Source organism: Vulcanibacillus modesticaldus (genome assembly GCF_001730235.1).
In the GTDB taxonomy this organism is placed as follows: Bacteria; Bacillota; Bacilli; order Tepidibacillales; family Tepidibacillaceae; genus Vulcanibacillus; species Vulcanibacillus modesticaldus.
Map to the genome: position 1 here is coordinate 57,672 of NZ_MIJF01000035.1, position 50,720 is coordinate 108,391.

The 50,720-nt window shown below is 33.8% G+C and carries 44 protein-coding genes and 1 pseudogene (1 of these 45 only partly in view); 1 reads left to right on the forward strand and 44 read right to left on the reverse strand.

The genetic code is table 11. From position 1 onward, the window contains the following. The 27 genes from dinG to BHF71_RS07655 all read right to left on the reverse strand — a co-directional run. On the reverse strand, nt 1-950 hold the 5' end (the start) of the coding sequence (gene dinG, locus BHF71_RS07525) for an ATP-dependent DNA helicase DinG (RefSeq protein WP_176717329.1). 1,867 nt of this gene lie to the left of the window's left edge; 950 of the gene's 2,817 nt are visible here — the first part of the coding sequence; its start codon is at nt 948-950; the stop codon falls past the left edge of the window. 202 nt (nt 951-1,152) lie between these two features. After that, a complete protein-coding gene (locus BHF71_RS07530; protein WP_069657046.1) occupies nt 1,153-1,485 on the reverse strand; it encodes a hypothetical protein in 333 nt (110 codons plus the stop codon). 320 nt (nt 1,486-1,805) lie between these two features. After that, on the reverse strand, nt 1,806-2,519 hold the full coding sequence (locus tag BHF71_RS07535; RefSeq protein ID WP_069657047.1) for a 2-phosphosulfolactate phosphatase: 714 nt from the start codon (nt 2,517-2,519) through the stop codon (nt 1,806-1,808). 62 nt (nt 2,520-2,581) lie between these two features. After that, nucleotides 2,582-3,412, reverse strand: a complete 831-nt coding sequence (locus tag BHF71_RS07540; protein ID WP_069657048.1) for a TadE/TadG family type IV pilus assembly protein — start codon at nt 3,410-3,412, stop codon at nt 2,582-2,584. Nucleotides 3,413-3,422: 10 nt separating this feature from the next. Continuing rightward, the gene (locus tag BHF71_RS07545) at nt 3,423-5,675 is read right to left on the reverse strand and encodes a DUF5702 domain-containing protein (RefSeq protein ID WP_069657049.1); all 2,253 of its coding nucleotides are present in this window, start codon (nt 5,673-5,675) and stop codon (nt 3,423-3,425) included. Next, complete coding sequence (locus tag BHF71_RS07550) at nt 5,672-6,349, reverse strand: TadE/TadG family type IV pilus assembly protein (protein ID WP_069657050.1); 678 nt, start codon at nt 6,347-6,349, stop codon at nt 5,672-5,674. Before BHF71_RS07550 ends, BHF71_RS07545 begins: the two co-directional genes overlap by 4 nt. A gap of 10 nt (nt 6,350-6,359) precedes the next feature. Continuing rightward, complete coding sequence (locus BHF71_RS07555) at nt 6,360-6,539, reverse strand: Flp1 family type IVb pilin (protein ID WP_069657051.1); 180 nt, start codon at nt 6,537-6,539, stop codon at nt 6,360-6,362. 62 nt (nt 6,540-6,601) lie between these two features. Next, nucleotides 6,602-7,405 (reverse strand): type II secretion system F family protein, encoded by an 804-nt coding sequence (locus tag BHF71_RS07560; RefSeq protein WP_069657052.1) that lies wholly within the window; start codon nt 7,403-7,405, stop codon nt 6,602-6,604. Between the two features lie 6 nt (nt 7,406-7,411). Beyond that, nucleotides 7,412-8,197: a type II secretion system F family protein gene (locus BHF71_RS07565; protein WP_069657053.1), complete on the reverse strand. Its 786-nt coding sequence runs from the start codon at nt 8,195-8,197 to the stop codon at nt 7,412-7,414. A 23-nt stretch (nt 8,198-8,220) separates the two neighbouring features. Continuing rightward, nucleotides 8,221-9,339 carry an AAA family ATPase gene (locus BHF71_RS07570; protein ID WP_141705353.1) on the reverse strand — a complete coding sequence of 373 codons (1,119 nt, stop codon included), beginning with the start codon at nt 9,337-9,339 and terminating at the stop codon, nt 8,221-8,223. 191 nt (nt 9,340-9,530) lie between these two features. Continuing rightward, nucleotides 9,531-10,175: a ribulose-phosphate 3-epimerase gene (rpe, locus tag BHF71_RS07575; protein WP_069657055.1), complete on the reverse strand. Its 645-nt coding sequence runs from the start codon at nt 10,173-10,175 to the stop codon at nt 9,531-9,533. Nucleotides 10,176-10,181: 6 nt separating this feature from the next. Continuing rightward, nucleotides 10,182-11,063, reverse strand: a complete 882-nt coding sequence (gene rsgA, locus BHF71_RS07580) for a ribosome small subunit-dependent GTPase A (RefSeq protein WP_069657056.1) — start codon at nt 11,061-11,063, stop codon at nt 10,182-10,184. Nucleotides 11,064-11,080: 17 nt separating this feature from the next. Next, nucleotides 11,081-13,000: a Stk1 family PASTA domain-containing Ser/Thr kinase gene (gene pknB, locus BHF71_RS07585; RefSeq protein ID WP_069657057.1), complete on the reverse strand. Its 1,920-nt coding sequence runs from the start codon at nt 12,998-13,000 to the stop codon at nt 11,081-11,083. Nucleotides 13,001-13,027: 27 nt separating this feature from the next. After that, nucleotides 13,028-13,765, reverse strand: coding sequence for a Stp1/IreP family PP2C-type Ser/Thr phosphatase (locus tag BHF71_RS07590; RefSeq protein WP_176717330.1), 738 nt, complete (start codon nt 13,763-13,765; stop codon nt 13,028-13,030). Between the two features lie 10 nt (nt 13,766-13,775). Further along, nucleotides 13,776-14,828, reverse strand: coding sequence for a dual-specificity RNA methyltransferase RlmN (gene rlmN / locus BHF71_RS07595; RefSeq protein WP_069657059.1), 1,053 nt, complete (start codon nt 14,826-14,828; stop codon nt 13,776-13,778). 72 nt (nt 14,829-14,900) lie between these two features. Continuing rightward, nucleotides 14,901-16,268, reverse strand: coding sequence for a 16S rRNA (cytosine(967)-C(5))-methyltransferase RsmB (gene rsmB, locus BHF71_RS07600; RefSeq protein WP_069657060.1), 1,368 nt, complete (start codon nt 16,266-16,268; stop codon nt 14,901-14,903). Next, entirely contained in the window at nt 16,255-17,202 is a 948-nt protein-coding gene (fmt, locus tag BHF71_RS07605) for a methionyl-tRNA formyltransferase (protein WP_069657061.1), read from the reverse strand. Before fmt ends, rsmB begins: the two co-directional genes overlap by 14 nt. Before the next feature lie 118 nt (nt 17,203-17,320). Next, nucleotides 17,321-17,788, reverse strand: a complete 468-nt coding sequence (gene def, locus BHF71_RS07610) for a peptide deformylase (protein ID WP_069657062.1) — start codon at nt 17,786-17,788, stop codon at nt 17,321-17,323. Between the two features lie 15 nt (nt 17,789-17,803). Further along, nucleotides 17,804-20,227 carry a primosomal protein N' gene (priA, locus tag BHF71_RS07615; protein ID WP_084024396.1) on the reverse strand — a complete coding sequence of 808 codons (2,424 nt, stop codon included), beginning with the start codon at nt 20,225-20,227 and terminating at the stop codon, nt 17,804-17,806. Continuing rightward, the gene (gene coaBC, locus BHF71_RS07620; protein WP_069657063.1) at nt 20,227-21,432 is read right to left on the reverse strand and encodes a bifunctional phosphopantothenoylcysteine decarboxylase/phosphopantothenate--cysteine ligase CoaBC; all 1,206 of its coding nucleotides are present in this window, start codon (nt 21,430-21,432) and stop codon (nt 20,227-20,229) included. Before coaBC ends, priA begins: the two co-directional genes overlap by 1 nt. 54 nt (nt 21,433-21,486) lie before the next feature. Further along, on the reverse strand, nt 21,487-21,681 hold the full coding sequence (gene rpoZ, locus BHF71_RS07625) for a DNA-directed RNA polymerase subunit omega (RefSeq protein WP_069657064.1): 195 nt from the start codon (nt 21,679-21,681) through the stop codon (nt 21,487-21,489). Beyond that, nucleotides 21,681-22,298 (reverse strand): guanylate kinase, encoded by a 618-nt coding sequence (gmk, locus tag BHF71_RS07630; RefSeq protein WP_069657065.1) that lies wholly within the window; start codon nt 22,296-22,298, stop codon nt 21,681-21,683. Before gmk ends, rpoZ begins: the two co-directional genes overlap by 1 nt. A 17-nt stretch (nt 22,299-22,315) precedes the next feature. Further along, nucleotides 22,316-22,576, reverse strand: a complete 261-nt coding sequence (remA, locus tag BHF71_RS07635) for an extracellular matrix/biofilm regulator RemA (protein WP_069657066.1) — start codon at nt 22,574-22,576, stop codon at nt 22,316-22,318. Nucleotides 22,577-22,628: 52 nt separating this feature from the next. Then, complete coding sequence (locus tag BHF71_RS07640) at nt 22,629-23,510, reverse strand: YicC/YloC family endoribonuclease (RefSeq protein WP_069657067.1); 882 nt, start codon at nt 23,508-23,510, stop codon at nt 22,629-22,631. A 194-nt stretch (nt 23,511-23,704) separates the two neighbouring features. Then, nucleotides 23,705-24,943 (reverse strand): LL-diaminopimelate aminotransferase, encoded by a 1,239-nt coding sequence (locus tag BHF71_RS07645; RefSeq protein ID WP_069657068.1) that lies wholly within the window; start codon nt 24,941-24,943, stop codon nt 23,705-23,707. A 56-nt stretch (nt 24,944-24,999) separates the two neighbouring features. Continuing rightward, nucleotides 25,000-25,842: a diaminopimelate epimerase gene (gene dapF, locus BHF71_RS07650; RefSeq protein WP_069657069.1), complete on the reverse strand. Its 843-nt coding sequence runs from the start codon at nt 25,840-25,842 to the stop codon at nt 25,000-25,002. 23 nt (nt 25,843-25,865) lie between these two features. After that, nucleotides 25,866-28,604 carry a calcium-translocating P-type ATPase, SERCA-type gene (locus tag BHF71_RS07655; RefSeq protein ID WP_069657070.1) on the reverse strand — a complete coding sequence of 913 codons (2,739 nt, stop codon included), beginning with the start codon at nt 28,602-28,604 and terminating at the stop codon, nt 25,866-25,868. 157 nt (nt 28,605-28,761) lie between these two features. On the opposite strand from BHF71_RS07655, the gene BHF71_RS07660 reads away from it, so the two are divergent. Further along, a complete protein-coding gene (locus tag BHF71_RS07660; protein ID WP_069657071.1) occupies nt 28,762-30,471 on the forward strand; it encodes an Rqc2 family fibronectin-binding protein in 1,710 nt (569 codons plus the stop codon). Between the two features lie 56 nt (nt 30,472-30,527). On the opposite strand, the gene BHF71_RS07665 is transcribed toward BHF71_RS07660, so the two are convergent. The 17 genes and pseudogenes from BHF71_RS07665 to BHF71_RS07745 all read right to left on the reverse strand — a co-directional run bounded on the left by BHF71_RS07665 (nt 30,528) and on the right by BHF71_RS07745 (nt 50,320). Continuing rightward, the gene (locus BHF71_RS07665; RefSeq protein ID WP_069657072.1) at nt 30,528-32,204 is read right to left on the reverse strand and encodes a Na+/H+ antiporter NhaC family protein; all 1,677 of its coding nucleotides are present in this window, start codon (nt 32,202-32,204) and stop codon (nt 30,528-30,530) included. Nucleotides 32,205-32,376: 172 nt separating this feature from the next. Next, on the reverse strand, nt 32,377-33,459 hold the full coding sequence (ytvI, locus tag BHF71_RS07670; RefSeq protein WP_069657073.1) for a sporulation integral membrane protein YtvI: 1,083 nt from the start codon (nt 33,457-33,459) through the stop codon (nt 32,377-32,379). A 109-nt stretch (nt 33,460-33,568) separates the two neighbouring features. Then, complete coding sequence (pyrE, locus tag BHF71_RS07675) at nt 33,569-34,153, reverse strand: orotate phosphoribosyltransferase (RefSeq protein ID WP_069657074.1); 585 nt, start codon at nt 34,151-34,153, stop codon at nt 33,569-33,571. A gap of 114 nt (nt 34,154-34,267) precedes the next feature. After that, nucleotides 34,268-35,014, reverse strand: a complete 747-nt coding sequence (gene pyrF / locus BHF71_RS07680) for an orotidine-5'-phosphate decarboxylase (protein WP_069657075.1) — start codon at nt 35,012-35,014, stop codon at nt 34,268-34,270. Then, on the reverse strand, nt 35,014-35,931 hold the full coding sequence (locus BHF71_RS07685) for a dihydroorotate dehydrogenase (RefSeq protein WP_069657076.1): 918 nt from the start codon (nt 35,929-35,931) through the stop codon (nt 35,014-35,016). Before BHF71_RS07685 ends, pyrF begins: the two co-directional genes overlap by 1 nt. After that, complete coding sequence (locus BHF71_RS07690) at nt 35,928-36,740, reverse strand: dihydroorotate dehydrogenase electron transfer subunit (RefSeq protein ID WP_069657077.1); 813 nt, start codon at nt 36,738-36,740, stop codon at nt 35,928-35,930. The genes BHF71_RS07685 and BHF71_RS07690 overlap by 4 nt, the downstream gene beginning before the upstream one ends. After that, nucleotides 36,706-39,951 carry a carbamoyl-phosphate synthase large subunit gene (gene carB / locus BHF71_RS07695; protein ID WP_069657078.1) on the reverse strand — a complete coding sequence of 1,082 codons (3,246 nt, stop codon included), beginning with the start codon at nt 39,949-39,951 and terminating at the stop codon, nt 36,706-36,708. Before carB ends, BHF71_RS07690 begins: the two co-directional genes overlap by 35 nt. Next, nucleotides 39,926-41,041, reverse strand: a complete 1,116-nt coding sequence (locus BHF71_RS07700) for a carbamoyl phosphate synthase small subunit (protein WP_069657079.1) — start codon at nt 41,039-41,041, stop codon at nt 39,926-39,928. Before BHF71_RS07700 ends, carB begins: the two co-directional genes overlap by 26 nt. Next, nucleotides 41,034-42,334: pseudogene (locus BHF71_RS07705) on the reverse strand (dihydroorotase). Before BHF71_RS07705 ends, BHF71_RS07700 begins: the two are co-directional and overlap by 8 nt. After that, nucleotides 42,335-43,243 carry an aspartate carbamoyltransferase catalytic subunit gene (locus tag BHF71_RS07710; RefSeq protein WP_069657080.1) on the reverse strand — a complete coding sequence of 303 codons (909 nt, stop codon included), beginning with the start codon at nt 43,241-43,243 and terminating at the stop codon, nt 42,335-42,337. Between the two features lie 295 nt (nt 43,244-43,538). Further along, complete coding sequence (gene uraA, locus BHF71_RS07715; RefSeq protein WP_069657081.1) at nt 43,539-44,852, reverse strand: uracil permease; 1,314 nt, start codon at nt 44,850-44,852, stop codon at nt 43,539-43,541. A gap of 122 nt (nt 44,853-44,974) precedes the next feature. Beyond that, nucleotides 44,975-45,517: a bifunctional pyr operon transcriptional regulator/uracil phosphoribosyltransferase PyrR gene (pyrR, locus tag BHF71_RS07720; RefSeq protein WP_069657082.1), complete on the reverse strand. Its 543-nt coding sequence runs from the start codon at nt 45,515-45,517 to the stop codon at nt 44,975-44,977. 322 nt (nt 45,518-45,839) lie between these two features. Beyond that, nucleotides 45,840-46,766: an RluA family pseudouridine synthase gene (locus BHF71_RS07725; protein ID WP_069657083.1), complete on the reverse strand. Its 927-nt coding sequence runs from the start codon at nt 46,764-46,766 to the stop codon at nt 45,840-45,842. Between the two features lie 11 nt (nt 46,767-46,777). Further along, nucleotides 46,778-47,236 carry a signal peptidase II gene (gene lspA / locus BHF71_RS07730; RefSeq protein ID WP_069657084.1) on the reverse strand — a complete coding sequence of 153 codons (459 nt, stop codon included), beginning with the start codon at nt 47,234-47,236 and terminating at the stop codon, nt 46,778-46,780. A gap of 187 nt (nt 47,237-47,423) precedes the next feature. Beyond that, on the reverse strand, nt 47,424-48,989 hold the full coding sequence (gene putP, locus BHF71_RS07735) for a sodium/proline symporter PutP (protein ID WP_342668090.1): 1,566 nt from the start codon (nt 48,987-48,989) through the stop codon (nt 47,424-47,426). Between the two features lie 248 nt (nt 48,990-49,237). Beyond that, a complete protein-coding gene (locus BHF71_RS07740; protein WP_069657085.1) occupies nt 49,238-49,984 on the reverse strand; it encodes a TraR/DksA C4-type zinc finger protein in 747 nt (248 codons plus the stop codon). Nucleotides 49,985-49,999: 15 nt separating this feature from the next. After that, entirely contained in the window at nt 50,000-50,320 is a 321-nt protein-coding gene (locus BHF71_RS07745) for a DUF5665 domain-containing protein (RefSeq protein WP_069657086.1), read from the reverse strand. Between the last annotated feature and the right edge of the window lie 400 nt (nt 50,321-50,720).

Consider the following 50,720-nt stretch of genomic DNA (forward strand, 5'->3'; position numbering starts at 1 on the left):
AGGTTAATTGTATGTGTTGCAATAACTATCTTTTCATTTTGTTGTTTAGTCCAAAATACTGATGGTATCAAATAGGCTAAAGACTTGCCTGTACCCGTTCCTGCCTCAACCATAAGATGAGTTTGATCTAAAAATGCATTCCATACCTCATTAGACATACCTTTTTGTGCAGGTCTTAATTCAAAATTAGGAAAATTGTTAAATAATAATCCATTCTCATCAAACATTGATTCAAACTGAATTTGATCAAATTCATATTCTTGATTTTCTTGGTACTCCTCTTCAGTCATTAACAGAGCAAGTTGATTTATTATCATAAATCTATCATCATTTTCTTGATAATTATTCAATTTTTTGGCTATTATATCCTCTATAATGAAACTTAAGTCCTGATTATTACTTTGGGCTAATTGATGTAACCTTTGAAGATAAACAAGAGGCATTTCATTTAACTGTGCTAACAATTGAAGTAATAGCTTTGCAGTCGCCATAGAATCCTCATCAGCCCGATGTGGTCTATCAAGGGAGATTTCCAATTCATCAGCAATCAATTCTAACTTGTAGCTTTGAGCCATCGGCAATAAGATGCGAGAAAGTTGGAGAGTATCGATAATTAAACCTGAAAAAGGCATATATCCCAAATCTTCAAGGGTATTTTGAATAAAAGCTATATCAAATACAGCATTATGAGCTACAAAAATAGAACCCTCTAACATTGGTAACAATTTCAGCATAACTTCCTCGATTGTTGGAGCATCCTTCAACTTCTCAGGTGTAATACCAGTTAACTCTTGAAGAAAAGGTGGAATTTCTCGATCTGTATAGACAAAGGAGCTGAATACATCTTTAATTTCGTGATCTTCAATTAATACCGCTCCAACTTGAATGATTTTATCGATATCAGGTCTGTTACCTGTTGTTTCAAGATCAACTACGATATAACGGTTCAAATTCGTCACCTCGAAATCTATTACAAAATACGACATTAATTACATTAGTGCTTTTACTATCTTAATCCAATCTTTTATACCATACAAGTAAAAAAAATAAAAAATTGCTAATAAACATTTGAACAATAAAAAAGCCATTAAAAATGAAAGTGTATTATCTTTCATCTTTAATGACCTATATGATTTAAAGAAAATAATTTAATCAGAAAACGATAGGAATGTAGCCTTCCTTAATAAAATCAGATATCAATGCTCCTACATAGTCAATCCGATATCCTAATTTTTCTAGATCATTTGAGATTTCCTCATTATCCGAAATAAATTTACATGCTACAGGGGTCTGATATTTAAGAATTTTAGACGACAACTCTTGTAACTCTTGGTCCTGTGATATCAATTTTTCACTTGGGCCAAAAAAGACTACTTTGACATCATCTAACCATTTGTTTTTGAGGGCATTAGCAGCATACATCATTCCCGTTAATGCTTTTTCCTTTTCTCCAGTAGATATAATGATTACTACTTTACTACTCATCACCATTCTCCTCTCACATCAATTTATCTCCTTAACACAGCCTCTATCATTGCATGTTGTTCAATTGGTCCATCACCATGCCTGTGTTTAGGCCCCCATCCTTCTTTATGATGTACAACTTTAAAATCCTTAAATAGATGAAGAATTTCTCCTTCTTCTAAAAATGTTCGGACACTTCTACCATCAGTATATGAATGTTTGCCTATTTTTCGCCATTCTTGTGAATATCTATTATAGGATGGGTCTGTTATGTATCATCAAAATTCATTTTTGCAACTCCTTTTTGTCAAATACTATCTTAACATTCTCCTTTGAATTTATTATATAAGAATTTTATCATCGATGTACACCGGTACAATATCATAGATATCCCTTTGCAAGCAGTATTTTAAATCTTCCTCAAAACCAATCTTTTTTAGCCACTTATAGTGCCTTGAATTAGAAAGTACTTTATGGAGATCATCTTTATTTGATTCGTACAGTATCTTCGTTGTTAATCCCAAATCTGTTGTCGTTATATCCTGCTTTTCACTGATAATAGAAATCAACATCCCCGCACATAGAGCATCATCCATTGAATACTTATTGTCTGTTCCAGAACAAACAATAACAGTATCTTTTCCTTCCTTTATCAATTGTTTTGCGACTGCAGATGCATTTAAAAAAGAGCCAATATAGATCTTATCTCCTTTCACAGAGGCTTTTATTGCCCTAGTTCCATTGGAAGTGGTAAGAATCACTTTTTTTTGTGCTACATTTACTTCAGTGTATAAAAGTGGTGAATTTCCAAAGTGAAAGCCTTCGATTGGGATTGCGTTCCTTTCACCACCCAATACCATTTCTATCTTACCTTCTTGATGATATATTCTCCAAGCTTCTTCAATACCCTCAACAGGTATAACATATTTTGCTTTATTCACCAGTGCTGTTACTATGACTGATGTGGCACGCAATACATCAATAACTACCACATTCTTTTCTTTGATTACTTCACCATTTACTTCAGCTGCAGAAACTATTACATCTATATTCATCACTATTCCTCCGATAAAAATACTTTTCTTACTTAAAAATCCTTCTTTTTTATGCTACTTTTTTAATTGTAAATATATTTTTTGATATTTTTTTTTGATAATACTATAAACTCTCCCCTTGCCTCTAGATCATCTGCTCTAATAACAGCTACATATTTCCCTTCTTTAGAATTTCCTCCAATTTTGATATCACAGGTAAACCGACCAGAATCATCAAATCTACAGCTTTTTTCTTTTATAAAACCACTTTTATAAGTAAGGGTAATGGTTGCCGCTCTATTTGGAGGACCATTGGCAATGATTCTTACAAACTTCCCACGCTGTACTGGTGATGATATGTAATCAAGGTATAGCTGACTGTCATTTAGTACTTCTGAACTTCTATTTTCTAGCTTTAACCTATCTCCTAACCAAACCCTTTCATAAACCTGTTCCTCAAAAATAAGCACCTTGCTTATAAAAGGGATTCGCAGTGGCATCTCATATTTTACTTCGATACCTAAATACGGTTGGTTAAGCTCTGTTAAGTTGGGCAAAATGACTTTTGTAACCTGTAAATTTTCAACTTTAATAATTTTGTCATCCATATATCGATCAACAATTGGTCGAACTGAATTGTTTAAGGGCAACAAATCAGCGTTCTCTTTAATCAGTTGTTCTATTTCAGATTTATCTCTAGTTATTGTGTTACTATATTTTTCCTCCACTAGAGCAAGGGGATACATATGGGTAGATATTTGTTTTACCGCCTCAGAAAGACCATTGTTTAAAGCTATTTCGACCGTAGTGATCTGTATCATAGTGATAAGAAATATTAGAAAACTTAAAAATACCGGCATAATAAGGGAAGCTTCAACTACCATGCTTCCTTCTTCTTTTTTGCTTAAAAACATTTCACCACTCCTAATATGACATTGCTGCAGTCTTGGTGATTATATAATCTTTCCCTCTGATTCTCCCATCAATTACCCCAATATAATTTAATGCACTCATAACACCTGTTAAAAACCACAACTCTATGGAGGTTGTTGTAGTTCCTCTAACATATGTAGCAATATATCTAAGGTCTTTATTGGTCTTGTATTGGATTACCGCTTGGATACGAGATAATTTATTCATCTTATTACTATGAATTAACAATAGTAGCCGCAAATAATCATCATAACCAAATTGCACTTTCAGTAATTTGTTCGCTAGAAAAACTTCCTCACCATTTATCATGTTAACAATATCTGAAATTGAACGAGAAATCCCATAACTAATAGCTCCCATTAAAATAGCTAGTGGATGAGATAGGGATCTAACCTTACTATCTGTAAATCCTTCCATCGTATTAATAGCTAATCTGATCAAAAATATATCTCTAAAAGCCTTGGAAATATTCCCTCCAACTGTATGAGAACCATACACTATATATTCTAATTCTTGTTGATTAAAACCTAATAAATCTGAAAGCTCATCTATTTTAAGCTGATCGTATTGTAGGTTAATATCCTTTTTATTTGGGATAGTTAATAAATCTTTTATATTTGAAGGATTGAAATGATTAAACTTACTATAGGCAAACTCATTAATATATAGTTCATTAGTAATTTTATCTATAAAATCAGCAAGATTAAGAAATAACTGATCCATCTCTTCCATCGCATCTTTAGAGACTTCTACCGGGTCAAGGTCTAAATTATTATCAATGGAATAGTCTTTAGTTGAATTAAAATCTAAATACTGAGAATAAAACTCTTCTACTCTATTAAAATCATCATCAATACTTTTAATCGTTTCCATAGCTTTAAATAAATCATTTATTGTTTGTAATTTTTTTGTTGCCGTTTTTTCCTGTTGCTCTATTTGATTTTTGTCTAATTGAAGCATATCCGCTATTTCTTGTTTTGTTTCAAAGATTTTGTTCCCTGATTGGCTATACTTTACAAATTCCTTACGATATTCACGATTTAATGATGATATTTGGCCGATTATTCCCTTCATCTGTTTAATAGTTTGATTTATTATGGCTTCACTAAGTTGATTATTATTTTCAAGATATATTGCTTGAGAAACCATCATTTGCAAATTTTCAATGTTTTCTACCATTTTCGCATATTTCCGCTTTTGTTCTGTTATATCTCCTTTTAAATTTTCAAAAAACTCATCTGTGATAACCAAGTCAGTTGTCCGCTCTAAATCATCAGTCACCTTTTTTAGCTCATTGATGGTTTTGTTTATTTCTGTTAAATTGTTTTTCTCATCATTAACTTTATCATATTGGTTTTTATCTTGGTTTAAATTGTTATCAGAAATTACTGATTTTATCTGTTTATTCGCTTTGGAAGCGTTATCTAATCTTTCTACAGCATCAAACAAGTATTCGTTATGTTTTTCCAAAATTGAATGGTAATCGTCATAAATGTTTTGGATTGTTTCTGTTGCTTTATTTTGGTATAACTTAATCTTTTTCTTAAGTTGTTCAAGATTTTCTTCTTTTTCTACTGACAAATTCATATATTCGATATAATCTTTAACGTACTCTTTGTAATTATCCACAATATAATCCAGATCCTCTAAGCTACTAATACTTTGACTTTTGACCAAATCGGCACTTTTCATTTGATATTGTATAGTTTCTTCTAACAATACTTGTCTTAATTCATATTGATCCTTAATATTTTTTAAGACAACGGTAGTTTTAGATGCTTCTTTCATTACAAGAGAAAGGCCTTTGAAATATGATAATAACTCTAAAGTAAAATCGACTGGAGCTTTATATTTCATTTCCTCCATTATTTGTTGTTCAAAGACCTCATGATATCCCAATTGATGATCAAGTTCTACAGAAATACTATCCTTCACAATCTTAGTTTCAATAAGATTAAAATATCCCGGTGATGTTTGCAAATTCTTCTCTACAACATAAGTGAAGATATCTTTTTCGTCACCACTAAATCCAAACAAGCCATAAGTATTATATAAATCAGAATCATATGATGAAAGGACAGATCTAACTGCTGCCTGTACCGTTCTCTCTGATTGATTCTTAGCCGCCAAAATTCTAGCATAATCTATAAGAACAGCATTAAAAATGAAAATAACGGTTACCACCATGATTAAAAATATTGATACTGAACCCCGCTCAGATTGGAATAAATGTTTACTATTCATCGTCCTATTTCCTTTTCCCTTTGCTTTCTTAAAATCTTGTTTATAAGTTCTTTTTGTTGATTAAATTTTTGTGAATAGTTAATTATCAGATCAACACTACGAATATATTCTACAGGGTCTGTAGTAGTTGAATAAGCCATTACTTCAATTTTATTTCCAATCAATCGACTAACGAAACTCGGTACTTTTATCAATCTATCTAATTTAACAATGACTTTATCTTCATAAATGTTTTTTTGAAAAATTATATTACCACCGATCCCATTTGGGATAACTCTGGACATGATAGCAAGCTTTTTCTCGGATAAATCTATGGGTTCATAGCTATCTTTAATTGTTATATTTATTGTTCGATTATCCTCGTATGTAGACAATAATTTGTTCAGAACCCGATCTCCCGTTAATCTCCAATATAGTCCGTCAGTTTCTTCCATTTGATACTCACCAGTGATCGGATCTTTATGACTATTATTCCAATTAAAGGCTACCCGATCAGCAGCTTGAGTAGCGACATAATAAAGTAATACTTTTTGATAAGCAATAACACTAAGGAAAATTAATAATACTATAAAGAGAAAAATAATTGGAAAAATCAAGGAAGCTTCAACAGTGAAGCTCCCTTTTTCTTTTTTTTGAAGTCTATACAGCGAATTAGACATTTTAAAATATTTCATTCTACCATTCCTAAAAATTCGAGATATTACTATCAGATTTATTTAATAATGTTTCAACCCAATCAAAGATTTTTCCTCTAAACAAAAGGGCTACGCCTACTAACACTGTTACAATTAAAAGAATTTCTAGCGTCCCTAGCCCCTCTTCTTTGCTCCAAAAACGATAAATCCAATATTTTAATAACGTCATTCAAATCCTCCTTATTTATAAAATTTAAAAAAAGGTTTCTATGGACTACACCTATCGTTACACTAAAAAAGCATGATCGACGGAGTTGCAATAATTAATAATACGACTATAAATATTAAAACCATGGGAAATACAAGTTTTGATGATGCTTTTTCGCCTAGTATTCTGGCTAAAACCATTCTTTTTTCCCATAACTCTTTAGATAACTTAGATAATGCTAGAACTAACTCATCACTACCACGCCGATAGTTTAATAATATTGTTGTTGTAAAGATAGAAACCTCATGAACAGCCAATCTTTTACTTAATTCTTCAAGCGCTTGATTAAAGGGCAAATTATTTTTCAATTGATAAACCATTATTTGTAATTCTTTATACAAATAACTCTTTTCTGGATTCTTCTTTCTTTCTACACTCCGAATAATTGCTTGATGTAATGTTTCACCAGCATTTACTAATAGAGCTACCTTGTTTAAGAACTCAGGGAGCTCCAATACGATTGCTTCTTGTTTTTTTCTGATCTGCTTGTCCAATTCTTTTGATAATATTTCAGGAATAATGACTACTAAAAACAATCCAAAATAGATTAACATCATATCTTTATTAAGTAATGCAAAAACAATTGATAGAAATAATATTAATATATCTAAAGAAATGATTTGTGAAAGAAACATTTTTGTTTTTAATAGGCCATTTTTGTTACCATAAAGGATCAACATCTTTTGATTTATTTTAATAGTAAGTCGCGATAGTCTTCTCATTAAAGAAAATCTATCTATTAGATACAACGCCAATGGTGCCATAAATAAAAACTGAAACCCTTCACCATTCTCTTTGATAAAATCTTTATAGTTGTTACCTGACATCGCTAATCACACCTTAATATTCATAATCTTATTAGATAACCAGTAAGAGAATGCTAACAAGATTAATGAAATAGTCATAATAACAATACCTAATCCAAGTTGATATAAGGGTGCCATATAATCTGGAGAACTATAACTTATAAGACCTACAATTAAAAAAGGAGCAATACTTAAAATTTGTGCTTCTAGTTTTTTTTGAGCAATCAATATGGATATTTGCTGTTGAATCTCTAGTTTATCTCCAATTATATTAGAGGTTCTACGAATTACTTCTACCAAATTTCCCCCGGTTCTTTTTGTTGTAATAAAGACATCAGCAAAATTTGTAATATCTTCTATATCTGCCCTATTACTAAAGTCTCCAACAGCTTTTTCGATAGCTTGTCCATTTTGGACTCGCTGATTAATTATTTCAAACTCACGAATTATATAAGTGTTTGGGTCAGGATAAAGCATTCTTAAATCCTTAACTACTTCTTTAAAGGCATTCTCCACTGATTTACCAGCTACCAATGCTGATGATAAGGAATAGAGAGCTTGCTTAAATTGTAAAACAAGTTCTTGTTTCCGTTTTTCACTAAGTTTTTTTTGCTGTATTTTTTGATAATACAGACCAAAAATAGCTAAAATCGAAGATATGATCATACTTTGGTAAAAGATATAACCAATTACGAAGAAAACCATCCCAGCCATGATACTATAAAAAATACGTTCCTTTATTGACATCTGGTAGGTTGAATAATCTATTATAAGCTCATCCCGTAATTTTTCAGTTTTTCTAAAGATATTCATGATATTCACCTTTATCTCGGCTTTTAAATTAAAGCTTTAATTAGGTTTAGCACCTGATCACTATATGCTTTTTGATTTGTAAGCTGTTGCCCGTCTGTAATTGTTTTCCAATCAGGAATATATGGTAGATAACCATTTAGTTGAAATCCAAAGTCAGTGATATCATTTTTGGTATCTTGACCTAAAAATTTATTTAAGATAAAGCTTATCTTACGATAAAAATCTTGATATTCACTGTTAAAAGTATTTTTTAATTGATTTAACAATATAGTTGTTTTTTGCAACCCGATAATATCATCTAATAAAAGCCAGAGTACGTAGTTACTCTTATTCATTGAGCCTATAATCCTCTCGTTCAATGATGAATCTAAATCAATAATGATATAATCATAATTACCTATATTTACCAATGCGTCAATCAAAATTTCTATATCATTTTTACTCATCTCTTGTATCTCTTCTGGATATGAGAAATGCTCAAAATAATCTACTTTGAGGTTCAGATCATATTTTTTTAATGCCTCAATTTTTGAAACTAATTGCTCTTGATTTGTTTTAAGATAATATAGGAGCTTTGCAAAATCATTAGATCTCTTCGAAGAAAACAAAAATTCTGTTGATCCAAGATATTCTAAATTAAGATAAAATACATTCTTTTCTATCGTAGTTAATGTTTTTACGAGATTAACTGCTAAAGTAGTTTTGCCACTACCGCCAAGTGCGGAATATACGGATAGGACAGTCGTACGTTTTTTCCCTAAGAACTTCTTTTTAGCTTTGTCGTGGTTTTCAAGATATATTGAAAAAATTCGAGAAATCAGCTGATTTAGGGGTTGATATTTAAGGATGGTAGGAAAAGCGGATTCTTCATTGAGATGATCTAATTCTTCTAAGAGGATGATCACGTCTATTCCCGTTATTAATCTTTCATCGGGAACCAACTCAGGGTCTATAAGTAAGATATCTATATCTCTATTGGTTTTTAAATACCTTTCTAACATAGACTTTTGTGAAAAGGCCTTGATGATGAACTTATCTCCTAAGTCCGATTCTCTTAGATAAATTCTAAATAAGTCAATATACTCGACATCCTTATCTACTATTACAAGAACGATTCGATTTATACCACCTATGTTACGCACTCCTTTCTTTTTATATCAATTACATTTTTCTACTAAACATAACATTTCACCCATTAATTGTTACTTTGCTTAATAATTAATATTCTAAGTTAATTTTTGTATATTGTCACTATTTATTTTCAAAAAATTTAAAATGTTTTATCATTTATAAAAAACACTCAATGCTAAACATTGAGTGCAATTTATTAATACTAGTCTTTTAATCCTTTAATTGCAATTTGGCGATCTTTTGCTCCAAATACATATGAACCAGCAACAAGGACATTGGCGCCAGCTTCAACAACAGATTGATAGGTTTTGTTATTTATTCCCCCATCAACTTCAATATCAATCTCAAGTCCTTTTTCCCTGATCATTTCTTTCAACTTCTTGATTTTTGAAAGTGTGGCAGGAATAAATGCTTGTCCTCCAAATCCAGGATTTACTGTCATTAATAATATCATATCTAAATCCTCTAATAAATAATCTAACACGTTTAGTGACGTTGCCGGATTAATAGCCACACTAGCTTTTGCCCCTAAATTTTTTATTAAATGGATAGTCCTGTGCAAGTGAGTAGTAGCTTCGGCATGAACAGAAATTATATCGGCTCCACTTTTTACGAAATTCTCTATATATCTTTCAGGAGTATCAATCATTAAATGGACATCTAATGGTAATTTAGTAATCGGCTTAATCGATTCAACTACTAATGGCCCAATTGTAATATTGGGTACAAAATGACCATCCATAACATCTACATGAATTAAATCGGCTCCGCCTTTTTCTACTGAAGCTATTTCCTCTCCCAATCTTGAAAAATCAGCTGATAGGATCGATGGTGCTACTTTTATCACGAATAATTACCTCCATTTTCTTTCTTCAAGCTCCACAATTTCTTTTAAAAATTCCAAATAATGCTCATAACGTTCTTTGTTAATTTGGCCTTCTTCTACAGCTTCTTTTACAGCACATCCTGGTTCACTTAAATGTAAACATCCTCTGAATCGACATTGGGTAGACAATTCGGCAATCTCAATAAAATATTTATCCAATTCCTTAGAATTTATACCATGAAAGTCTAATGAGCTGAATCCAGGTGTATCAGCTACTGTCCCCCCACTTGGGAGCGTAATTAATTGAACAACTCTTGTAGTATGCTTACCCCGACCAAGCTTTTGACTGATATTCGCGGTTTCTAGATATAATTCTGGTGAGATAGTATTTAAAAGTGTTGATTTTCCTACGCCAGATTGTCCTGAAAAAACGGAAACCTTCCCCTTTAACACCTCTTTAATTTCGGTTATTCCCACACCCAATTTACTTGTTCTTATTACTTGGTAACCTATATCTTCATACACTTTTAATTTTGAATTTAGTTCATCCATATCTTCAACCAAGTCCAATTTTGTGATGCAAATAATTGGTTTGATATTTGCTTGTTCAACAAGTACCAAAAACCTATCTAATAACAATGAACTGAAATTTGGTTCTTTAGCAGAAAAAACTAATATTGCCTGGTCAACATTACTTATCTGTGGTCTAATTAATTCGTTTTTTCTCGGCTTAATTTCCGTGATTAAACCTTTATTATCATCAACCTTTTCAAAAACAACATAGTCTCCTACAACTGGGGTTAGTTTACGCTTTTTAAAGACACCTCTAGCTTTGCACTCCCATATATTATTTTCTGATTTTACGTAATAAAAACTACTTAACGCACGAATGATTTGCCCTTCAGGCATAAATTACCTCCATGTCTTTAGTAATAATCTACTGTTTTTTTGAGATAAAGTTTTCCGTCTTTATAGACACTAATCGTACCTTTATGACCTGGCAGTAAGATCAACTCTATTTGGTCATAAAATTTAGAGCCCGTTACGTTTTCTTTTTTCCAAACAATGTCTCTTTCCCTAGAATCTCTTATAACTATCGTAATCTCCGCTTGTTGATCTCCGTTTAAAGGAACTAGAATATCACTGTAGATCGATTTAGCATCTTGAGGATATCCCAGACTAATATACAGATCTACTTTATCACCTATTGTTACCTCACGTCCGGGATCAAAAGGAAATTGTCGATATACCTTTCCCTTATCCTGTTCAAAAGTAAAGTCTTTTTTTATTTCACCAATCTCTAAATCATATTTTAATAAAATAGCTCTAGCTTCAGATTCAGTTAGGCCGATTAGGTTAGGCATTTCAAACTTCTCTTTTCCTTTACTAATAAATAACAATATTTTTGTTTCATCGGGAATCACTAATTCTTCTGGTAATGGTTCCTGTCTGAAAACCTCACCGCTAGGAGCTTTATCACTATATGCATCAATAATTTCTACATTAGTGAATCCTTGTTGTTGTAAAATAAAAGAAGCAGTATTTCTCTGTTTATTTATTAGATTTGGCATTGCCACTTTTTCTTTTCCTAAACTAACAAATAATGTAACCTCTTGATTCACCTTAATAACACTACCTTGTGATGGCTCTTGTTTTATCACAAGTCCTTTTTCTACATTTGAGTCAAAACGTTCTACAATCTGATAATTTAGATTTAAATCATTTAAAATCTTCACCGCATCATCTTTGTTTTTCAATTCAAGGGCTGGTACTTTTACTTCAGGCACAATAAATTTATCCACAATACTTTGAAATCCGTATACGCCTAACAAAATAAATGAAATAACGATAAAAACGATTGTAAGTTTACTTAAGATACTTCGTTTTCTCTCTCTCCTAGAATGCTTACTAAAGGTAGTATGTTCATTATCATCAATTTCTTTTAATGCTGGAATAATCATCGTTTCTTGATCATCTATCAAATCATCTTCGTCAACCTGAAATTGAGGTTCGTTTACTCTATCAAGATTTAGAGCGGTTTGTAAATCAATAAGCATTTCCTTAGCTGAAGAATAACGCTTTGTTGGGTCTTTCACTAAAGCTTTTAAGATGATATTTTCTACACTTTGTGGAATATTGGGATCAATTTCCTTTGGATAAATAAAATCTTCTTGCAGATGTTTTAGAGCAACAGAAATGGGACTATCTCCTGAAAAAGGTAATTTCCCTGTAACCATTTCGTACAGTACTATTCCAAGTGAATAAAGATCCGTCTTCTCATCTGTCCATCCACCCCTTGCCTGCTCTGGAGAGAGATAGTGAACAGAACCTAACACTGAACTAGTATGGGTAATAGTTGCCTCAGAAACAGCCCTAGCAATTCCGAAATCGGTAACTTTTACCTCACCGTGATAACCGATCAAAATATTATGGGGTTTTATATCACGATGAACTATATGATTTTGGTGTGCGTGATCTAAGGCTGAACAGATTTTTTCGGCAATATCTAAAGCTTCTTTTACCGGTAAACGTCCTTTTTTACGAATTAAATCTTTTAATGTGAAACCCTCAACATATTCCATAACAATGTAGTGGATATCTTTATCTTTCTCTTCACCTACATCATAAATAGCAACTACATTTTTATGGGACAAACTTGCAGCAGCATGGGCTTCTCTTTGGAATCTTTTAATAAATTCATTATCATGGGCGTACTGCTGACGTAATATCTTAACTGCTACTTCACGGAGTAGTATTTGATCTAAAGCTCGATAAACGTCAGCCATCCCTCCTCCGCCAATCTTTTCCAAAAGTTTGTATCTATGGCCTAGAATAGTACCTATCAAAGAGTTCACCTCTTTTCTAATCTAATATTAGTGGCAAACCAATATTATGGAAATATTATCTTCTCCACCTGCATCAATAGCTAAGGATAACAAGTAATCAGTTTTATTCTCTATTGACACATCTTTTTGATTCAAAACTTCAAATATCTTCTCGTCCGAAACATGATTTGTTAAACCATCAGAACATAACAAAAGGGTCTGATCCTTTTCCCAATGGATTAGACAAATATCAACTTTAACTTTTTCCTCCGTACCTAAAGCTCTGGTCAAAATATTTTTCTTAGGATGCGTCATCGCTTCTTCTTGGGTTAGTTGCCCTTCCTTTACAAGTTCATTAACCAATGAATGATCCTCTGTTAATTGACGAATATTATTATCATCAACTAAGTAAGCTCTGCTATCACCAATATGTCCTAAAATGATCCATTCTGGACTAATAATCGAAGCAAGAATAGTCGTACCCATGCCTCTATAACCATCATTATTTAAAGATTGTTTATATACTTCTCCATTAGCCTTATGTATCGCTTTTTCTAAAGCAAGTTGATACCCTTCTATCGATAAATTGTTACTCATAATTTGGTGAATCTCATGATATATAACTTCAACTGCTGTCTTACTAGCGATCTCTCCAGCTTGATGTCCCCCCATACCATCAGCCACAATGGCGACAAGCAATCCATTTGGATAAGGATCACTAACAAATATATAGTCCTCGTTAATAGCCCTTACTTTTCCTACGTCAGTTCGAACCGCAGCTTGCAAGCCCCTCACCTCATAATTTAAATTCATTATTTATATGTTTAGCCCTTAATTGACCACATGCTGCTTCAATATCTCCACCTTGTTCTCTCCTTATGGTCACATTGATGTTATGTCTTTCTAAAATACTCTTAAAATTGTATATTTGCTTTTTGGACGTTCTAACAAAATCTCTTTCTGAAACATAATTTACCGGTATTAAATTTACGTGACATTTAATATCCTTAATTAATCTTGCCAATTCTTCAGCATGTACATCTTGATCATTCACATTTCCCATTAAAGAATATTCAAAAGTAACTCTTCTATTAGTAGTATTCACATAATAGCGACATGCGTCCATTAATTCTGATAATGAATATTTTTTATTGATGGGCATAATTTTTGACCTTAATTCATCATTTGGAGCATGTAGAGAAATCGCCAAAACAACTTGCCATTTTAAATCAGCAAATTCAAATATTTTAGGTACAATACCACTTGTTGATAAGGAAATATGTCTTTGTCCAATGTTTAATCCTTTTTCATCGTTAATTATCCTGATAAATTTTATTGTTTCGTCATAATTGTCAAAAGGTTCACCTGAACCCATAACCACTACACTACTTACCCTATCATTTTCTTTATCTAATATTTTTTGTGATTCCAATACTTGTGCAACTATTTCTCCAGCCGTTAAATTCCTAGCAACGCCTCCTATAGTCGAAGCACAAAACGTACACCCCATCCTGCAGCCAACTTGAGTAGACACACAAACACTATTACCATAACCATGTCTCATAATAACTGTTTCAATGGCGTGTCCATCTAATAGTTGAAATAAAAACTTTATTGTTCCATCACTAGAAATATGTTGATCAATAATACGTAAAACTTGAAATTCAAAACTTTGATCTAATTTATTACGAAGTTCTTTAGATAAGTTGGTCATCTCATCAATCGAACTGATTCTTTTGACGTATAACCAATCAAAAATTTGCTTTGCTCGATACGTTGGTTCACCGTTTTCTTTCAACCAAGTGCTCCAATCTTCAATTGTAAGATCGTAAATATTTCTCTTGTTCATTGTTAATCACCACTAATTTTATCATATAAAAAATAAAATTCCTTAAAATTTATTAAGAAAATTAGATATTTTTTACATTTTTTTGATTAGACGACTAATAAAAAATCCATCAGTATTAAAATGTTGAGGCAAAATTTGGATCATGCCTGAACTTGCATCTATCTTTTCATTAACTATATCGGGTAAAAATGAGGGCAAAGAGTGATCAAATTGAAATTCAGGATGTTTTTCGATAAATTTTTTCACCATCTCCTGATTTTCCTCTCTAACCAATGTACAGGTACTATAAACCAATACCCCACCTGATTTTAACAAAGGTGCAACTTCTTCAAGGATTTCTTCTTGTACCTGTACTAAATCTTTTATATCTTTTTCTGCTTTTACCCATTTAAGATCGGGTTTTCTGCGAATGACACCTAATCCAGAACAGGGCACGTCTAACAATATTCGATCAAATATCTGTCGATAATGATTATTTAATTCTCTAGCGTCTGACTGAATTGTTTCGATTATATCGATTCCTAATCTTTCTTGATGCTCATTAATTAATTTGATCTTATGTTTATGTAAGTCAGAAGCGATAATTCTGCCCTTGTTTTGCATTTTTTCAGCAATATGTGTCGTTTTCCCTCCAGGTGCAGCTGTTGCATCTAACACTACCATATTTGGTTTTGGTGCTAAGACTTCTGCCACTAACATTGAACTTTCATCTTGAACTGAAAATAATCCCTCTTTATACCACTTAGTATGAGCTAAATTTCCTCCACCTTTAATTCTAATCCCCTGTTCTGACAAAAGTGATGGGTTAATTTCTACTCCTTCACCAAGTTCATTCTTTAAAATTTTGATCATTTCATCTTTAGTTGTTTTTAAGGTATTCACTCTTATCGAGTGATATGGAGCTAGATTATTAACCCTGCAAATATCTATCGTTTCCTCAATGCCAAAATTATCGATATATAATTCAACCAACCATTCTGGATGTGAATACTCTAGGGCGATTCTTTTGGCTGTTGGTAGATCATCTGGTATTCTTATCTCTTCTTTATTCCTTAGAATGTTTCTTAAGACACCATTTACCATGCCAGAAATACCTTTATGTCCCCACTTTTTTGCGATATTAACCGCTTCGTTTACAGCAGCATGGGGTGGAATCCGATCTAGGTACCATATTTGATAGATACTTAGACGTAACAGATTTCTAACCCAAACATCTAACTTGCTTATTTTTGTCTTAAGATACATCTGTATTATCCAATCAATTGTATTGAGATGTTGAATCGTACCATAAATCATTTCAGTAGCAAAATTAATATCTGTTCTAGATAATTTTATCTTTTGTAAAGACTGATTCAATTGTAGATTACTATAAGACTTTTCTTTATCTATTTTCGTTAAAACCTCTAAAGCTAACTCTCTTGCAGTCTTAATTTTCTTCATTAAATTCACCTAATTTTTCGCCGATAGAAATTTTTGCACCTTGTAAATAGGAAACTATGTCCATCTTTCTCTTACCCGCAGGTTGCACTTCTTTCAAACTTAAACCACCATCTTTAGTAGCAATAATCAATTTATTTTTTTCAATTTGAAGAACTGTTCCTGGCTCTTGATCATGATTGATGGATAGCATATCAGCCCACCAAATCTTAAACACTTCATTATTTAAATATGTAAAAGCTACTGGCCAAGGATTTAAACCTCTAATTTGATTGAAAATTTGTTCACTTGTTTTGTTCCAGTCGATTAGTTCGTCTTCCCTCTTTAACATCGGTGCATATGTGGCCAAATTATCATCCTGTGGCAGTGGTGTAACTTCACCTTTCTCAATCGCTTTTAATGTCTCAATTAAAAGTTTTGAACCAGCAATACTTAATTTATCGTGCAAACTTCCAACAGTATCATCTTTTTCGATTGGGACTTTAACTTGAGATAAGATATCTCCTGCATCTAATTCCTTAACCATATACATAATTGTTATTCCAGTTTCCTTTTCTCCCTGAATAATACTCTGATGAATAGGAGCTGCCCCACGATATTTTGGTAATAGGGAAGCATGAACATTGATTGCCTTATATTTTGGGGTTTCCAGAAGCTCTACAGGTATAATTTGACCATATGCAGCAGTAACTATAATATCTGGTTTCCAAGCTAAAATCCGTTCAATAGCTTCTTGATGCTTAATTTTCCCAGGTTGATAAATTTCAATGCCTAATTTTTCTGCTAATATTTTTACTGGAGACTTTGTAATAACCTGTTTACGACCCTTTGGTTTGTCAGGTTGAGTAACTACACCAACTACTTCATAGCCTGAATCAACAATACTTTGTAAACATGGCACTGCAAAATCTGGTGTACCCATAAAAACTATACGCATTAATACCACTCCCTGTATATTTAGGATATTTAATTCCATAATTAACGCTATAGCATCTACCTGCCATAGCGTCATCATAGTACTGATATTCTATTGCAAATGTACTATTAAAAAAGCATTACATATTCATATCATCACGATCGTAATATTCTTCAGCTAAATCCGTAAATAATATGCCATCTAAATGATCTATCTCATGTTGTAATGCCCGTGCTAGAAGCCCTTCACCTTCGATCACAAATTCTTGTCCATTGCGATCAAGTGCTTTCACTTTAACACGTTCAGCACGTTTAACCCTGCCTAAAACACCAGGCACACTTAGACAACCTTCCGGTCCAACCTGTTCTCCATCCTTTTCTATTATTTCAGGGTTAATTAATTCAATTAAACCTTCCCCTACATCTATTACAACTACCCTTTTTAATATAGAAATTTGGGGAGCAGCTAATCCTACTCCTTCTGCATCATACATCGTTTCAGCCATGTCGTCTAGTAATTTGTGAATCCTTGGAGTAATCTCTTTTACAGGTTTAGAAATTTCCCTTAACAATGGGTCAGTATCTTTAATAATGACACGAATCGCCATTATTATACGCCTCCTTTACATTAACACATAAGGATCTACATCTACACTTATTAATAAGTTACGATCCTTTAATCCTTCAATCAATAGACTAATTGTTTGATTAACCTTATTTAAAGTTGATGATTCATCATTATATTTTATCATGCATTGGAACCTATTTCTATCTTTTATCCTTGAGATAGGTGACGTAACCGGACCCAAAATTTCTACGTCTCTGGAAACAAGCCTATTTAACTCTTTTACGAAAAGTTGACTAGCTTTCATAACATTCGGCAATTGTTGATGGCTGAAATGAACAACAATTAACTTTCTAAAAGGTGGATAATCCATCATCTTTCTCTGCTTCAGCTCTTGTTTATAAAAGGATTGAAAATCATGATTGCTGGCATATTGAATACTATAGTGTTCAGGTGTATAGGTTTGAATTACTACATCTCCAGACAGATGGTGTCTTCCAGCCCTGCCACTTACTTGAGTTAGTAATTGAAATGTCCTCTCGGCTGCTCTAAAATCAGGAAGTCTTAACAAAGTATCTGCAGCAATCACTCCTACTAATGTTACTTTTTCAAAGTCTAACCCCTTGGCGATCATTTGTGTTCCCAACAAAATGTCTGCTTCATGCTTTCTAAAGGAAGCTAATAATTTATCATGAGCTCCTTTTTTGCTTGTAGTGTCCACATCCATCCTGATAACTCTTACACCGGGAAATCTTTTTACTAATTCCTCTTCAACCTTTTGTGTGCCTGTTCCGAAATACCTAATATGTTTGCTTCCGCATTCAGGACAATTTTGGGGATCAGATACAGTATATCCACAATAGTGACACCTCAAAACTCTATTTGTATGATGATAGGTAAGTGATATTTCACAATGAGGGCACTTCATAACATATCCGCAAGATCGACACATAACAAAGGTGGAATAACCCCGCCGATTGAGGAATAGAACGATTTGTTCTTGTTTATTTAAACGATCGTCTATTTTTTCTTGTAAGGTTTGACTAAACATCGAACGATTACCGACTCTTAATTCATCCCTCATATCAACTAACTCTATTTTAGGCATTTTTCTACCTAAAATACGATTGGGCAATTCCAACAGATAATACTGGTTATTTTGGGCATTGAAATAAGATTCCATCGAAGGTGTAGCACTTCCTAGTACTAAGACCGCATTATGATAACTAGCCCGCCATTTGGCAACTTCCCTAACATGATATTTGGGATTTTCTTCTTGTTTATAGGAACTTTCATGCTCTTCATCAATTATGATCAATCCGAGATTCCTAACTGGAGCAAAAATTGCCGATCTAGCACCGATAATAATCTTAGCATCACCACGTTGTATTCTTCGCCATTCATCAAGTTTTTCTCCTTGGGATAAACGACTATGAATCACAGCAACTAATGAACCAAAACGCCCCTTAAATCTTTCAACCATTTGAGAAGTTAATGATATTTCAGGTACAAGAACGATCGAATCTTTTCCTTCTTTTAATACTTCCTCAATTGATTGAAGGTAGATTTCGGTTTTACCACTACCTGTTACCCCATGTAACAAGAATGGCTTTATCTCCTCACCATTAAAAGAGGAAACTATTTTCCTTAATACTTGCTCCTGTTCAACAGTTAAGGTAACTCTTTTATCTTGAAAATTTCTATCTTTATATGGATCCCTAGCTGTTTCTTTTTTTATCACTTCTAAATACCCTTTTTTCACCAAAGATTGGATTGTTGAGCGATTAATATTTAACTTTGACATTAAAGTGGAGAGGGATACTTCATTTATTTGATTAAATAAAAAATATTCCAAAACTTCCCTTTGTTTTCTAGCCTGTTTCGACAGTTCAGCTATTTCTAATAACAAATGTTCATTAGATAATTTTAACTTGAGAAAACTTATCTTTTTGCTAGTCCCTTTATCAACAAAATCTCTCTTTAGCTCTAATAGCCCAAATTGTAACATTTGTTGAATCAAATGTTTTTCGTTAGAGAAATGATCGATTAGTATCGATTGTTTTATTGGCTGATTTTTAGCAACCCATTCTATTATTTCCAACTCTTTCAAGGAAATATTGTCTTTTTCTATCTCATCATTAACTAAAATATATTGTTCCATTTTGGTCTTCAAAGCAGTGGGAATCAACATTTGTAAAACCCTAAAAAGATGGCTTGAATAGTAATTACTCATCCAACTTCCCAATTGAATTAATTCTTCAGTCAAAGATGGTATTATATCTAGATTTTCCTTAATGGGCTTAACGTTTTTTACTCTTGTTGTAGACTTAATTTCTATTACAAAACCCTGAGTAACCCTCGACCCAAGAGGAACGATCACACGACAACCTTTCTTTAAAGTTGGTAATAATGAATCTGGAACCAGATAATCAAAACCATGATGTCTCATATCTGGGATATCTATTACTACTTTCGCATACACTATCTCTCTTTTCCTTCCAATTGAGATTTGACTGTTGATAAAATACGATCAGCCAATTCTTTTTTACTCAATTTTGGATATGAGATTTCTTTACCTGATTTAGTAATCAATGTTATAACATTTGTATCTTGTTCAAAGCCAGCACCTTCTGTTAAAACATTATTGGCAACAATCATATCCATGTTTTTCTTTTCAAGTTTACGTTTAGCATTAATAATCAAATCACTTGTTTCTGCACTAAACCCGATGAAAAATTGATTTTCATTCTTTCTTTTGCCAACTTCTAAGGCAATATCCGTAGTTCGTTCCATCTCAATGATCCAAGGGCCTTCTTGTTTCTTAAATTTTTCTTGATATACTGTTTTAGGACGATAGTCTGCCACTGCCGCTGCCTTGATGATTATATCTGCGTCACTTAAATTATTCATCACTGCATGATACATCTCTTCTGCTGTTTCAACTGAAATTAATTTTACTCCCGCAGGAGGATTTAAATTGGTTTTTCCTGAAATTAAAATAACTTCTCCGCCACGTTTAATGGCTGCCTCAGCTAAAGCATATCCCATCTTACCTGTAGAACGATTGGTAAAAAAACGAACAGGATCAACAGGTTCTCTAGTAGCTCCAGCAGTAATAAGAAATTTTTTACCTTCAAAATCATTACGATTATTAAAAAACTCCTCAACCATTTGGACTATATCATCAGGTTCAGGAAACCTACCTTTACCTGAATAACCTTCAGCTAAATAACCTTCTACTGGCTCAATTATATGTACTCCTCTTGATTTCAATAGCTTGATATTTTCTTGAACAGTTTGATGATTATACATATTAACGTTCATCGCTGGAGCCATAATTATTGGTGATGTTACAGCCAAAAGAATTGTCGATAACATATCATCAGCTATCCCATGGGCAGCTTTAGCAATAAAATTAGCAGTTGCGGGTGCTATAAGTACTAAATCAGCATTATCAGCTATATTTATATGGGCCACGACATTAGGGTTAGTTTCATCAAAAGTATCTACATAAACATGGTTTTTAGAAAGAACTTGCAATGTTAATGGCGGAATAATTTTAGTAGCTGATTCTGTCATTATAACTTGAACATTAACACCCTTTTTAGTTAAGGCACTGGCAATCGAAGCAGCTTTATAAGCAGCGATACCACCTGTTATTCCAAGAATTATATTTTTACCTTTCAAAGTCCTCACTCCCTAGAAAAAAATAACAACCAAGAGGGTTGTTATTTTGATTGCTTATTTATTCTCAAGAATTAGTCTGTCGGAAAAAATTTCTTCTAATGCCATACCGACATATTTCTTAGACTTTGGAGCGTCAATCAACAAAGTATCTCCGTTCTTTAAATCACGAGTCCTTCTTGCAGTCGCAACTACTAATGAGTATTTGCTATCTACTTTTTCTAATAATTTATCGATTGATGGATATAACATTACAATTCCTCCTTTAACCACTGTTCATAGTATGGTAAAATGCGATCCTTTCGAAGACGTTCAGCTTCAATAATAGATTGGATTCTTTTCACAGCATTAGGTACCTCATCATTAACAACCGCATAATCATAGTACTTCATCATTTGCAACTCATCTTTGGCAATACTCATTCTACTTTTAATAATATCCTCAGTCTCTGTTCCCCGATAAAAAATGCGATTTTTTAATTCCGCGAAAGATGGAGGGATTAAGAATACGAAAATGCCCTCAGGATATTTTTCCTTGACTTTTAAAGCACCTTGTACTTCTATTTCCAAAATAATATCTTTTCCTTCTTCAAGGGTTTCCTCAACAAATGTTCGAGGCGTACCATAGTAATTCCCACAATATTCTGCCCATTCAAGAAGTTGATCTTTTTTTATCATTTCCTCAAACTCATCTTTTGTTTTAAAAAAATAATTAACCCCGTCAACCTCTCCTACACGAGGCTTTCTAGTTGTTGCAGACACAGAATAGATTATATCTTTTTGTTTTTCTCTAAGATATGAGCACACAGTACCTTTTCCTACTCCAGATGGGCCTGATAGCACAATTAACAAACCTTTTTGTTTAAACATAAATTACACTCCTAGATCTAATCTTCCCCAATTTCATCTTTTTCAACTAAACGATGAGCTACAGTTTCCGGTTGAACCGCTGATAATATCACATGATCACTATCAGTTATAATTACTGCCCGAGTTCTTCTACCGTAAGTAGCATCAATCAACATCCTTCTTTCTCTGGCTTCCTGTATAATCCTCTTAATTGGAGCTGATTCAGGACTAACGATTGAAATAATTCGGTTAGCTGAAACGATATTTCCAAACCCAATATTAATAAGTTTAATAGACATTTTTTACCTCCCAATGACTAAAAAAAGTTTCCTCCGTTAATTCTCCCGGATATTATTCAACATTTTGCACCTGTTCTCTCATTTTTTCCAATTCACTTTTCATTTCAACTACTAATTGACTCAAGACTAAGTTATTTGCCTTGGAACCGATAGTATTAATTTCCCGATTCATCTCTTGAATTAAAAAGTCCAGTTTTCTTCCTACTGGTTCATCTTGACTTAATATAGATAAAAATTGATTAAAATGACTCTTTAATCTAGTAATTTCCTCATCAATGTTAGCTTTATCAGTAAAGAATGCTACCTCATTCAACAACCGAGCTTCATCAATCTCCACAACACCATCTAACCATTCTGTTATCCTAGCAACAAGTTTCTTCCGATACTCTTCTACAACTTGTGGGGCTGTTTCCTGCATCTTATCCAATAAGCTTGTAAGGTTACCAATACGTGATGTTAGATCATTATATAAATGAATTCCTTCATTCATCCGCATTTCTGTAAGATTTTTGCAGGCAATATCTAAAGTATCAATAAGCGTTGGAGCTAAGACTTCTAAATCTAGGATGTCTTGTCCTACGTGAATCAATTCCGGGATAGCCAACAAATCTTTTAAATCTAACCGACTCTCAACATTGATACGTTCATTTAATTCTTGTACTATTTCTATGTATTGATCCATTAAATCCCAATCAACCTTAAGCTGTTGATTTGGGTTCTCCTCATTATCAATAGTGATAAAAACATCTATTCTTCCCCGTTTAACATATGATTGCAGCTTCTTTTTCATTAAATCTTCTAGAGGAATTAAATCCTTTGACATCTTAAACATTATTTCATGATATCTATGATTTACTGCACGAATTTCTACAGTAATCTTTGTTCCTTGAAAATCAGATTGAGCTCTACCATAACCGGTCATACTTTTAATCATTATTTATCACATCCATGTACCTATTCTAATCAATTTTATCATTTGGTACAAGTCTAAGAATTGTATTTTGTATAGGGGTTACAAAATACAGCTTAGGACTTATCATCAAAAAGAGGAAACTATAGATCCCAAACGCCAAGAAAACTAACCATTTAAAGTTAGTTTTCAAAACATTATAAAGCTAAGTAGAACGGTTAGAATTCAAATTCTACTGACGATAAACGTTGCTTAATCTCATTCATTACCCTAATTTCATCTTCTTCATCTTTAGCTACAAATGTTACTGAAAAACGCACATAATGCCCTGCATCGTCCCAAGGAACCGTGGAGATCAATTTTTCTTTGATCAAATATTGAGAGAACTCTTCTGCGGTATTAAATCTTTGTCCATTTTTAATACCTTTTGGGATTTCCACGTACATAAAAAATGAACCTTTAGGCTTTGTTGCATTAAAACCTAATTCATTCAAAGTTTTCATTAATAAATTATGACGTCTAGAATATTTTTCCGCAGTTTTCTCAGTGATTTCGGGATGTTTAAGTGCATAGATTGCCGCCTCTTGGATAGCAAGGAACTGTCCTGAATCATTGTTATCCTTAACAGTTGCAAAAGCCTTAACGATCAATTCATTTCCTGCCACAAAACCAATTCTCCATCCAGTCATATTGTATGACTTAGATAAAGAATGAATCTCAATTCCAACTTCTTTAGCCCCAGGAATTGAAAGAAAACTTAACGGCTTAACACCATCAAAAGTTAAAGCTGCATAAGCTGCATCATGAATCACGATAATATCATTTTCTTTAGCAAATTTAACAACTTTCTCGAAAAAATCTCTCGTAGCACTAGCTCCGGTAGGATTATTAGGATAGTTTAAATATAATAATTTTGCTCTTTTAAGTGTTTCTTTGTCAATGGAATCTAAATCAGGTAAGAAGTTATTTTCTTTTAACAGTGGTAAATTAACCACATCACCGCCAAGCCACTTTGTATGTGTACCCAATATAGGATATCCTGGTACTGTCATTATAGTAATATCACCGGGATTGATAAAAGCACTAGGTAACATTGATAGGGCTGATTTAGCTCCTATTACATGAACTATTTCCGTATCTGGATCAACATTATCTACCCCAAAAACGTTTTTTAGATAGTCAGAAGCAACAACTTTTAATTCTCTACCACCATTATCAGCATATCCCCGATTCTCAGGTTTTTTTGCCGCTTCATATAGAGTTTCAATAACACTTGGATCAGCCATTTGATCTGGTTCGCCTACTCCAAAATCTAACAATTCCACATCAGGATAATTTCTTTTAGCTTCAGTTTTTGCCCGTTTTATTTTTTCAAACTTATAAATTGCAGTATCTTTGCCAAATTTGTTACCACCAATCCTTTCAGCAAATAGTTGTTGAATATAATTTTCTTCCATGAAATTAACCTCCTCAAACAATTAGCAAAATAATTAGCATATTTAGTTTCTTTATATTACACACCTAGCCATTTACCTGTAAATACTTCTTTAGCTTCTCCCGTCATATAAACCTTATTATCTTTCTCATTCCAAACTATTCTTAAGTCCCCACCTTTTAGATGAACGGTTACATCTCTAGAGGTATTCCCTGTTAACACAGAGGCAACTCCAGTTGCACAAGCACCTGTTCCACAGGCTAAAGTCTGTCCAACTCCCCGTTCCCAAACTCGCATATCTAATTCAGTATCCGATTTTACAGTAACAAATTCCACATTGGTTTTTTTAGGGAAAAGTGGATGGGTTTCGATTTTAGGTCCCCATTTTTCCACATCAAAATTAATAGCATCATCGACAAAAATTACAGCATGGGGGTTGCCCATGGAAACACCTGTGAATTTAAACTTCACGCCATCAATCTCTAACGTCTTATCCACTATCAAGTCGTCTTCAAAAGTCGTTGGAATTAATTCACCACTTAATATCGGTTCTCCCATATCCACTTCAACTTTGGAGACAATATCTTCATTTGATTCAATATGTAATTTTACAAATTGAATTCCAGCTAATGTTTCAATCCTAAGCTGTTCTTTTTTGACGATATCATGATCATAGACATATTTGGCAACACAGCGAATTGCATTACCGCATTGTTCGGCCTCAGAACCATCGGCATTAAATATTCTCATCCTAACATCTGCAGAATCTGACGGCAATATGAATACTAACCCATCAGCCCCCACTCCGAAATGACGATCACAAATATCTATCGCCAGTTGATTTACCTTTTTCGGGACATCCTTTAAGTGGGGAACGACTACGAAGTCATTTCCTAAACCATGCATTTTTGTAAATTCCATTATTCCAAATCCTTTCATTACAATCAGCTATCACTTACTAGTTTATTTATTTTTTTCCGCGTAGTTAGTAAAGTTCGTATACCAAATGCAAAAGTTGGTATTGAACCAGCAAAAATTGTCAATAACCAATCAAAGGCATTTAATTCCACTGTCCTAAAAATAGGTTGTAATTGATCTATATATATTACTCCTATCAATAATAGTAGTGACGAAAAAACAGCTAATATTAAATATTTATTTTCAAAAAAATTACGATGAAAAACTGAAATATCACTACGACAATCAAAAACATGGATTAGTTGCGCTAACACCAAAGTGGTAAATGCCATTGTTTGTGCTTTGACTAAATTATTAGGTTCATTATTTAAGGTTATAATAAAAACTCCTAATGTAACTAATCCTATTACGATTCCTCGACTAATAATCTTCCACCCTAAACCCCTAGCAAAAATACCCTCTTTGCTATCCCTAGGAGGTCGATTCATAATATCCTCTTCAACTGGATCTATTCCTAAAGCCATAGCGGGCAAACCATCGGTCACTAAATTCACCCAAAGTATTTGGATAGGAACTAAAGGTAAAGGTAACCCAGCTAGCATCGCTAAAAACATAGTCAATATTTCACCTACATTAGAAGCCAATAAATATCGGATAAATTTTCTAATATTTTCGTATATCCCTCGACCTTCCTCAATTGCTGCCACGATTGTAGCAAAATTATCATCACTTAACACTAAAGATGAAGCTTCTTTAGAAACATCGGTACCGGTTATTCCCATCGATATACCAATATCAGCTGCCTTGATGGCTGGTGCATCATTTACACCATCTCCAGTCATTGCAACAACATGATCTTTAGCTTGAAGTGCTTTTACGATTCTTAGTTTGTGTTCAGGAGATACACGGGCATAAACGTAGATATCATCAACTTTTTGCATAAATTCATTATTAGACATATTATATAAATCCTGTCCATTTACTGTCAATCCATTAGGTGGAAGTATCTGAAGCTGTTTGGCGATTGCCATAGCAGTAATTTGATGATCACCCGTAATCATTACGGTTTTAATCCCAGCACGCTTACATTTTTGAATCGCTTCCTTAACTTCTTCTCTAGGTGGATCGATCATTCCTGCTATGCCGATAAAGATTAGATCCCTCTCAGCTTCTCGTTCAGTAACAATTTTACCATTTTTTATCTCTTTATAAGCAAATCCTAAGTTCCTGAGTGCTTGATTCGCCATTTTCTCAATTGCTTTTTTTACATATTTTTTAAAAACTGGTGTTAAAGGAACTATTTTTTCATCCCAAATGATTGATGTGCAATGCTCCAATAATACATCTGGCGCTCCTTTAACCGCAACCATCTGTTTATTTTGCTTTTGAACAATTGTTGACATCATCTTTCTAGAGGAATCAAAGGGAAACTCTTTTATTCGTTTCCAGTTCTTTTCTAGACTCTTCTTGTTATAATTACCTTTAGCACCCAGGACAATTAATGCTCCTTCTGTAGGATCCCCTTGCACCATCCAACTCTTCTTATTTTTTTTGAAAAAACCCTTTTCTTCTTCCGCTTCTATTAAATTTGCATTATTACAAAGAACACCAACTTCTAATAATTTTGCTATTGATGCCACCCGCCCCGGGTTTATTTCTTTAGAACCAATATAAAAATTACCCTTTGGTTCATATCCTCTTCCTGAAACATTAATTTCTTTACCACCTATCCATAAATTGGTTACTGTCATTTTATTTTGCGTTAAGGTTCCTGTTTTATCAGAGCAAATAACCGTTGAACACCCTAAAGTTTCAACTGAAGGTAACTTCCTGACAATAGCATTTCTTTTGATCATTCTTTGAACACCTAATGCTAATGCAACAGTAACTATAGCTGGAAGACCTTCAGGAATTGCTGCCACAGCTAAACTTACACCAGCTAAAAACATATCGTAAGCATTATGTCCATGCCAAATACCTGTAACAACGACTAAAACCGTCAGCGCAATTGACAAAATAACTAGTATTTTACCCAATTGATCTAATTTTCTTTGAAGCGGAGTTTCCATTTCTTCTGTTGTTTGGATTAAATCAGCTATTTTCCCCATTTCTGTATTCATACCTGTTGCAACCACAATCCCATATCCAACCCCACGGGTTATTAATGTACCCATAAAAGCCATGTTTTTCTGGTCCCCTAGTGGGATATTTTCATAAGTAATCGTATCGATTATTTTATTCACTGGAACAGATTCTCCAGTTAAAACTGACTCTTCAATGTATAAATCGTGACTTTCAAAGAGTCGTACATCTGCTGGAACTCTATCCCCAGTTTCTAAGTAAACAATATCTCCAGGTACGACCTCCAATGCCGGTATTATCGTTAACTTACCATCCCTAACAACCTTTGCATTAGGTGCCGTCATCTCTTTTAATGCTTGTAAAGAGCGTTCAGCTCTATATTCTTGAATAAAACCTAAAATCGCATTAATAATGACTATCGCAATAATCGTGATCGCATCTGTATATTCGCCCAATAAACCTGATATTAATGTAGCTACTAAGAGAACAAGCACCATAAAATCTTTAAATTGATTCAAAAAGATCGTTAATGGTGAGATTACTTCTCCCTGTTCCAATTGATTGGCTCCATATTCTTGTAAAAGTTTTTCAGCTGATTTTGAAGATAATCCTTTCTCTTTATCAACTTGAAACATTGTTTGTATTTCATTGATCGGAATCGTATGCCATTTATAATTTGTCACTTTATTACCTCCTTCAACTAATCCCTCGTCATGTAAACATTATTCAGACGAGCTCTAAAAAATGCTAAAAACATCAGAGGTATTGCCATTTGTCCAAATTAACAAACTAGATTATACTTAACATGAATAAACATAAACTTAATTGAGGTGGCTTTACATGGCATTTGATGGTTTTGTAATTAGAGCTTTAGTTCATGAACTTTCAGAAAAGCTATTACATACAAAAATTCATAAAATCTATCAACCTCATCAAACAGATCTATTATTTATTCTTAGAGGTTATGGAACAAATCACAGCTTGTTAATTTCCGCCAATCCAACTTACCCTAGGATGCATTTGACAAAAAGAAACTTTGTAAATCCTACAGAACCTCCGATGTTTTGTATGTTACTTAGGAAACATCTTGAGGGAGGAATAATTGAAAAAATCTATCAGATAGATAATGAAAGGATTATTTATATCGATGTAAAAGTTAGGGATGAATTAGGTGATTTTCATCAGAAACGATTAATAGTAGAAATTATGGGTAGACATAGCAACATCATCTTAATCAATCCCGATAACAACTTAATCTTAGACGGTATTAATCATGTTACGGCTGCTGTAAGTAGTTACCGTCAAGTTCTACCCGGTAAAGAATATATCGCTCCTCCAAAACAAAATAAACTAAATCCATTAACACTTGAGCAAGAGCAGTTTTTTTCCTTAATCAAATTAAATGAAGGAAAAATAGATAAACAATTTGTTAACAATTTTACTGGGATGAGTCCAACAATAGCTAAAGAAATTTTATACAGAGCAGGTCTTCCAACAAAAGAAAATCTATGGAATGCCTTTTATGATTGGATGGAAAAAACTAATAACCATAACTACAATCCAGCTATCGTTGTTAGTAAAGAGAAAACTGATTTTTCTATATTTCCACTAAATCACTTATCTGGAGAAACAACTTCTTTTGAAAGTATTAATGAATGTATCGAAGAGTTTTATGATAAAAAAGCTGAAAGGAATGCTATCAGGCAAAAAACTTTAGATTTAATGAGGTTTTTAGTTACTGAAAAGCAAAAAAGCGAGAAGAAAATCGAGTATTTGTATCAAGATTTAAAAGAGGCCGATCAAGCTGAAAAGTTTAAATTATATGGTGAACTAATTACAGCTCACCTCTATCAAATCAAACGGGGTGACAAAGAGGCTCATGTTGTTAATTATTATGATGAAAATCAAAAAATGATAACAATTCCGTTAAACCCTTTCAAGACCCCTTCTGAAAATGCTCAGCATTTCTTTAAGAAATATAATAAATTGAAAAATAGCAGAGAATATATTGAAACACAACTTACAAAAACAAAAGAAGAAATAGCATACTTAGAAACGATTATTACTCAATTAGAAAATGCTAGTATTCAAGATATCGAAGATATTCGCGAGGAATTGGTAGAGCAAGGTTATCTAAAGGAACGTAAAAGGAAAAAGCATAAGAAAAGAAACGTCCCTGAAATTGAAAAATTTATTTCATCTGAAGGTTATACCATCTATGTTGGAAAAAATAATCGTCAAAACGAATATTTAACTCACAAGCTTGCTTCTGCTTTAGATACGTGGTTACATACTAAAGATATTCCTGGTTCTCATGTTGTGATCAAGTCAAAGGAATTTGGAGAAGCAACCTTAAATGAAGCTGCTATAATCGCCGCATATTATAGTAAAGCAAAAAACTCAAGTAATGTGCCGGTAGATTACACGTTAATTAAATATGTGAAAAAACCTAGCGGAGCTAAACCAGGATTTGTAATCTATGAAAAGCAAAAGACTTTATTCGTCACACCTGATGAAACGTTAATAGATAACTTAAGGACTACTAAGTAATCCGTTTAAGTATATATTATCCATAAAAAAATCTGGGGCAGTCCCCAGATTTTTTACTAATCAATATTTTCCTCAAGTTTTCTCAAATCATCAATGTTCGTACTTTTTCCATAGAATCTAATTATTGCCCAGATAATAACAATACCAAGCACTAAAGAAATAAATGGTGACATACCTAACCCTATCGGAATATACCCCACTGCAGAAGCAACTATTGCCGTAGTTAGTGCATATGGAATTTGGGTCTTAACGTGGTCAATATGGTCGGAGGCTGAAGCCATCGATGACAAGATAGTTGTATCAGAAATAGGTGAACTATGATCCCCAAAAATAGAACCAGCTAGAACTGCCCCAAGTGTACCAAGTAGAATACCATCTATACTACCACCAGTATACGCACTTGCTAATGGAATAGCCAAAGGAATCATAATCGCCATCGTACCCCATGAGGTTCCTGTTGCAAACGATACAACACTAGAGATAATAAAGACCAGAAAAGGAAGTAACATTACTGGTAAGGTATCGGTTACGATTTTAACCAAATAATCTGCAGTCCCTACATCAGAAGTTACTGTTCCCAAGGACCAAGCTAGTGTTAAGATAACAGCAGTTATTACTAAAGATTTTGCACCATCAACCCAAGCTTCAATCGCTTCATTTAGTCCCAATATTTTCTGGCTAATCGCCATAACTATTGCCACCATACTTGCAAGTGCTGACGCCCAAATTAGAGCAACAGAAGCATCAGAATCACCAAAAGCTTTTCTTACACCTTCAAAGGTAAATGGCTGTTCAGTTCCACCCCCTGAATACCATAAACCCACAAAACCTACTATCACCAAAGTAAGTATTGGTACTACTGCATTAGAGACCCTTAATTTGTCAGCCTCTTTTATATTGGGGATTTCATTATTAGTTGCTGCAAGTGGAGTTGCTCCGTCCGCAAGAACCTTACCCATTAATCTTGCTCTCTTTTCTGCCTTATACATGGGGCCAAAGTCCCTCATCAACCAAGCAATTAAAAATACCATTACTAACGCAAAAATATCGTAAAACCTATATGGTATTGATTTGACGAATACATCATAAGAATTCACTTCAATCCCAAGGTTTTTAAAAGATTCATTGATCAATCCAAGCTCATAACCAACCCAAGTCGAAATCAACGCCATACCTGTTACCGGTGCTGCAGTCGAATCAACAATATATGAAAGTTTCTCTCTGGAGATAGTCATTTTGTCAGTTAATGGTCTCATGGTTGGACCTACTATTAAAGTATTAGAATAATCATCAAAGAAAACAAACAATCCCATCAACCATGTAGATAATTGAGCACTTCTACTATTTTTAACTTTTTTAGCTAACACTTCTGCTATAGCTTGAGTGCCACCCATTTTAGAAATTACTCCTACCATTCCACCAATTGTTAGTGTGAATATTAAAATACCAGCATTCCAGCTATCGGCAACGGAGCCTAACATGTATTTATCAAGAGTTCTCAAAAAACCATAAAAAATATTACCATCATAGACCATTGTCGCTCCAAAAAAAACTCCGATAAATAATGATAAAATAACTTGTTTAGTTAAAAAGGCTAATAAAATAGCTACTAAAGGTGGAATAAGAGAATAAACACCAAAATCCACGTTCTCGTCTGATCCCTTTGGAGTAACAAACATTACTACTAGGAGTAAAAAAACAAATATGAATACAATTGTCCAGATACGTTTCATTAAATTCCTCCTCTTTAAGTTTAATAATAGTTTTAGTCCATACTAAATCTATTATATATAATGCTGTTTGAATATTCAATTTTTTCTGAAAATTATGCCTGATCTTCCTTCATGGACAGCATAAAAAGAAGTCCTTAATGGACTTCCTTTTTTATATCATTTTATTTAATTGTTAAAACTCATCTTTTGGTAGATGAATCCATCTTCTCAAGTAGCCTTGATCATAAAGTGCCTTTATTAAAATCAATAGTATTGGTGACAAAATAATTCCTGCTATACCAAATAGAGATAAAGAAATCACCATGAATGACAACATCGTAAATGCAGAAACTCCTAAAGATTCACCTGTAATTTTAGGCTCAGCTATCTGTCTAAAGATGATTACAATACTTAATATAACACTAAGGGAAATTGCTGTAGAAGTTTTACCAAAAATAAATAAATAAATGATCCATGGAATAAATAAAGTCGATACTCCCAATAAAGGTAACAAATCTAATATAGCAGCTAATAAAGATATAGAAAAAGCACTATCGATACCTAAGATTAATAATCCAATGAAAATAATTAAAAAGGTAAAACCTATTAATTTAAGCTGAGCTTTTAAATATGCTAAGATTCCTTCAATAACATTGTCTTTTAAAAAAATATACGCATTTTTGAAAGTTTTTGGTACTTTTTCCTTAGCTAACCTTTTCCACTCATTTATTTCTATACTTAAGAAAAAGGCAAGGATTAATCCAACAACAAAATTTACCATAAAACTAGAAATTGAAGTTAAGGAGTAAAAAAGTCCTAATAATATGTTTTTAAGAAATTTCGAACTTTTTTCACCTACTGTAACTAAATAACCCTGTGCTTCCTCAATCAGACCGGGAGACAAAGCCTGTATTTGTTCTAAAAAATAATCCGCTTTGTTAATAATTTCCACATGAAAATTACTTACGTAATTTGGTAGAGTTTCTGCTAAATGATAAATCTGACTTGTAAAAATAACACCTAAAGTAATAACGATAACAAAAATAATAATAATAAAAATTAACGTAGCAATCGTTGTGGCTACTATTTTTTTCAAACCTTTTTTATGAAAAAATTTGGCTAATGGTTCAATCATTAAAAAGATTACCAACCCCCAAAAGATTGGCTTGCCGATGTTATAAAACATCGAAAATAAATACATAATCAAATATACCGTGACTATTATCAGAAAGATATCAAATGCAGTTCTACCATATTTTTTATAAAAGGTTAACATCGCTTCACCTCCATTCTGCAGCCCTTTACTTCAAATAAACTACTATAATATTCACTCAATACCTATATACTATCATTATTAACAAAATCTATCTATTTATATACTTAATTTAACCCTTCAAATTACGACTTCCAGGTTTTACTGCAGGTACTTTCCCCTCATTACATAAAGGACATATCTCTTTCTCATATGATTCTATTTCTAATGATAGTAATGATTGCAATGGATATCCAAAATTAACCTTTCCATTACTTCTATCAACTAAAACTCCTATACCCACTATTTCCCCACCAGCCTGCTCAACCACAGAAATTACTTCTTTTACAGAGCCACCTGTAGTTACAACATCTTCAACAACTAAAACCCTTTGACCAGGCTCAATTTTAAAGCCACGACGTAAAGTCATAACTCCATTTTCTCTCTCACAGAAAATATTTTTTACTCCTAATATTCTTGAAACCTCATATCCAACAATAATTCCGCCTACCGCTGGAGATACTACTAAATCTATTTTTTCATTTTTGAAAGGTTCAGCTAAACTTTTACATAGTTTTTCAGTCAAATTAGCATATTGTAAAACCTGTGCCATTTGCATATATTGTTTTGAATGGCGACCAGAAGTTAATATAAAATGTCCAGTTTGTAATACTCCTGCTTCTTCAAATATTGATATAACCTCTTCCCTTGTTAACATAAAACCCCCCAATTCTAGTGTTCTTTAATTTTGACTGCTGAATGGTTAGTGATCGGTTACAATTTTTAGCTTTAACCATTAATTTGATTTTTTTAAAGGTATAATCGACCAATATTAATTTGATAACTTATTTAAACTATTAACAATTGTTTCAAAGGTTTTTGCAGGATTTTCTGCTTTTGTTATAGATCGACCAATAACGAGATAATCACTACCTAAATTAATTGCTTGTTTTGGAGTTGTAATTCTTTTTTGATCATGAGCTGACTCCCCAGCTAATCTTATCCCAGGTGTGACAGTAAGAAATGATGGTCCACAGGCCTCTTTGACACTTTTTACTTCTAATGCTGAGGATACAACACCATCTAACCCAGATTTTTTTGCTAATTTTGCATAATGTAAAACTATTTCTTTTACTGATTTAGCAATTCCAATTTCTTCTCGTAAAATTCTTTCATCAGTGCTGGTCAGTTGGGTCACCCCTATTAGCAGGGGTCTTTCTTGTCTTGCTATTAAAGCCCTTTCCATTTGATTTCTGGCCTCTTCCATCATTTTAGAACCACCTGCCACATGAAGATTAAACATATCTACCCCTAAACGAGTAAGTTGTGCCGTAGTTCTTCCGACAGTATTTGGAATATCGTGCATTTTTAAGTCCAAAAAGATTCGTAGGTTACGTTTTTTAAGTAATTCTATCAATGGATATCCTTCCGCATAAAAGAGTTCCATTCCTACTTTGACAAACTTAACTTGATTCTCTAAACGTGCTAATAACTCTAGTGCCTCAGTTTTGCTTTTAACATCAAGGGCCACTATAATTCTATCCCGATAATCTATTGACTTCTTTTCTGTTAGAGTCATTAGTAATTCCACCCTTCTCCGGTTAGTTCAGAGATATTGTTGACTCCCATTTCATCTAAAACACGTTCTAAATCTTGGATTATCTTAGGCATTATATATGGGTCAACAAAATTAGCCGTCCCTACCTGCACTGCTGAAGCCCCTGCCAAAAAGAATTCAGCTACATCTTCTGCTGAAGTAATTCCCCCGATGCCGATGATGGGTACAGAAACATGTTTATATACTTCGTAGATCATTCTTAGAGCAATTGGTTTAATAGCAGGACCAGATAATCCCCCTAACTTATTCGCCAATACCGGTTTTCTCGTTTTTAAATCAAATCTCATCCCTATTAAAGTGTTGATCATACTAAGACCATCGGCTCCGCCCTCGACAACAGCTTCAGCCATAGTCACTATATCTGTTACATTGGGTGATAATTTTACAAAAACAGGCACTTTACTAACCTCTTTTACAGCCTTAGTTAATTCATGGGCAGTTTTAGGATCCGTACCAAAAGTTATTCCTCCACATTTGACATTCGGACAAGAAATATTTAACTCTATCATTGAGACTTCAGAGACATTAGAAATTCTTCTGGCAACCTCAACATAATCTTCAGTCATGGTCCCTGCCACATTAACGATAATCGGAATATTAAATTGTGATAGCCATGGTATTTCTTCTTTTATAACTACATCTACTCCAGGGTTTTGAAGTCCAATAGAATTTATCATTCCACTAGGCGTTTCAGCTATTCTAGGTGTCGGGTTTCCAATCCTTTCTTCTAATGTCGTTCCTTTTACAACAATAGCACCCAACTTACTTAGATTATAAAAATTAACATATTCTCTTCCAAATCCAAAACAACCTGATGCTGGCATGATAGGATTTTTTAAGGTTAAGTCTCCTAGCTTAACTTGCAATCGAGAGCTCATAATATCACCTCCCGAAAGTAAAAGACTGGTCCATCAAAGCAAACCTTTTTGTATCCTCTTTTGTCTATTTTTTTATCTACTTTTACAACACAACCATAGCAGGCTCCAATTCCACATCCCATTCGCTCTTCCAAGGAAATATATCCATCAATAGCTGTGTTAAGCCATTTTTCCTGAATCGCTTTCATCATTGTCATTGGACCACATGTATAGAAAGTATCCCATTTATCTCGATCAGTAATTAAATCTAATACTGTTCCCCTAATTCCAATACTACCATCCATTGACGAAACTCTAACTTCTCCAAGTGATAGAAATTCATTTATTAAAAAGGAATCCTTTTTTGATTGAAAACCTAAAAGAGTTGTAACTTTAATTCCCCTTTCTACTAACTCTTTTGCAAGATAATAGAGTGGTGGAATTCCGATACCCCCTCCGATTAAAACAATATGAGCGTTGGTAGCGATCTGATCATAGGGAAATCCGTTTCCTAATGGGCCAATTACGTCTAAATCATCATCTACTTTGAATTGACTTAAACGTTTTGTCCCTTCTCCTTGTACTCGATAAACGAGTGTAATTTGAGTTGTATCCGGATCATAATCATAAATACTTATCGGTCTTCTAAGTAGTGGTTCTGTTACATCACTTACGCGAATATATAAAAATTGCCCAGGCCGGGGAGAAAATAGTTTATTTTGCCTCCCTTGAGCTAAAGATCTATTAATTTCTTTAAGCTTCAAGGTAATTTTGTAGATTTTATCTGTTATCTCTTTATTTTCTTTGACCCTCATAAGATACTGTTCCATACTGACTCACCCACCTTTCTGATTTATATACTGGATTAACATTAAAAGAAAAAGATTCTAACACGTGTAGTACAGCATGAGCCGTATCTAACGAGGTTAAACAAGGAATTCCAAACTCAACCGATTCCCTTCTAATCTTAAATCCATCTCTCTCTATGTCTTTTCCTTTTGTTAAGGTATTTATTACGAAATGGATATTATTAGAACGAATCTCATCAATTATATTAGGTGAGCCTTCTCGTAATTTTTTTACTGTTACGACTGGTATCCCATTTTTCTTTAAATATTCAGCTGTTCCACTTGTTGCTTTAATCTGAAATCCCAATTGACTAAATCTGTCTAATAAATCTAACGCTTCCTCTTTATCCTTATCTGCAATCGTTGCTAAAATTGTTCCATATTCAGGAATTTTTATCCCTGAAGCAATTAAGCCTTTATACAATGCTTTGGCAAAATACTGATCAATTCCGATCACTTCACCGGTAGATTTCATTTCTGGCCCCAACGTTACATCCACCCTTTTTAATTTTGAGAAGGAGAAGACAGGTACTTTTATTGCAACCATATTTGCTACAGGAGTCATGTATCCAGCTTTATATCCTAATGATTCGATGGTAGAGCCAAGAATTACTTTTGTTGCTATCTTTGCCATTGGGATATTAGTAACTTTACTTAAAAAGGGCACAGTTCTTGATGATCTTGGATTTACCTCCAGAACATATATTTCATTTTCAAATATTACAAACTGAATATTTAATAAACCTTTAATTTGTAAACCTAAAGCTAATTTTTGGGTTATCTCCACGATTTGTTCAATTTCTAATTTCGTTAATGATTGAGGAGGATAGACAGCGATGGAATCTCCGGAATGCACACCCGCTTTTTCAATATGCTCCATAACTCCCGGTATAAGAACTGATTCACCATCACAAATTGCATCTACCTCTATTTCTTTACCTATTAAATAGCGATCTATAAGAACAGGATGATCCTCAGAAATCTTCACCGCTTGTTCCATGTATTTTATTAATTCCTGTTTTGAATAAATGATTTCCATCGCTCTACCACCAAGCACATATGATGGACGTACTAAGACTGGATATCCTAATAATTCACCAACTGAAACTGCTTCATCAACAGATCTGGCAGTTTCTCCCGGTGGTTGCTTAATATTTAACTTTTTTAATAATTGTTCAAAGCGTTTTCGATCTTCCGCTTTATCAATATTTTCCAAAGATGTTCCTAAGATCGGCACTCCTTCCTTTGCTAAGCTCTCTGCTAAATTAATTGCAGTTTGTCCTCCAAATTGAACAATGACTCCCAAAGGATTTTCCTTTTTAATAACATGCATTACATCTTCAAATGTTAGGGGTTCAAAATATAAACGATTGGAGACATTAAAATCTGTTGAAACTGTTTCAGGATTGTTATTTATAACTACCGCATCATATCCAGCTTCTTGAATCGCCCAAACAGCATGGACCGTAGAATAATCAAACTCAATTCCCTGTCCTATTCGTATAGGTCCTGACCCGAGTACGATTACTGATGGTTTAGAGCTATTTTTAACTTCATCTTCTAACTCATATGTGGAATAATAGTAAGGGGTATATGATTCAAACTCGGCAGCACAAGTATCTACCATTTTGTATACTGGCTTTATCTTCCATTTTCCCCTTAATTCACTTATCTCTTTTTCGTCTATTCTCCTTAAAATAGCAATTTGTTTGTCTGAAAAACCTTGTTGTTTCCAATAGAGGAGATTTTCCTTTATCAATGGATTTTGAATAATCTCCTTTTCTAATTGAACTTGTTTTTGAATTTTATCTAGGAAGAATTTATCTATTTTAGTCGCTTCATTAACCTTTTCAATTGAACCGTTACGTCTAAACCATTCGGCAATATACCATAATCGTTCATCACTTGGTGTTAGAATTTTGTCCCATATCTCTTTTTGATCTAATTGAGCTAGTTTTAATGAAGGATTAAACAAACCAAAACAATTTATTTCTAGGGAGCGAATAGCTTTTTGAAGTGATTCCTCAAAAGTTCTACCTATTGCCATTACTTCACCAGTAGCTTTCATTTGTGTACCTAATTTACGGTTAGCAGATTGAAATTTATCAAATGGCCACCTTGGGATTTTAGTTACAACATAGTCCAAAGCCGGTTCATAACTTGCATAGGTGTTCTTGGTTATTGGGTTTTTTATCTCATCTAATGTATATCCAAGGGCAATCTTTGAAGTAATCTTGGCAATTGGATAACCTGTAGCCTTAGAAGCCAACGCACTTGAACGACTAACCCGTGGGTTTACCTCAATGACATAATATTGTTCACTATCAGGGTCTAAAGCATATTGAACATTACAGCCACCCTCAATATTAAGAGCCTCTACGATTTTTAACGCCGATGAACGTAATATTTGGTATTCTCGATCAGAAAGTGTTTGACTTGGTGCAACAACAATACTGTCGCCAGTATGAACACCAACGGGATCAAAATTTTCCATATTACAAACGACTATTTTATTACCCTTTTTATCTCTAATCACTTCATATTCTATTTCCTTGTACCCCAATAAACTTCTCTCAATTAATACTTGATTAATCGGACTTGCATCTAACCCCTTTCTAACGATTGACTCTAATTGCTCCTTATTGAAGGCAATCCCCCCACCGGTTCCACCAAGGGTATAAGCTGGGCGGATAATAATTGGATAACCTACCTTCTCTACAAAGGAATAGGCTTCTTCAAGATGATAAATTATCCGGCTATCTGGCACAGGTTCACCGATTTCCCCCATTATCTTTCGGAACCTTTCACGATCTTCAGATTTCTCAATCGTTTCTACATTAGTTCCTAACAGTTTAATGGCAAATTGGGCTATTGTCCTATCTTTTGCTAATTCAACCGCCAAATTTAAAGCCGTTTGCCCACCTAAAGTAGCTAATAATCCATCCGGTCTCTCTTTGCGAATGATTTTCTTTAAAAAATCAAGGGTTAATGGCTCCATATATACCTTATCAGCGATTTCAGTATCAGTCATAATTGTTGCTGGGTTGCTATTTACAAGAATGACTTCTATCCCCTCTTCCTTTAAAGCTTGACAGGCTTGAGTTCCAGCATAGTCAAATTCAGCTGCTTGACCGATTGTAATTGGTCCAGAACCTATCACCAATACCTTATTTATTCCATGAAGTTTGGGCATCTTTTTTTCTCTCCTTTTCATTCCTCATTAATTGAATAAATTGATCAAATAGATAGGTGCTATCATAAGGTCCTGGTGAGGCTTCGGGGTGATATTGTACTGAAAATGCTGGAGCATACCTGTGTGCTAAACCTTCGATAGTACCATCATTGATCGCAATGTGAGTGACTTTTAAGGGGCAATTATTTACCGAGTCATTTGATACTGAATAACCATGATTTTGCGAAGTCATATAGATTTTATTTGTTTCTAATTCTTTAACTGGGTGATTTACCCCACGATGTCCAAATTTCATCTTTTTGGTGTCAGCTCCATTTGCTAATGCAAATAATTGATGTCCTAAACATATTCCAAAGAGCGGGATTTCATTAGCGATTATCTCCTTGATAGTTTCCACTGCGCCATTTACATCTTTAGGGTCACCAGGACCATTGGATAGTAAAACTCCATCAGGACTTAAATTCTTTATCGTTTCAAAATTAGTATCATAAGGAACTACTGTTACTTCACAATGACGTTCTAACAATTCCCTCAATATCCCTTGTTTATACCCATAGTCTACTAAAACAACCCTCGAACCCCTTCCCGGGAGGTTAAATGGTTGTTTAATAGAGACTTGGGAAACTTGATCATTTCTAAGGGGAGATTGTAGTTTTTGTAATGCTTCTTCTTTATTAATCTCATTTGTCGTTATTATTGCTTTCATTGTTCCTTTTTCTCTTATTTTTCTTGTTATCATTCTGGTATCTATTCCAGCTATTCCAATTATCCTGTGTTCTTTTAAAAATTGATCGAGTGATTTTTTACTGCGCCAGTGCGAGGGACTTTCCGCATATTCTTTCACAACAAAACCAAAAACTCTCGGTTTAACCGATTCAAAATCTTCTAAATTGATCCCATAATTACCGATTAAAGGATAGGTCATTACCACAAGCTGCCCATAGTATGAAGGGTCAGTCAATATTTCTTGATACCCGGTCATTCCTGTGTTAAAGACAATTTCTCCTATTGATTCACCTTCACTCCCAAATGCTGTTCCAACAAAGCTAGAACCATCTTCTAAAACTAATGTTGCTATTTTTTTACTCATCTTCCCCCTCCTTAAATCTCTCAGCTATCCATTTAACTTTGCCATCAACTATCGTTAGTACAGGCCAACCAGATAATTCCCAACCCTTAAAGGGAGTATTTCTGCCTTTACTGTCAAAACTACTGGGTTCAACAATCTCTTTGTTGATTAAATCGATTACCGTTATATCCGCAACTGATCCGAGCTCTATCCTTCCAACATTAATATCTAATATTTCAGCAGGCCTTATGGTAAACCAATCGATCAATTGCTCAAGGGTAACTATCTTTCTTTTTACTAAATGGGTATATAAAACAGGAAATGCAGTTTCTAGCCCGATAACACCAAATGGGGAATTTAGTATTCCATGATTTTTTTCTTTTTCAGTATGGGGAGCATGATCGGTTGCAATAATATCGATCGTTCCATCCAACAACCCATCTATTAAGGCAAGTCGATCCTCTTCTGTCCTTAGTGGTGGATTCATTTTGAACATGCTGTAAGGCTCTTTAATGTCTTTTTCCGTCAACAGTAAATGATGTGGTGTTACTTCCGAAGTTACATTTATTCCTTTGGCTTTAGCTTCTCTTATTAATTGAACAGCTTCTTTTGTACTGAGATGACAAACGTGATAATGAACACCAGTGATTTCTGCTAACATTAAATCCCTTGCCAATTGAATATATTCTGCCTCTGATGGTATTCCTCGAACTCGTAGTTGTTTTGCTAGTTCACCATCATTAATAACTCCATTATTTGTTAAGGAATTATCTTCACAATGGGCCATTATCGGTAGTCCTAAAGAATAGGCATTCTTCATAGCCTCTTTCATCAACCCAGCATTTTGAATACCTTTTCCATCATCTGAAAAACCAACCACTCCACTCTTTCTCAACCCAACAAAATCGGTAAGTTTTGACCTTCTTCTTTAAAAGTGATTGCTCCAACCGGTAATACCTTTGCATAATCAGCTTTTTTACTTTTTTCTTTGATATATGTTACTAACTCTGGTTGATCAATTACTGGATTTGTATTTGGCATGGCTGCAATTGTTGTAAAGCCACCCCTAACCGCTGCTTTACTGCCTGATTCAATCGTTTCTTTCTCATCAAAACCAGGCTCACGCAAATGAACGTGAAGATCAATTAGTCCAGGTATTACTATTTTTCCTCTTACATCAAAAATTTGATGATTGATTGATGAATAACAAATCTCTTGTTTTATTTCCATTACGATTCCATCTTCAATTAACAAATCACCAAAAAACCATTGATTTTGATACCATATCCGACCATGCTTAATAATTATCCCCATTTAATTCACTCCTAACGCCCTATCTAAGATAGCCATCCTCACCCAAACTCCATTATGAATCTGTTCAAATATTTTTGATTGTTGGTGATCTACAACAATATCATCCATCTCTACTCCACGATTTACTGGTGCAGGATGTAGGATAATTGCGTGCGATTGTAAGTATTGTAGACGTTCTTCTGTAAAACCAAATTTTCTATTATACTCCACTATTGCTTCTTTTGATTTAATTTTGTTGTCACTATGGCGTTCAGCTTGAATTCTTAGCATCATGACCACATCTGCACGTCTAATTGCTTCATCAATCGGTAGATAGTTATTTTCTAAGTCGGGAGCCATTAAATTAGGAGGACCACTAAAAAAGATATTGGCTCCAAATTTTTTCAAGAGATAATAGTTAGAACGTGCCACTCTACTATGGGCTATATCTCCAATAATTGCTACGTTTAATCCTTTAAGATCGTTAAAATACTGTTTAATAGTGAAAAGGTCTAATAAAGCCTGTGTTGGGTGAGCTTTTTTCCCTTCTCCTGCATTAATAATTGATAAATTTAGACGTCGTGAAAAATGTTGAAGGATCCCTTCCTCCCTTAACCTGATAACAACAATATCCATTCCTTGAGCTTCAAAAGTTTTCAATGTATCATACAAGGATTCACCTTTTTGTAAACTTGAAATATTAGACTCAAAATTTAAAACTTGAATCCCAAGTTTTTTTTCAGCCACTTCAAAGGAAAATCTCGTTCTCGTACTAGGCTCTAAAAACAAATTGACGACAAATTTGTCTCGATAAGCCTCTCTATAAGAAAAAAGGTTATCATTATTTTCGAGGAAATATTGAGCCTTATTGAGAATACTTTTTATTTCTTCAATAGATAGATCTTGACACCCTAAGAGATGTTTTCCCATATCTCATCCCCCTTGTAATTTTTCTCTATCTACTTATAACGACTTTTCCCGATGTAAAAAAACAGGTCTTCCTACCAAACTGGTAAGAAGACCTCATAATTACCCACATTTCCCCTTAGATATTGCAGAATTAATAAAAGATGTGATTTTCATTTATCAATTGATAAAAATATGCTTGATAAAATTATATGATGAAATTGTATATCGTAAGGGTACTTATGTGATTGAAGACTTTCACCTTACCAGTCTCACAGGACTGATTTAAAGGTTGTATACATTATCTATTACCCCTGTCTTACACGGTAGCTTCAACAGTATTAGCATCAACTACCTTATCTTTTTGCCTTTGTGAATCCACCTCTTCTTTAGTTGAAGGTAAAACTAGATTTAAAATAATACCCACAATAGTAGCCAATGCCATACCTTCTACTTCTAAATGTATTCCCTCAAATTTTAATGCCGCTCCACCAATTCCAATAACCAAAACCACTGAGGAAATAACCAAATTTCTTTTATCACTGAAGTCAATCTTATTCTCAACTAACATCCTCAATCCTGTGGAAGCAATTATCCCGAATAATAGAATTGATACACCACCCATTACTGGAGTCGGGATTGTGGAAATCAGCGCTCCTAATTTACCGAAGAATGCAAAACCCATCGCAAAGATAGCAGCTCCTCCAATCACGAATACACTATATACCCTAGTAATAGCCATTACCCCAATATTTTCTCCATATGTGGTGTTTGGTGGTCCACCAATTAGAGAAGCAATCGCAGTTGCAACTCCATCACCTAGTAGAGAACGATGTAAGCCTGGATCTTTAACTAAATCTCGATCCATAATACTTCCTTGTACCATTAAATGCCCAATATGTTCAGTGATAGTTACTAAAGCTACAGGTACCATGATTAAAGCAGCTTTCCAAGAAACTACAGGTGTTGTGAAAGTTGGTAAAGCAAATGTATCAGCTATATAAATCGGGGTCAAATCCACTATTCCAACGAGTAGAGCGATAACGTAACCCCCTACAATTCCTAGTAAAATCGGTATAACATTAAAGAAACCTCGTAAGATAGTACTAGCTATAATGGCAATCGATAATGTGGCTAATGCAACTAAGAAATTTTTTAAAGAATAAACAGTGTTACCATCTATATGCATATTCATCGCCATATCAACTGCGACACCTGCTAAACCAAGGCCGATAACGATAATTACTGGTCCGATAACAACTGGTGGTAATAGACGATTAATCCAATCCAATCCAAAATTATAGATTAGTAGTGCAACTATTCCATATAGTACTCCAGCCAATAAAGCACCAAACATCGCTGCCCCTACACCTTCAGAATTAGATATTGTAATAATAGGAGCTATAAATGCAAATGATGAACCAAGATACGCTGGAATTTTTCCTTTAGTAATGATCAGATAAGCTATAGTTCCTAAACCACTGCTTAACAGTGCTATAGATGGACTTAATCCTGTTAAAATTGGCACTAAGATCGTCGCCCCAAACATTGCAAATAAGTGTTGAAAACTTAACGCAAACCATCTAATTGGACTCGGCACTTCATGAACATCAATCATTTGATTTTTCATAATTATTCCTCCTCTGTATTTTTACAACAAAAAACCTCTTTACTGGCAGTAAGAGGTTTTTGGTAAAAAGAGAAGAGTATTCTGTTCTCTTTAACCGTACTCCTTGCCAGCCTCTCTGGACTGAATTAAAGGGTGGTTTTTTGTTGTATTGTAACTTGTTCTTTTTGATCAACTTCTGTTAATTGAACAGAAATCATTTCCTTTTTGGAAGTTGGAATATTTTTCCCAACGTAATCTGGTCTAATCGGAAGTTCTCGATGTCCTCGATCAATCAATACAGCTAATTGGATTAACCTTGGTCTTCCGAGATCAATCAGTGCATCTAATGCCGCTCTAACGGTTCTACCAGTATAAAGAACATCATCAACAAGAACAATCTTTTTGTTGGTTATATCAAAAGAAATACGACTTCCGTTGATAAGTGGTTGGTCACTTTTTTCTGTAAGATCATCACGATAAAGAGTTATGTCCAACTCTCCAATGGGTATTTCCTGTCCCTCAATCTTTTTGATACGTTCTGCTAATCGCCTAGCAAGATAAATTCCCCTCGTTTTAATTCCTATGAGAACCAAATCTTCAGTACCTTTATTTTTTTCCAATATTTCATGGGCGATACGGGTTAATGCACGATTAATTGCTGATTCATCTAACAATACTCTTTGTTCCAAGCTGTTTTCACCCCCTGTCAAGTATCGACTCTCTAGTACATTTTCTACCCAAGTAGTGAACAAAAATGTTAACCAGAAAGCCGCACTTATACAAAATACAACTCCACAATATACCGTCCTTAGTCGGGTTCTTAAAAGCAAAAAAACTTTTGCCCATAGAGACAAAAGTTTGCAGACATGGAATATTATCTGAATTACCATTAGTAACCCATTACTACCCGTTCACCTTGTCAGTCTCTCTGGACTGAATTAAAGGACATTCAGTTTTCTATAACATTATCTTGTAACTTAAAGCAGATGTCAATACCTTTTAAATATTTTTCTATTCTTTTCTCATTCTCAACTCATTTATTAATTTCATCATATCTTCAGGAATATCGGAATCAAATTCTAGGTAAACACCAGTTCTAGGATGATAAAAACCGAGAATTTTTGCATGTAAGGCCTGCCCCTCAATCTTTAGAGTTTTCTTTGGACCATACATAGGATCACCTGCTAGTGGATGTCCGATATATTGCATATGTACCCTAATCTGGTGGGTTCTCCCAGTTTCCAATTTACATTCTATTAACGTGTAATCTTTAAATCTTTCTTTGACAACAAAATGAGTTATCGCTTCTTTGCTATTCTTATCAGTAACCTTCATTTTCTTACGATCGATTGGATCTCTACCAATTGGCGCATCAATCGTACCCTTGTCGTGAGGAATATTACCATGTACTAGTGCAACATATTTACGATTAACAGTGTGATCCTTTAACTGTTTAGCTAGTGAATCGTGGGCTAGATCATTTTTTGCTACCATTAACAAACCAGAGGTATCTTTATCGATACGATGTACTATCCCAGGTCTTAATACACCGTTTATTCCGGATAAGTCTTTACAATGATATAATAAAGCATTTACCAATGTACCCGAATAATGCCCCGGAGCAGGGTGAACCACCATTCCTCGAGGTTTATTGACTACTATAACATCTTCATCTTCAAAAACAACATCCAAAGATATTGGTTCTGCTTCAATTGAAAGTTCCTTTTGAGGTGGAACTTTTAATATCACTTCATCATTTTCCATAAGTTTGTAATTAGCCTTAATTTTATTTCCTCCAACTTTAACGTATCCCTCTTTTATCCATTGTTGGATTAGCGTTCTAGACCATTCTTCAAATTGTTCAGCTAGAAATTTATCTATTCTAGTACCTTGATCTTCAGCATCGACAATCCATTCGTATTTTTCGAATTGTTCCATTAAGACTGCTCCTATAATATGATTTTTTTATCCTCTTTGGTAAATAGTGTATCGATTAGTAATAATCCAACACCGATTACGATTGCAGAATCAGCAAGATTAAAAATTGCAAAATTGATAATCCTCACATCAATAAAGTCTACAACTTGCCCAGTTGACGCCCGGTCAATCAAATTACCGATGGCACCACCTAAAATTAAAGCTAAAGCAAAAGCGTATAGTTTTTGAGTTTTATGTACCCTATAAATATAATAAACAAGGAATACAACTACAATAACAGTAAGTGAAATAAAAAACCAACGTTGGTTTTGAAGAATTCCAAAGGCAGCTCCTCTATTTCGACTAGAGGTAATATGTAACCAACCTTCAATTAAAGGAATACTTTCATAAAGTTTCATGTAATTTACTATAGCCCATTTACTAAACTGATCGATCAATATAACCGCAACTGCAACTAAATAATAGATCAAATCCCCATCCCCCTATCACTTTTCTCTAACATATTTTAGCATAGCTTTCAGCACTTACTCAACTTTTCTGAGAAAGAATAAAAAAGCTAAAGCATTTTAATATAGTTTCTTATACGAAAACAAAAGTAGTGAAAAAGAAGATCTTCTTCACTACTTTTTGATTTAAACTATTAAATTAAATAAAATTTTATTCATTAACTAAAGGTTTTTTGGATCTTTCAAACTCATCTACAATATCTTGAGAAGGTTCTTTATCAAATAAACTTACTACAAAAATTGTGATTGCTGATAAAATGAAACCAGGAATTATTTCATACCAAGCTGCAAAATCAAAATTTGGTAATAATGAACTCAGACCAAATGCCTCGTAATTTTTCCAAGCGATAACTGTTAAACCACCAATGATCATTCCAAATAAAACACCATTTCTTGTAGTTCTTTTCCAGAATAGAGATAAAATTATCGCAGGTCCAAAGGCCGCTCCAAATCCTGCCCATGCATAAGCAACAAGGTCTAGAACACTTCCACCACTCTTAGCTAAAATTAAAGCTATGATCGAGATTAAAATAACTGCTCCCCTACTAACCCAAACCAATTCTTTTTGAGAAGCATTTTTTCGAAAGATTGCTTTATAAAAATCCTCTGCCAATGCACTTGAAGATACTAATAATTGTGAGTCGATGGTGCTCATTACTGCTGCCAAAATAGCCGCTAATAAGAATCCAGAAATCCAAGGATTAAAGATTATCTGTACCATTTGGATAAATATTTGTTCTGGGTCAGATAAAGCGTTTTCAAAGCCTTCAATCCCTGCATTGTGGAAAGCAGCACCAACATATCCAACAAATAATGCTCCCCATAAAGCCAATACGACCCATACGGTAGCGATCAAGCGTGACTTTTTGATTTCCTTAGCAGAACGAATTCCCATAAAACGAACTAAGATATGTGGTTGCCCAAAATATCCTAATCCCCAAGCCATAAGAGATAATACAGCTACAATATCAAAGCTAGTATTAGATGTTACCCATAGTACACCTTCACTAAATTTATAACTAACTGTCTTAGTGGCATCCAATAAATCTGGATTTATAGCCCCTAAATTATTCCAAAGTCCATTTAATCCTCCTAGATCAAAAATTGTCACAAGTGGAACCAAGATTAGAGCTAAGAACATCAAACTACCTTGGAAAAAGTCTGTCCAACTTACTGCCAGATAACCACCTAAGAATGTATAAGAAATGATTACTAAAGCTCCAACATATAATGCAACGTTGTAATCCAAACCGAAAGTGCCTTCAAATAATTTACCACCTGCTACAAGACCAGAAGCAGTGTAGAAAAGGAAGAATATCAAAATCAATAAAGCAGATATAACACGTAATATATGTGAATTATCTTTAAAGCGATTTTCAAAATAATCAGATATGGTAATTGAATTTACTACATCAGTATATCTGCGTAATCGCTTGGCAATAAATTGCCAGTTAAGATATGTTCCAATTGCTAACCCAATAGCTATCCACATTGAGCTTAATCCCGCAACGTATGCATAACCTGGTAATCCTAGTAGCAACCAGCCACTCATATCACTTGCTTGGGCACTTAATGCTGTAACCCAACCGTTTAAAGAGCGGCCACCTAATATGTAATCATCAATCGTACTAGTTCTTCGATAACTCCAGAATCCAATTCCTATCATAAATAAAATATAAAGAATAAAAGTTATTAATGTCGGTACACTCATTTGCATTATTAGTTACCCCTTTCTTCGGTGAAATAAGTAATTATAGATAATAAAATCAATAATCCCATAGGTACATAGAACCAAAACCAAGTTAAAGTTGGTAAAGAATACTCCATAGTTACACCCCCTAACTTCAAAGTTGTCGCAATATTATAATAACACATAATGTATTACATTTTTTGAATATTTTAAAAATAAACATAAAAAATAACCCCGTTTCAGGAGGTTATTTTTAGCAATCATTCTATGTAGGTTCAATTTTTGTCATTTATTTCATCTTCTAACTCAGCTAAATCATCAATATGTATTTCGGAAATCCCCTCTTCTCCTTCAATATTCTCCATATAAGCATCATATGCTTCATTGCGAGTAACATCGATTGGGTTGCCATCTGCATCAGTAATGATAAACCCTTCTACTTGCTCTACATATCCCCTAGGTTCACGACTCTCTATGTATAAATGGTCATAGTCATCACCATCTCTAAAATAATCAGGTGGGTTTGAAGTGCCAAATCTAGCCACCGCTTGCCATGCATCTTCTCCATCAAATTCTGTTTCATTGTCTTTATCATCAAAGCTCGTTCTACCAAATGGGGGCATTAAAAATTGTTCTTCAATCGGTCTTTGAATGGAAATAGAATCATTTGGTTGATGTTCAATGCAATATTTAGCATAGGGAACTGCATTTAGACGTTCAATAGGGATTTCTTTTTTACATTTTAAACAGTATCCATATGTCCCATCTTCTATCCGTTCTAAAGCTTCATTAACTAAATCGAGTAAATGAACCTCATTTTCCTCCAAAGCGATGTCTTTCTCCCTTTCATACATTTCTGTCGCTAAGTCCCCTGGATGGTTATCGTAGCCAGACAATTCCCCTATAGAAGCATTCATACTTTCATCTAAGCCAAAACTTTCGTTCAACTTTAATTGATGCAACAGAGAATTTTTTTCTTCAAGCAATTTATCTCTATAATATTCTAATTGCTCTTGATCCATTTCTAATGTCACTCCTTACCTAATACCTGATTCTAGATTTAATTGAGCCTGAACAATTTTTACTATTTCAGCTATATAATCCCCAATAATTGGTATATTTAATGCACCTAATTTTTGTAGAAAATATATTATTGTTGTGGCAAAGATAGTGAATCCAATAGCAATTCCTATTCCTCTAGCTATACCAGTCATCAAATTTAAGAGCAATAATCTTTTTGGTCTATTTAATAACTGAACATAATCTGCTATCTGTGCCCTTTCTAATTGAACCCCAAGTTGGTCTAACTTTTCACCGATCGACTCAATCGTATGTTTATTTTCTGTCTTGTTGGTCATTTTTAATCCCTCCAAATGACATTAACCATAGTTTACTCATTTTTATTATATATACTCATTGATTCTCAAATATTAAACAACTGAACCCTATTGGAAATGGAACAAACATATAATAAAAATGAACACTCTCATTGGAACTTTTTTTATTTCCAATCACTAGCGTTGCATTAATGTAGTCAGAATATTTCTTCTAATAATCACTAGTTCATAAAAAAATCCTTTATAATGGAAGTACAGGTGCTCCCTGTCCAAATCCAATATAAAGGACCATGCTTATGGACAAGGATACACTATTTTCGTCATTTGGTAAATGGATAGCTCCTATCAATTCTGTAAAATTACAACAAAAAGTAGAAGAAATGAAGCAAGACAAATACGTTAAAAAATTAACAACAAGAGC

Bases quoted from the DNA above. Each gene is read 5' to 3' on its own strand.
- BHF71_RS07530 (WP_069657046.1), bottom strand. From the start codon at position 1,485: ATGAGTAGTAAAGTAGTAATCATTATATCTACTGGAGAAAAGGAAAAA.
- BHF71_RS07745 (WP_069657086.1), bottom strand. From the start codon at position 50,320: ATGACCAACAAGACAGAAAATAAACATACGATTGAGTCGATCGGTGAA.
- remA (WP_069657066.1), bottom strand. From the start codon at position 22,576: ATGTCTATTAAACTTATTAATATTGGGTTTGGAAATATCGTTTCAGCT.
- BHF71_RS07555 (WP_069657051.1), bottom strand. From the start codon at position 6,539: ATGACGTTATTAAAATATTGGATTTATCGTTTTTGGAGCAAAGAAGAG.
- dapF (WP_069657069.1), bottom strand. From the start codon at position 25,842: ATGGAATTTACAAAAATGCATGGTTTAGGAAATGACTTCGTAGTCGTT.
- fmt (WP_069657061.1), bottom strand. From the start codon at position 17,202: ATGCGTATAGTTTTTATGGGTACACCAGATTTTGCAGTGCCATGTTTA.
- pyrF (WP_069657075.1), bottom strand. From the start codon at position 35,014: ATGACTCTAACAGAAAAGAAGTCAATAGATTATCGGGATAGAATTATA.
- BHF71_RS07565 (WP_069657053.1), bottom strand. From the start codon at position 8,197: ATGAATATCTTTAGAAAAACTGAAAAATTACGGGATGAGCTTATAATA.
- rsmB (WP_069657060.1), bottom strand. From the start codon at position 16,268: ATGAAGAAAATTAAGACTGCAAGAGAGTTAGCTTTAGAGGTTTTAACG.
- BHF71_RS07685 (WP_069657076.1), bottom strand. From the start codon at position 35,931: ATGAGCTCTCGATTGCAAGTTAAGCTAGGAGACTTAACCTTAAAAAAT.
- rsgA (WP_069657056.1), bottom strand. From the start codon at position 11,063: ATGCCTGAAGGGCAAATCATTCGTGCGTTAAGTAGTTTTTATTACGTA.
- BHF71_RS07540 (WP_069657048.1), bottom strand. From the start codon at position 3,412: ATGTTTTTAAGCAAAAAAGAAGAAGGAAGCATGGTAGTTGAAGCTTCC.
- ytvI (WP_069657073.1), bottom strand. From the start codon at position 33,459: ATGTTAACCTTTTATAAAAAATATGGTAGAACTGCATTTGATATCTTT.
- rpoZ (WP_069657064.1), bottom strand. From the start codon at position 21,681: ATGTTATATCCATCAATCGATAAATTATTAGAAAAAGTAGATAGCAAA.
- BHF71_RS07640 (WP_069657067.1), bottom strand. From the start codon at position 23,510: ATGATTAAAAGTATGACCGGTTATGGTAGAGCTCAATCTGATTTTCAA.
- putP (WP_342668090.1), bottom strand. From the start codon at position 48,989: ATGCAAATGAGTGTACCGACATTAATAACTTTTATTCTTTATATTTTA.
- BHF71_RS07740 (WP_069657085.1), bottom strand. From the start codon at position 49,984: ATGGATCAAGAGCAATTAGAATATTATAGAGATAAATTGCTTGAAGAA.
- def (WP_069657062.1), bottom strand. From the start codon at position 17,788: ATGGCGATTCGTGTCATTATTAAAGATACTGACCCATTGTTAAGGGAA.
- carB (WP_069657078.1), bottom strand. From the start codon at position 39,951: ATGCCCAAACTTCATGGAATAAATAAGGTATTGGTGATAGGTTCTGGA.
- BHF71_RS07535 (WP_069657047.1), bottom strand. From the start codon at position 2,519: ATGAATATAGATGTAATAGTTTCTGCAGCTGAAGTAAATGGTGAAGTA.
- BHF71_RS07560 (WP_069657052.1), bottom strand. From the start codon at position 7,405: ATGTCAGGTAACAACTATAAAGATTTTATCAAAGAGAATGGTGAAGGG.
- BHF71_RS07700 (WP_069657079.1), bottom strand. From the start codon at position 41,041: ATGAGTAAAAAAATAGCAACATTAGTTTTAGAAGATGGTTCTAGCTTT.
- BHF71_RS07725 (WP_069657083.1), bottom strand. From the start codon at position 46,766: ATGGAACAATTCGAAAAATACGAATGGATTGTCGATGCTGAAGATCAA.
- gmk (WP_069657065.1), bottom strand. From the start codon at position 22,298: ATGTTTAAACAAAAAGGTTTGTTAATTGTGCTATCAGGCCCATCTGGA.
- BHF71_RS07710 (WP_069657080.1), bottom strand. From the start codon at position 43,243: ATGGGAAAACATCTCTTAGGGTGTCAAGATCTATCTATTGAAGAAATA.
- BHF71_RS07690 (WP_069657077.1), bottom strand. From the start codon at position 36,740: ATGGAACAGTATCTTATGAGGGTCAAAGAAAATAAAGAGATAACAGAT.
- rlmN (WP_069657059.1), bottom strand. From the start codon at position 14,828: ATGAACAAGAGAAATATTTACGATCTTACAATTGAAGATTGGAGCACT.
- BHF71_RS07545 (WP_069657049.1), bottom strand. From the start codon at position 5,675: ATGAATAGTAAACATTTATTCCAATCTGAGCGGGGTTCAGTATCAATA.
- pyrE (WP_069657074.1), bottom strand. From the start codon at position 34,153: ATGTTAACAAGGGAAGAGGTTATATCAATATTTGAAGAAGCAGGAGTA.
- BHF71_RS07645 (WP_069657068.1), bottom strand. From the start codon at position 24,943: ATGGAAGAAAATTATATTCAACAACTATTTGCTGAAAGGATTGGTGGT.
- BHF71_RS07660 (WP_069657071.1), top strand. From the start codon at position 28,762: ATGGCATTTGATGGTTTTGTAATTAGAGCTTTAGTTCATGAACTTTCA.
- BHF71_RS07550 (WP_069657050.1), bottom strand. From the start codon at position 6,349: ATGAAATATTTTAAAATGTCTAATTCGCTGTATAGACTTCAAAAAAAA.
- BHF71_RS07665 (WP_069657072.1), bottom strand. From the start codon at position 32,204: ATGAAACGTATCTGGACAATTGTATTCATATTTGTTTTTTTACTCCTA.